This is a genomic window from Segatella copri (genome assembly GCF_003465495.1).
GTDB classification, from domain to species: domain Bacteria; phylum Bacteroidota; class Bacteroidia; order Bacteroidales; family Bacteroidaceae; genus Prevotella; species Prevotella copri_G.
On record NZ_QSAV01000029.1, the window covers coordinates 1 to 43,728 of the forward strand.

Annotated in this window: 39 protein-coding genes and 1 tRNA gene; 15 read left to right on the plus strand and 25 right to left on the minus strand. The window is 46.2% G+C overall.

Translation table 11 applies throughout. The annotated features are described in order from the left end of the window. Positions 1-237: 237 nt before the first annotated feature. The gene (locus tag DWV53_RS09625; protein ID WP_118153193.1) at positions 238-570 is read right to left on the minus strand and encodes a hypothetical protein; all 333 of its coding nucleotides are present in this window, start codon (positions 568-570) and stop codon (positions 238-240) included. A 134-nt stretch (positions 571-704) separates the two neighbouring features. On the opposite strand from DWV53_RS09625, the gene DWV53_RS09630 reads away from it, so the two are divergent. From DWV53_RS09630 to DWV53_RS09670, 9 genes are all read left to right on the plus strand, one after another. Then, positions 705-1,283: a type I restriction enzyme endonuclease domain-containing protein gene (locus DWV53_RS09630; protein ID WP_118153195.1), complete on the plus strand. Its 579-nt coding sequence runs from the start codon at positions 705-707 to the stop codon at positions 1,281-1,283. A gap of 643 nt (positions 1,284-1,926) precedes the next feature. Continuing rightward, complete coding sequence (locus DWV53_RS09635; protein ID WP_147468767.1) at positions 1,927-3,627, plus strand: hypothetical protein; 1,701 nt, start codon at positions 1,927-1,929, stop codon at positions 3,625-3,627. Between the two features lie 13 nt (positions 3,628-3,640). Next, a complete protein-coding gene (locus DWV53_RS09640) occupies positions 3,641-4,366 on the plus strand; it encodes an OmpA/MotB family protein (protein WP_233339140.1) in 726 nt (241 codons plus the stop codon). 12 nt (positions 4,367-4,378) lie between these two features. Continuing rightward, entirely contained in the window at positions 4,379-5,227 is an 849-nt protein-coding gene (locus DWV53_RS09645) for an HNH endonuclease (protein ID WP_118153201.1), read from the plus strand. A 335-nt stretch (positions 5,228-5,562) separates the two neighbouring features. Then, positions 5,563-6,021 (plus strand): hypothetical protein, encoded by a 459-nt coding sequence (locus DWV53_RS09650; protein WP_118153203.1) that lies wholly within the window; start codon positions 5,563-5,565, stop codon positions 6,019-6,021. Positions 6,022-6,211: 190 nt separating this feature from the next. Continuing rightward, positions 6,212-6,718 carry a hypothetical protein gene (locus tag DWV53_RS09655; RefSeq protein ID WP_118153205.1) on the plus strand — a complete coding sequence of 169 codons (507 nt, stop codon included), beginning with the start codon at positions 6,212-6,214 and terminating at the stop codon, positions 6,716-6,718. 6 nt (positions 6,719-6,724) lie between these two features. Next, complete coding sequence (locus tag DWV53_RS09660; protein ID WP_118066982.1) at positions 6,725-7,147, plus strand: hypothetical protein; 423 nt, start codon at positions 6,725-6,727, stop codon at positions 7,145-7,147. A gap of 34 nt (positions 7,148-7,181) precedes the next feature. Continuing rightward, positions 7,182-9,653, plus strand: a complete 2,472-nt coding sequence (locus DWV53_RS09665) for a hypothetical protein (RefSeq protein ID WP_118153207.1) — start codon at positions 7,182-7,184, stop codon at positions 9,651-9,653. Positions 9,654-9,661: 8 nt separating this feature from the next. After that, the gene (locus DWV53_RS09670; protein WP_006846453.1) at positions 9,662-10,222 is read left to right on the plus strand and encodes a DUF5675 family protein; all 561 of its coding nucleotides are present in this window, start codon (positions 9,662-9,664) and stop codon (positions 10,220-10,222) included. On the opposite strand, the gene hrpB is transcribed toward DWV53_RS09670, so the two are convergent. From hrpB to DWV53_RS09730, 12 genes are all read right to left on the minus strand, one after another. Next, a complete protein-coding gene (hrpB, locus tag DWV53_RS09675; RefSeq protein ID WP_118153209.1) occupies positions 10,209-12,788 on the minus strand; it encodes an ATP-dependent helicase HrpB in 2,580 nt (859 codons plus the stop codon). The genes DWV53_RS09670 and hrpB overlap by 14 nt on opposite strands. A 31-nt stretch (positions 12,789-12,819) precedes the next feature. Continuing rightward, on the minus strand, positions 12,820-13,593 hold the full coding sequence (locus DWV53_RS09680; RefSeq protein ID WP_006846455.1) for a hypothetical protein: 774 nt from the start codon (positions 13,591-13,593) through the stop codon (positions 12,820-12,822). A gap of 63 nt (positions 13,594-13,656) precedes the next feature. Then, positions 13,657-14,799 carry a glycosyltransferase gene (locus DWV53_RS09685; protein ID WP_118153211.1) on the minus strand — a complete coding sequence of 381 codons (1,143 nt, stop codon included), beginning with the start codon at positions 14,797-14,799 and terminating at the stop codon, positions 13,657-13,659. 76 nt (positions 14,800-14,875) lie between these two features. After that, positions 14,876-16,033, minus strand: coding sequence for a diaminopimelate decarboxylase (lysA, locus tag DWV53_RS09690; protein WP_118153213.1), 1,158 nt, complete (start codon positions 16,031-16,033; stop codon positions 14,876-14,878). 163 nt (positions 16,034-16,196) lie between these two features. Further along, the gene (locus DWV53_RS09695; protein ID WP_117586361.1) at positions 16,197-17,519 is read right to left on the minus strand and encodes an aspartate kinase; all 1,323 of its coding nucleotides are present in this window, start codon (positions 17,517-17,519) and stop codon (positions 16,197-16,199) included. 27 nt (positions 17,520-17,546) lie between these two features. Further along, positions 17,547-18,263, minus strand: a complete 717-nt coding sequence (locus tag DWV53_RS09700) for a cell division ATP-binding protein FtsE (protein WP_022121797.1) — start codon at positions 18,261-18,263, stop codon at positions 17,547-17,549. A gap of 31 nt (positions 18,264-18,294) precedes the next feature. After that, positions 18,295-18,942 carry a bifunctional phosphoribosyl-AMP cyclohydrolase/phosphoribosyl-ATP diphosphatase HisIE gene (hisIE, locus tag DWV53_RS09705; protein ID WP_118153215.1) on the minus strand — a complete coding sequence of 216 codons (648 nt, stop codon included), beginning with the start codon at positions 18,940-18,942 and terminating at the stop codon, positions 18,295-18,297. 44 nt (positions 18,943-18,986) lie between these two features. Then, positions 18,987-19,769: an imidazole glycerol phosphate synthase subunit HisF gene (gene hisF / locus DWV53_RS09710; RefSeq protein ID WP_118153216.1), complete on the minus strand. Its 783-nt coding sequence runs from the start codon at positions 19,767-19,769 to the stop codon at positions 18,987-18,989. A gap of 60 nt (positions 19,770-19,829) precedes the next feature. Continuing rightward, entirely contained in the window at positions 19,830-20,546 is a 717-nt protein-coding gene (gene hisA, locus DWV53_RS09715) for a 1-(5-phosphoribosyl)-5-[(5-phosphoribosylamino)methylideneamino]imidazole-4-carboxamide isomerase (protein ID WP_118153218.1), read from the minus strand. A gap of 16 nt (positions 20,547-20,562) precedes the next feature. Continuing rightward, entirely contained in the window at positions 20,563-21,201 is a 639-nt protein-coding gene (gene hisH / locus DWV53_RS09720) for an imidazole glycerol phosphate synthase subunit HisH (protein ID WP_118153220.1), read from the minus strand. 229 nt (positions 21,202-21,430) lie between these two features. Beyond that, positions 21,431-21,967, minus strand: coding sequence for an FHA domain-containing protein (locus DWV53_RS09725; RefSeq protein ID WP_118153222.1), 537 nt, complete (start codon positions 21,965-21,967; stop codon positions 21,431-21,433). A gap of 99 nt (positions 21,968-22,066) precedes the next feature. After that, positions 22,067-23,140: an SPOR domain-containing protein gene (locus DWV53_RS09730; RefSeq protein WP_418318832.1), complete on the minus strand. Its 1,074-nt coding sequence runs from the start codon at positions 23,138-23,140 to the stop codon at positions 22,067-22,069. Between the two features lie 178 nt (positions 23,141-23,318). Here DWV53_RS09730 and rfbC point away from each other — a divergent pair, with 178 nt between their 5' ends. Both rfbC and DWV53_RS09740 read left to right on the plus strand, forming a co-directional pair. After that, positions 23,319-23,873 (plus strand): dTDP-4-dehydrorhamnose 3,5-epimerase, encoded by a 555-nt coding sequence (gene rfbC / locus DWV53_RS09735; RefSeq protein WP_118153227.1) that lies wholly within the window; start codon positions 23,319-23,321, stop codon positions 23,871-23,873. Positions 23,874-23,918: 45 nt separating this feature from the next. After that, the gene (locus DWV53_RS09740; RefSeq protein ID WP_118153230.1) at positions 23,919-24,722 is read left to right on the plus strand and encodes a DUF4738 domain-containing protein; all 804 of its coding nucleotides are present in this window, start codon (positions 23,919-23,921) and stop codon (positions 24,720-24,722) included. Between the two features lie 116 nt (positions 24,723-24,838). On the opposite strand, the gene DWV53_RS09745 is transcribed toward DWV53_RS09740, so the two are convergent. The 5 genes from DWV53_RS09745 to DWV53_RS09765 form a co-directional block, all read right to left on the minus strand. Then, the gene (locus DWV53_RS09745; RefSeq protein ID WP_022121790.1) at positions 24,839-25,987 is read right to left on the minus strand and encodes a sodium ion-translocating decarboxylase subunit beta; all 1,149 of its coding nucleotides are present in this window, start codon (positions 25,985-25,987) and stop codon (positions 24,839-24,841) included. Between the two features lie 92 nt (positions 25,988-26,079). Beyond that, positions 26,080-26,547 (minus strand): biotin/lipoyl-containing protein, encoded by a 468-nt coding sequence (locus DWV53_RS09750; RefSeq protein ID WP_118153233.1) that lies wholly within the window; start codon positions 26,545-26,547, stop codon positions 26,080-26,082. A gap of 5 nt (positions 26,548-26,552) precedes the next feature. Beyond that, positions 26,553-27,581, minus strand: a complete 1,029-nt coding sequence (locus DWV53_RS09755; protein ID WP_118153236.1) for an OadG family protein — start codon at positions 27,579-27,581, stop codon at positions 26,553-26,555. A 223-nt stretch (positions 27,582-27,804) separates the two neighbouring features. Next, complete coding sequence (locus DWV53_RS09760; RefSeq protein ID WP_117693730.1) at positions 27,805-29,499, minus strand: putative transporter; 1,695 nt, start codon at positions 29,497-29,499, stop codon at positions 27,805-27,807. 241 nt (positions 29,500-29,740) lie between these two features. Beyond that, positions 29,741-30,988: a phosphoglycerate kinase gene (locus tag DWV53_RS09765; RefSeq protein ID WP_022121786.1), complete on the minus strand. Its 1,248-nt coding sequence runs from the start codon at positions 30,986-30,988 to the stop codon at positions 29,741-29,743. Between the two features lie 324 nt (positions 30,989-31,312). On the opposite strand from DWV53_RS09765, the gene radA reads away from it, so the two are divergent. The 3 genes from radA to DWV53_RS09780 all read left to right on the plus strand — a co-directional run bounded on the left by radA (position 31,313) and on the right by DWV53_RS09780 (position 34,704). Continuing rightward, positions 31,313-32,797, plus strand: coding sequence for a DNA repair protein RadA (gene radA / locus DWV53_RS09770; protein ID WP_118153239.1), 1,485 nt, complete (start codon positions 31,313-31,315; stop codon positions 32,795-32,797). A gap of 52 nt (positions 32,798-32,849) precedes the next feature. Continuing rightward, positions 32,850-33,503 carry a 7-cyano-7-deazaguanine synthase QueC gene (queC, locus tag DWV53_RS09775; RefSeq protein ID WP_118153242.1) on the plus strand — a complete coding sequence of 218 codons (654 nt, stop codon included), beginning with the start codon at positions 32,850-32,852 and terminating at the stop codon, positions 33,501-33,503. Positions 33,504-33,579: 76 nt separating this feature from the next. Then, a complete protein-coding gene (locus DWV53_RS09780; protein ID WP_118153245.1) occupies positions 33,580-34,704 on the plus strand; it encodes a TlpA disulfide reductase family protein in 1,125 nt (374 codons plus the stop codon). A gap of 79 nt (positions 34,705-34,783) precedes the next feature. On the opposite strand, the gene DWV53_RS09785 is transcribed toward DWV53_RS09780, so the two are convergent. The 5 genes from DWV53_RS09785 to DWV53_RS09805 form a co-directional block, all read right to left on the minus strand. After that, the gene (locus tag DWV53_RS09785) at positions 34,784-36,112 is read right to left on the minus strand and encodes an HU family DNA-binding protein (protein WP_118153248.1); all 1,329 of its coding nucleotides are present in this window, start codon (positions 36,110-36,112) and stop codon (positions 34,784-34,786) included. After that, positions 36,109-36,399: an HU family DNA-binding protein gene (locus tag DWV53_RS09790; RefSeq protein ID WP_006846479.1), complete on the minus strand. Its 291-nt coding sequence runs from the start codon at positions 36,397-36,399 to the stop codon at positions 36,109-36,111. The genes DWV53_RS09785 and DWV53_RS09790 overlap by 4 nt, the downstream gene beginning before the upstream one ends. Positions 36,400-36,456: 57 nt before the next feature. Further along, positions 36,457-37,758 (minus strand): 30S ribosomal protein S12 methylthiotransferase RimO, encoded by a 1,302-nt coding sequence (rimO, locus tag DWV53_RS09795; protein ID WP_118153251.1) that lies wholly within the window; start codon positions 37,756-37,758, stop codon positions 36,457-36,459. 3 nt (positions 37,759-37,761) lie between these two features. Further along, on the minus strand, positions 37,762-38,715 hold the full coding sequence (gene ftsY / locus DWV53_RS09800) for a signal recognition particle-docking protein FtsY (RefSeq protein WP_117728375.1): 954 nt from the start codon (positions 38,713-38,715) through the stop codon (positions 37,762-37,764). Positions 38,716-39,025: 310 nt separating this feature from the next. After that, on the minus strand, positions 39,026-42,259 hold the full coding sequence (locus tag DWV53_RS09805; protein WP_118153254.1) for a S41 family peptidase: 3,234 nt from the start codon (positions 42,257-42,259) through the stop codon (positions 39,026-39,028). A 250-nt stretch (positions 42,260-42,509) separates the two neighbouring features. On the opposite strand from DWV53_RS09805, the gene DWV53_RS09810 reads away from it, so the two are divergent. Continuing rightward, positions 42,510-42,584 (plus strand) — tRNA-Arg (locus tag DWV53_RS09810). 319 nt (positions 42,585-42,903) lie between these two features. Here the strand turns inward: DWV53_RS09810 and DWV53_RS09815 are convergent. Further along, a complete protein-coding gene (locus tag DWV53_RS09815; protein ID WP_118153257.1) occupies positions 42,904-43,344 on the minus strand; it encodes a ribonuclease H in 441 nt (146 codons plus the stop codon). Between the two features lie 2 nt (positions 43,345-43,346). After that, positions 43,347-43,728: DNA alkylation repair protein (locus DWV53_RS09820; RefSeq protein ID WP_147468768.1), on the minus strand; the 382-nt coding region annotated here is incomplete at its 5' end.

Consider the following 43,728-nt stretch of genomic DNA (forward strand, 5'->3'; position numbering starts at 1 on the left):
TATAAATATTTGTAGTAACAGATTGTTACTACCTTCAAACCCTTATACCCCTCAGGAAAAAACTGTAATAACTGAAATTGTAATTACCGTAATACAAATAATCTTCAAAAATCCTTGGTTGTTTCAAAAACATTTCGTACCTTTGTGGGCAGCATTGCTATTGATGCTGACTACTTAATATCTTAATGATATGAGCTTAAAGAAAATTACCCCCCCTTATCGGGGACATTTGCTGCGCTAGCAGCCATCATATTGTCGTTCATCCTTGCCAGTTGTAGCAAAGACGAAATCCTTAGTGATACCCATCCCGAAGTCAACATCACAGCCCAGCAGGGCGATACCCCTGCCGTGAGCTACTATGCCATTACCGACTCCACAGGCATCGGCTTCACCTCCCAGGGCATAGAGTATACCAACCAAAACAATCACACCACCCAGTGGCTGCTCAGCTACGCAGAGATAGCCGAGCGGCTGGAGCTCCATATCCAAGACTATTCCCAGATTCGCATTACCCGAGACCATATCCTGAGCAATGGCCTCTGGCGCTTCGCTGTATCCTTTGATGCGCAAGCCGAAGTCGATTCTTACGCTATAGACGTAGACCCAGATACTGGCAAAATCATTTGGACGCTTAGTACCACCGAAATGCCAGGTGGGGAGTTTACGCTGAGCATCACTTTGACTTCAACTAAAGCTCTATAATTATGGAAGAGATAGATTATTTAGAGCAGCGTATCGATTCCATAAAAGATAGAGTACGCAATTTTGAGTTTATAGATAATGGGTTGGAAGACAAGAGAAACATGATGTATATTATATCGGAACTTGCCGATGAATATAACACTCGTGATAATCTGACCTTTACCAATGAGGTGGCTCATGCTACCATTGATGCTGTAACAGACATCGTAGATGAAAAAGTGAAAAGCTTGACGGATAAGCTGGTAGAGCTATTCAAGGACTTGAAGGCTGATAGCCAGAAATTTAAGGAGTTAGGTATATCCTTCGAGGAAAAAGCCTTTTTCGATGTACTGGTAAGCGTGCGTGACACGCATCAGTTTGAATATCCGGAAGAGCGTTGCATCGAGCTGGCAAAGAAAATCAAGCTCTTGGTGGATGATATGACCATCTATGCCGACTTCATCAACAACAACAATCTGAAAAGTAAGTTATCCAATGACTTGATGATGTTGCTGTACAAGTCTGGCTATCCTCCAGTATGGAATCAAGAAGTATTCCAAAAGATTATGGAGCAGGTAGATAACTATAAGTATAATCAATAAAGAGTAGAAAATGAAGAAGAAAAAGGTCGTTTTGGTTATTGTTGCAACCATTGCTGTTATTTTCCTTGCTTATGAGAGCGTAATGCACATTATGTATAAGACCTGTCCTACATGCGAAGGAGAAGGAATGGCTTATGTAGCGTGCAAGAAATGCTCGGGTGGTTATATAGATTGTCCTAGATGTTATGCTACAGGTAAAATTACTTGCAGTTCTTGTGGAGGTTATGGAAGAATAAAATGCAAGATATGTTTAGGTTCTGGTGGAGATAGATGTATATACTGTAATGGAGAAGGATGCAAACGATGTGACATGTGCTGGGGCTCAGGCACCGGTACCGATGGTAGGGGTTGTTTCTTCTGCCAAGGTAGAGGAGTGAAACGATGCCTATCGTGTGGTGGACGTGGAAAACATCTTTGTTCTAGCTGCAATGGATATGGAGTTATCAGATGCAGAAATTGTAGTGGTACTGGCTGTAGCGAATGCTATAACTGCCATGGCCAAGGTATGTGCGTTTGTCCAAAGTGTGATGGTAAACAAAATGTTTATGATACTTGCCCAGAATGTGATGGCGATGCTAAAGTGAGTAGATTTTAAAACTTGAATTTTGAACATATAACAGCAATTAATAAAAGAAAATAGAGTATGAGTTTTTTGGTATGGATAAATGATGAATCATGGTGGCTTTTTACGAGCATCATCATATTGTTAGCTATTGGGGTTTATGTTTGGATTAATAAACAAGCTGACAATAATCAGTTGGCTAATAAGAAGAGATGGATAGAATTCTTGCCATCTCTCATTTCAACGTTAGGAGTATTGGGAACCTTTGGCGGAATCACCCTGGGTTTGGCTCTCTTTGATACTGATCATTTGGATGTTAGCATCCCTAAACTCCTTTATGGCCTAAAAACTGCCTTCCTCACCTCTTTAGCTGGTATGATTGGCTCTATGATTCTATCTCGTAAGGTGTCAAGTCTGTACGATAAGGAAGACAAAGGCGTGTCTGATGCCAATCAGGCAGCTGCGGTAATCGCTCGGTCTGTAGAGAGCATGAAGAATGATAATGCGAATGCTCTTCAAGAGGTAAGAAATGAAATCAAGGCTCAGACTGCTAACCAGAATAGTTTTTATGCTGATATGAATGCGTTTGTGAAAGGAATTAATAGCTATATAGTGAATCAAAGGGGATTCTTGCAGGAGTTGTTGAATAATTCCGACATCCAAAAGGATACTTTGATTACTGTATCGGCTAGCTTGAATAAGATTGCCAATAACGAGGAATTACCTGCTATTCATTCTGACCTTGATAAATTGCTGGTAGCATTTGGAGAGCAGGGTGAAAAAGTTCAAAATATGGATGAGAATCTGAAGATTTTGAAGACGAGCATTAGCAATACGAGTGATGACGTGGCAGAACTCAAAAAGCTCAATCAAGATATCAGCGGCTGCTTGACAGGTATGGCCGATACTCTGGGCGAAATAGCTACAGCCACAGAAGCTACTTCTTCCACAGAAGACTCTATCTTGGAGAAGTTTGATACCTTTGGTAAGTTTATAGGCGATGAGGTAGATGACATAGAGAGAAAGATGGGAGAGACGAATACACTGCTTACCAATAAGTTTGATGAGTTTTCAGAATTGCTTAAGAAGAGCAATACGGAGGCATTGGTGGGTGTGATGAAGCAGCTCACCACGGAATTCCAGAAGCAGATGAACGGCTTGATACAGCGACTGGTGCAGGAAAACTTCGAACAGCTCAATAAGAGCGTGGAGCGACTTAACTCATGGCAGCAGGAGAATAAGAATATGATAGCATCGCTCATCCAGCAATACAAGGATATGGAGACTGACTTCGAAAATTCATCTACTACGCTTACCAAGGTGTCTGCTGATACCAAGGCTTTGGTGGGTGATGGGGGCAAACTCCAACAACTGATAGCTGCGCTTAACAAGGTGATATTGGAGAACCAGAGTTACATTGAGGTAACCAAGAAGCTACAGGAGACGGCTGAACTTACCAAGGACAATATGGTGAAGTTTGATGATTCTACCAATAAGCTCAACGACTGGGTGAGAAAGCAGCGCAACTTTGTGGATGGTGTACAAATGCTCATCGCCAAACTGGAAGAAATCGAAAAGATAAAGGATTATGGCGGTGAGTTTTGGAAGGAAACCAAGAGTAAGATGGAAGAGGGTGTTGGCATCATCCGCAATGGCTCTAAGGAGATAGAGAGTCAAATCTCTGGATTGGACCAGCATTTCTATCAGCGACTCAGTGCTACTTTGGCTCAGCTTGATGCCTGCATACAGGCTATGGTTGAGGCTGCAAACAAGAATAAATAGGAGATGAAGGACTATGGCAAAATCAAATGTATGGATGTCGGTTTCCGACTTGATGACGGGATTGATGGTAATCTTTCTGTTTATCGCCGTGGCATATATGATTCAGGTAAAGGAAAATCAGAATGTGCTGACTGACTATGTAGAAACCAAGACGAAACTTCACGATAAGTTGGTGAGCGAGTTTAAGGAAGAATCGAAGACTTGGGATATGAGCATTGGTAAGGATTTGTCGATGAGATTTAATAACCCTACGGTGCTCTTTGCGCAGGGTAGTGCAGCTATCACTCCTCAGTTTAAGGTGATATTGGATGAGTTTATCCCTAAGTATCTCGACATCTTGCTGAATGATAGCTTACGGAGCCATATCCAAGAGATTCGTATCGAGGGACATACGGACAATGTGCCTTATCCTCAGCTCCATCCTCAGCCATTCGTTGCGAATGTTATCTTGTCGCAGCAGAGAGCATTGTCGGTATTGATGTATATACAGCCGATGTTTGTGAAGTATCCGCCTGAGCAGCAGCGACTCTTGGAATATTGGTTTACAGCAAATGGACTGTCTTATGGTAAGGCTCTGAACAAGGATGGTGATTATGCGCTCGTATCCAGCAAAGATCACAAGATAGACAAGGAGAAATCTCGCCGTGTGGAATTTCGTATCATCACTACGGGTGATGAAGTGCTAGAAAACTTCGTGAAAAAAAATTCGGCTACGACTGGTTCTTCTGCAACAAATTAACATGAGAAGTGTATGGAAGAAATAGAAGCAATCGTTAAGTTTGATAAATTGCGTAACTATCTAGAGAGCATAGGCATCCATGTGGCGGAAGCCTCTGCTGATGGTTATCATGCCGTGAAGCCTGGGGAAGTGACTCTCCAGGCTATCAAGGATGGTACCTATACCTTTGATGAGGATGGTATCTATCTGAATGGTAGCAATGGGGTACGACAGAAAGTTTTCTTGTATAAAAGAAAATATCATTTGGTGGAGTATGGCAAACCGAGAATCCATATTCGTAAGTGTTCGAAAATTCAAGAATTTATAGACAGTGGCTCATTTGGTGCTGAATATCGACATGCAAACACAGAAAAAGTACCAGTTATCAATATGGATAAAGGCAACCAAGATGTAGAAGTTGATGCATTACCCTTATGCGGTTACTGCAAGAATCTTGTGTTACAAGAGTTCAATGAGAATCAAAAAGATGAGAGTTTAAAGGAATCAAATATCAAGGATTCTGTAGAATTTGTCCGTCTCTTGAAGGAAACTCTAGGCATTTCTGATGGACTGTCGCAGGAAGTGGACGCTGACATCTTTGGCTATGTGAAAGATTGGGAACAAATAAGCAGACGCTATCGAGAATATCACAATTACACCTGTGAACGTTGTGGCTTGCAGATAACCAATCCATGGGATAGGCAGTTTATGCAAGTGCATCATCGTAATGGTATTAAGACAGATAACAATGGCAAAAATCTTGAGTGTCTTTGCATCCGATGCCATGCCAACGTGGATGATGTGCACAGGAAAAATTTCTCAAAAGGCGACAATCTCTTTCGTCTCAATGATTTTAACGAAAAATACCCTCCGAAAAGTTAACGGAATTTAAATGTGTTAATAAATAAGTCTGACTATCTAGACCAATATGACAAGGAATTGAAAGCTGAACCTAATGGGAAAAGTAAGTAAGAGAAGATTGATGCTTTGTCTGAAATGACAGATGAGTTCAAACTGCTGTATGGATGTAGAGCTGACATCGCAATCAAAATGGTGAATGAACAATCTGAATTATTAACTAACTAAATTTAAATCCGATGAATCTTAAGAAATTTTCGGGTGAAGACGCTTCACCTTGACACCATCGTGGTGTGCGCCCTTCTCGGGATGAGAATGGGCTTTTTCTCGATAAAATAACATTTAAAAATGAAAACAAAATGGAAATTTCAATGTCCCAGTTGCCTGAATTGATAGGACTGGGAGTTCCTGTGTTTATAGGTTGCTCGTTTGTTATGGGCAATGGTGATAATTTGCAAGGTTGTCCTGGCAATCGAGAGATAAGCTTGAAGGAAGAACCTGCTTGGGTAGCTAAGGGCAGACAGGAGGAGCTAAAACTGCCTGATGAACTCAATACGCCGGAAGCTATCGAAATACTCAATAAACTACAAGAACACGATTATCTAGACGATTGTTATCAGCCTAAGAGAATGTCGATCTCTGAAAAAGGTGTGTTGGCTTCTCTCATCTCTGATAAATTGAGCATCAACCAACCTTGGGTTACATTCGGAGAATTGTGGAATATGAACAAGGAAACCTTGCGAAAGGGCAATTCTAAAGGAATGGACCAAAAAAGCATAGAGCGATTCATAGAAAAGATAAAAGATGTAATGGATTGATATTTAATATATTGCGTAATTCTTGCCTGCCTACCCCGGGGCTACCCCGTGGCACATGGACGGGGCTACCCCGTGGCAGGTAAGTTTCAAAAACTCTTAGTACCTTTGTCCCCGTAATCAGATGCACAGGCGTCTGGTTGCGGGGACTTTGCGTATTGCGGGTTCTCAATCTATAAACATTATATAATATATGAATTGTTATGTATTTGAACATCCACAGTATGGCAAGCTCAGAATAGTGGAGAGAAGAGATGGCGAGCTCTACTATTACTTGGAAGATGTAATGAGAATCTTCTCTAAGAATGGAGCTAAGACATTCGGGATTATCGCTAATTCTGAGGGTGAGGTTGTTACTTTCGGTTTCGTGCTGGTACCGCCTAAGAAGGGGGAGACGTATTTCTTCACCGAGAGAGAGTTGGGATTTGTGAGAAAGAGACAGAAGAACTTTCGTGCAGACAAAACCTTTATTGATGAGCAGCTCTTGCATGACATGCAGGGAGAACTAGACCCAGAGGGACTGTTGGCAAAGAAATGGGTGAACATCTATGTGCCCCGTGTGTTGGCTTCAGAAGCTTTTGTCATTGGGCATGAAGCTAAGGGAGTGCAGGAATGTTGTGAGTATGGGCTCCTTTCGCCAATGGACATTCGCTACACAAAATATGGTCTTTACATTAATACTGAATATTTAGAAATTTAAGCAATTATGAAGAAAGCAACTAGCAAGAAGCTGCTCAATGCAGTAAAGGTGGACGGTGCAGTGATCACCGAGGAGAATGGTAACGTATCAGTGCGCAAGGCGCCATGGAACGAGACGGAGGTAATCAGTGACAAGCCGCAAGTGATCAGGGGCAGGATGATATTCTCGGGTGGCGAGAATGGGCGAGGCGACTGGGTGGACTTCAAGCCTTATGTGCAGGGCAAGCGAGAGAAGCCCTTCACGGAGATTCTCAAGACCAAGCACGGGGTGGTGCGCACTAGCAAGCGAACCGTGCAGGTGAACTATGCCTTCTCCAAGGACATGAGCAAGGCGGAGATTCTGCGCTGCCTCAAGGGTGAGCACCAGGAGATGGTGAAGGCTATCAAGCCCTTCAAGGAAAATGTGGAGTGGGAGGACTATAAGGAGTAATAGATAATGTATAATTAATAATGTATAATTAAGCATGAACCACTTTATTGCAATGAATCCTCAGCGTGGGGGCAATAAGGGCAGCGCCAGCTGCCTGCCCCTGGCTGAATATGACAAGCTGATAGCTCAGCCTTGGCTCCACGATATGGTGGAGCAGATACGTGGGGGCAATGACAAACTGAAGGGGCTGATGCCCTTCCGCTGCGGCCACTACAGCCGATTCCTCAAGAATCATCGCTCGCAGAAGGATGCTGACCCTACGAGTTTTCTCTTCCAGACCACCATCGACATCGACGATAAGGAACTGGTGGGTATCGCCATCGAAATGGCAAGGCAGCTGAATTGCAGCGACTCCATCTGGAAGGGAATGCTACTGCATCTGGAATACTCGGCTCGTAAGAAACTCCACATCGACATCCGAATGCCGATAGGTATGACTATCGAGGAGACGCAGAGAGCGTATTGTAAGGCACTTGGCGTGCCCTGCGATGAGAGTTGCTTCACCCCAGAGAGAATCCTCTTTATCACGGATCAGGACTCGGAGATCTATCGCTCCAAGGACTGGTATGCCGTGCTTCCTGCCGATGAACTGAAGGCTCGCAGAGAGGCTTATCTGAAGCGTGGTCTCACCATCGACGGCAGAGGCAAGGCTAACCAGCCTTACGAAATCAATATCAAACCATCAACCGTAAATACTCAACAGAATGTTCAAACAAATCGACTTTCGGGCTCTAACGGCAATCCTGCTGTTTCTCATGGCTCTGCTGGAGGCTATCAGATTCCTGACGGATTACCAACCTCTGGTACCGCCAGTGAGAAGAGCCTGATAGCCTTCGACCTCTTCACGGAGTCGGCAGGACTGAAGAATGTGAATATCGATACCGAGGGCTCTCGCCACTCCTCACTTCTTGCCATCATGAGCGCAGGAGCGAGCAGGGTGATGAGCGAAGAGGAGCTGAGAAGAGTAGTGGCAGTGAAGATGCCTAGCTTCGCCCAAGAGCGTGACTGCCAGCAGCTGATCCATGACTTCTATGAGAAATATGGAGATAGTTCGAAGCCATTCTCTAGAGATGTGATCCGCATCAATGCGCAAGCAGAGAAGCAAGCGACTCTCTCAACTCCTAATTCCTCACTCCAAACTCCTAACTGTGAAGATGATTACCCCGCTCCGCCCGAGATGCCGAAGAAGCTGCCTAAGCTCGTGGAGCTCCTCGTGTCTCAGACACCGGATGTCTATAAGCCTGCCGTAGCCCATGCCATCTTTCCTCCGCTAGCCACCCATCTCTGCCGCACCTATTTTAATTACATCGACAATGTGGAGCATGAGGCTACGCTAATGTGTTGTCTCTTAGCTGGTACGGGCGCAGGAAAGAACTGCGTGCAGATGCCTATCAACCTGATTATGGAAGACATCAGAAAACGAGACAAAGATAACCTGAAACGAGAGAAGGAGTGGAAGGATGAGGTGACAAGAAAAGGTGCTAACAAGGATAAGCGTAAACGACCTGAAAACCTCGTGATCCAGGAGATAGACGCCGATATGACCAACCCTGCCTTCGTGATGCGTACCGCCGAGGCGCAGGAGCATTTCCTCTATACTGCTCTCAACGAGATAGACCAGTTTGATAACCTAAGGGGTATTGGCAACCAGCAGTTTCGTATCATGTGCCTCGCCTTCGACCCTGGTAATCAATATGGACAAACCCGAGTGGGCACGCAGAGTGTTACGGAGCGAGTAACCATCCGATTTAACTGGAATGCCTCGACCACCATCAACAAGGGTATCCGATATTTCTCCAAGGTATTGACCGATGGTCCTATCTCCAGAATCAACTTCTGTACTATCCCAGAGCGTGAGATAGGAGCCGAGATGCCTGTCTATGGCACATACGATGACACATTCAGAGAGAACTTAAAACCCTATATCGAGCATCTTAACATGGCTTCTGGTACTATCAATTGCCCTGAGGCTTTCGCCTTGGCACAGAAGCTGAAAGAGGAGAATGCCGACTTTGCCCGTATGAGCCAAGACAGGGTTTACGAGAACCTCTCGTTCAGAGCCAATGTCATTGCCTATCTGAAGGCTTGCGTGCTCTATGTGGCGAATGGTTGCCAGTGGGAATCCGAGATAGAGGAGTTTGTGCGCTGGAGCGAGCAGTATGACCTGTACTGCAAGATGAGATTCTTCCGAGATGCTATCGTGAAGGCGGAGCAGGAGGGAGTGAAGTCGAGCAAAAGAGGGCCTTCCAATATGCTGCAACTTCTGCCAAATGAGTTCTCTTATCAGCAGGCTGAGCAGTTGAGAAGCGACTTGGGGCTGGATACCAAGGGCACCCGACGGATGATAGCCACCTGGGTGTTCAGAAAGTATATCGTGAAAGTGGAGGCAGGCGAACAAGGCGTTAATGCTGGTAATGACAAAGCTGATAACAGCCATTGCAATTACAATTACGGTAATTACAGTTTTTATCGCAAGCTATGTTTTCTCAAAAAAGAATCTAAATAGAAACAATTATGGAAATCGTACTCAAAAGAATAGCTAAGCAGAATACTTACACCATAGGGCGTATGTATATCCTGAAGGACGAGGAGGTGGAGCGCAAGGTGAACTATACGCTCAATAAGGACCAGAAGCGCAGCTTCTGCCATGTGGTAGATGTGGGCAAACTGGACGGGGAGCACTACTTCTGCGATACCCTGGAGCCAACGTGGCGCAACCTGCTGGGCATCACCCTGTTGCCCCAAGAGGAGAATGTGCGTCTGGGGCGAGTGTCGGAGAAGAAGGCGCAGAAGATGAAGGGCAAGACTGCCATACCCGAGGGCACTTATCCCGTGCTCATCACCAAGTCGCCGAGATTCAAGCAGTGGCTGCCCCTGCTGCAGGGCGTTCCTGGCTTTGAGGGCATCCGCATCCATGCCGGTAACTACCCCGATGATACGCAGGGCTGCATCCTGCCGGGCGAAAACAAACTCCGAGGCATGGTGGTAAACTCTCGCATCTGGCTGCATCGCCTCGTCAATGCCATCACGGCGGCGAGAGACCGAGGCGAGAGCATCTGGATCACCATCGTTTGACACCTCTCACGGCCTGGCTCTCTAACGGATTCTCCGGCCAGAAATGCTTAGGGTATCGGCGTTTCAGTTCCTTGCGGACTTCGAAATAAGTGCCTTGCCAAAAACTTGCGAGATCCTGAGTAAGCTGAACTGGCTTGAAACCGGGAGATAACAACTCAAGCAGAAGAGGCTGTCTGCCAGCATCGACAGTGGGAGTTGATGTCATTCCGAAACACTCCTGAAGCCGCACACTCAGAACCGGGGCTTCTGCCCCCAAGCGATAATCGATGCGGATGTTGCTGCCCGATGGCACACGGATGTAGGTGGGAGCAAGGCGGTCTATCTCCTGCTGAAGCTCATAAGGAAGGATGTTCCAAAGGATTTCGCACAGGTTGAGTTTCTTCAGCTCAGTAACAGAAGTCTTCATCTTGCCACCTTCTTCGAGATAGAAAGGGAGCCACGCTCGGGCTGTTGTCAGGAGATGCTCTGTTGACAGGTCGGGAATCTCCAACTCCGGATGCCACTCAGCTACTTGCGCCACGCGCTGTTGCAGACGACGAACCGATTCGTTCCAATCGAACATGCTGAGTCCGTCTTTTCTGGCAGCTTCGCAGATAATGTCTGAAACTGTCTCTCGGTTGGCATTCTGTATCGGCTTGCTGTCTATGATGAGCGCTCCTATCCGTGTTTCCTGTTGCATCTTTACTGCCAGCGCTTTGCTGTCCCATGAAATATTCTCGCAGGTTTGTGCCGGCAAGTTCTTCCAGTTGACGGGGGCTGAGAGAAATACCCTTCCTTTCCGTCCCTGCCCAGAATTGGATGATGAGGTTGAAGATAGGTTGAGTGATGCGATGGCAAGCCATTCGTTTGCTGCCATGCTGTCGCACGGGTCGATGAAAATCGTGTTGCCATTCGACATCTTGAAGTTGCCCGCATGGTCGGTGGCATGGGCGATGCGCTCAGGGTAGGCTAGGGCGATGAGATGGCCCACTTCCTCAGCATCAATTGGCTCGTTGTCTTCCCTGATACGCAGCATCTTCCTGTATTCCTGGGCAATCTGAGCGATACGGTTCCAACGCCCCAGATTCTTCTTGCAGCGTGCGGAACGAAGGATAGAAAGGCGGAGCGTCATGTCTGAATCTTCATTTTCGCCCATCGGGTCTTTCTCTTCCAGCAGAGCAGCAATGTCGCAGGCCAGGGCTTGGCTCGCCGGAGAATCGCTGCTGATCATCATCTTGGCAATGCGCGGATGACAAGGAAGTTGAGCCATTCTGCTGCCTTCTGCGGTGATGCTGCCACTGAGAGCGTGAGCATCATGATCTGGCGAGAGGGCGTTGAGCGACATAAGAAGTTGCTGTGCCAATACGAGGTTGCCCTTGGGAGGAAGGGTGAGCCAAGGCAGCAGTTCCGGTTTGTTTTCGCCGAAAGCTGCAATGTCGAGAACCATCGAAGAGAGATCTGCATCCAGTATTTCGGGCAGCCGTTGTTCTGGCATCAGATGTTCCGAGGTCTGTGTCCAAAGCCGGTAACATACGCCTGATGTGATTCTGCCCGCACGCCCCCTTCGTTGCGTAGCCATGTCCTGACTGATACGAACGGTTTCGAGATGGCTCAAGCCTGTACGGGCATCATAAACCAGTTTTCGGCAGAGTCCGGAATCCACAACGATTCTTACTCCTTCGATGGTGAGAGAAGTTTCGGCGATAGGAGTGGCCAGTACGATTTTCCGTTCACCCGGTTTGGAAGGAGCGATTGCGAGTCGCTGCTTTTCAGGCGAAAGGTTGCCGTAGAGTGGATAGATTTCCGTTGAAGATAAGGCAGAGCGAAGCAGTTCTTCGCATTTCATGATTTCTCCCTGTCCCGGCAGAAAGGCAAGAATGTCGCCTTCCTGGTTTCTGAAAGCCTGACAGATAGTGGCTGCCATTTCCAGCGCTACCTGATATCTGTCGATGTCGTGGTCTGCATAAATGGTTTCTATCGGAAACATTCTGCCTTTACTCTCGATAAGCGGAGCCTGAAGTGCCTGACAGATGATAGAAGCATCGATTGTTGCTGACATGATAATGAGCTTCAGGTCGGGGCGGATGATTTCCTGTGTTTGCCGGGCCAGCGCTAACGCCAGATCGGAATTGATGCTGCGCTCATGAAACTCATCAAAGATGAGGCACGAAACGCCTTCGAGTGTAGCATCATTGACCAGCATTCGGGTGAGAATGCCCTCGGTAAGGACTTCGATGCGTGTTTCATCCGAAACCTTGCTTTCGAATCTTACCCGATAGCCGATGGTTTTTCCCACGGGTTCTCCCAGAATCTGTGACATCCGTTCGGCTATCTGGCGAGCAGCCAGGCGGCGCGGTTCGAGCATCAGAATCTTACCCTGACTTTTAAGATGATCATGGATGAAGCCTTCCAATGCCTGATCACTCATGCCCCGCAGAATGGTGAGCGGGAGGAGGGTAGATTTACCGGCTCCAGGAGGAGCTGTAATAACAAGGTTAGCCGACTCCATCAATGCTTCATTGACAGAGTCGGCTATCTGGTAAGCTGGCAGATGACCAGCCTGCTGTTCTATTCTATCTAAGTTCATTTCTTCTTATTTCACAAACTTCAGATTTCTTTTATTTCACAAATTTCAGAATCTCTTTACTCTTTCTGCCCTTTTTGGCAGGAATCGGCATGAAGCCTTCTGTGAGTCCTGTTTTATCTGTCATGGTCTGGAAAACGGAGGCGGCATAGGAAGAGAGTTTCTTCTCTGCCAGTTCTTGCTTGATAGCATCCTCATCATAATCATCAGCATAGAGGAGAGTGTGTAAATCGTCAAGATATTTTTGCGGAATATTCTGATGCGGCATGCGGCTTTTTATCTGCATAATCTGTGCGATGATTGCCTGTTTGGTTTGGGCAGCGATGGCTTCTGCCTTTTGCTGCTCGAAGACTGCCAGCGTCTCCTCATCCGTCTCCTGCCAGTTTTGCATCATGGCTTCAGTGTTGGTAAGATGACTGTAGCCTGCATAGCGAATCAGGGCGATGCGCTTGTTCCAACCTTTCTTTTCCAGATAGTTTTTCTCCATAGGGGTAGTAGCTACTATGAGGTTGGCTTTGGCGTACATGGCTTTCTGATACATAGACTGTTGCAGTGAACGCTTCAAGTAAGGGTTCTTGCAATTTCTCTCAGAAATATCACCTAGTGGACAAACGATGTAGGGAATGTCCATCTGCTTTGCTTTCTTGGCTATCTGGGCTCCCTGCCATGTCCATGCTCCTATAATCAACACAATGTCGGCATCAACCAGGCTGTTGGTGATGTCGAGCTGCTTATTCAAGGCTTCGATGTATGGAAGATACATCTTCAGCAACTTCTTATGGTTGGAAATGAACAAATATACTTTCATCGTTCTGTCGGTTATTTTTAACTGTTATTATTCTGATAGACTGTTACTTCCTTTTTACCCTGTTTAGAGTTTATGAGAAGTGAAATCGTTTTTGTCAGCCCGCCAATAGCGCAATTTAGTAGCCAGATTTCTCCAGATAATTCCATATTCGAAGAATGGCAGTTTGAACATCGCTATTCCGTCATCAAAGTGTTTGATGGCCTTGTTGGCTATCAGCATTCTCACGATGAACAGCAGGAGGAAACTGAAACCTGCGCATCCTGTAAGAATCCAATTCTTCATGAGGATAGAGTAGGCTGCAACGGCCAGTGTTGCTATCAGGCTGAGATGTGGCATGAGATGGTCAAAGAACATGAGGGTACGCATGGAAGCGGCTCTTTCCAAACTCTTGCGTGAAGCCTGCAGATAGAGGTGGGCATTGTGCCAGCTCTTGTTCGATGGTGCTTCGCGGATGAGCCATGCATCGCAATCCAGTTCTGTAGCAGTTTCGCCACAATGGGCATACTTGTTGACGAGAAAATCGTATTCGCCGCGAACATATTCCAGGTTGCCCTGATAGCCCTGTTCCTTCATGAAGTCGCTTTTGCGGAACGCTACGTTTGGCATGTGGCTGCGATAACCATAGGTCTGCTGGGCACGGCGCAAAACATAGTAAGCCTTGCGGATGCTGTCGAAACGGCGTACGCTCTTGGTTTCCTCATCAAGGGCTACATATCCCAATACCAGATGGTTTGGGTCCTGACATTGACGGACCATGGTTTGCAGCCACTTGTCGTTGCTTGGGCGGCAATTAGGTTCTGTCAGAATAATCCATTCATGTTTGGCTGCCTTCACACCCAGTGTAATCTGCAATTTCTTGCGGCTCATGTAGCGTGAACTCTCAGGAATGTAAGTATAATACAGATGAGGATTCTCGGCTGCTGTTCGCTTCAGAAAATCCTGTGTCTCGCCATCTGTACTCTGGCAGACTACGATTACCTGATAGTCGGCAGCGTACTGCTGACGCAGGAACATAGGGAGATTCCTCTCCAATTCAGCAAGATTATCGTGTGCGGTAATGAGTATACTGACAGGAGGTTGATTCTCTGCCGTTTCTGTCTTTTGAAAGCGCAACGAGCGCAGAAATGGATTTATCAGCGATCCGAGAACCGCCAATAAAACCACCACTGCGCCTGCTATTATAGTAGTTGTACTAATGATCATCATTTTCTTTTTCTCGTAATATAGAAAGCTAGAGAAAGGAGAATCCTATAAACTCTTAACTTTTAAACTTTCAACGATATTAAAAGTCTTCTGTAATATACCCCTTTGGCAACTGGCGACAGTTATACTGGCTCGCCATGATCTCACCATAGGCTCCGGCTGAGCGGAGGGCGATGAGGTCGCCGCGATGGGCTTTGTTGATGTCGACAGCCTTGCCGAAGACATCGCTTGATTCGCAGATAGGACCTACTACGTCGTAAGTTTCTACAGGCTCATCGCTTGAGATGTTCTCAATCTTATGGTAAGCCTGATAGAGTGCTGGACGGATGAGGTCGGTCATTCCTGCATCCACAATGGCAAACTGCTTGGCTGTGCCCTGCTTGATGTAGAGTGTCTTGGTGATGAGAGAACCCATCTGACCCACTACAGCGCGACCCAACTCGAAGTGAAGATTCTGACCATCGCGCAACTTCAGTTTCTTTGCGTATGTATCGAAATAATCCTTGAAATTAGGGATTGGCTGGCGGTTTGGATGATTATAGTCAATGCCCAGTCCGCCTCCCACATTGATGTTCTTCACAACGATGTGATGCGCTTCAAGTTGGTTCTGAAGTTCGTTGATACGGTTGCAGAGTGCCTCGAAATCACCCATATCGAGAATCTGGCTTCCGATGTGGAAGTGCAGTCCGAGGAACTGGATGTTCTTCATCTTGGCAGCCTCTTCGATTACGGCTTCCATGTCGCGCATGGCAATTCCGAACTTGTTTTCTGCCAGTCCTGTTGTGATGTTAGCGTGCGTATGGGCGCCGACATCCGGATTGATGCGGAAACAAACCTGCGCAATCTTATTCTGTTTTTCAGCCAGCTCGTTGATGATTTCCAACTCCGGAATGCTTTCTACATTGAAGCAGAAGATGCCTTTCTCCAATCCGAGGTTGATTTCCCAATCGCTTTTGCCTACACCAGCGTAAACAATCTTGCTGGCTGGAAATCCGGCTTTGATGGCTGCCTGAATTTCTCCTCCGCTCACACAGTCGGCTCCTAAACCAGCCTGACAGATGATATTGAGCACCTTAGGGTTGGCATTTGCCTTTACGGCATAGTGCACTTCAAATCCCTCGTGCTTGCCAGCCTCTTCATTGATGGTTTTCAATGTCTGGCGCAACACATTGGTGTCGTAATAGTAGAACGGAGTCTGTATCTCCTGAAACTTATCTATCGGAAATGTACCTTTCATTTCACTTAATCTTAAATTAATACCTTATTATAGTTAAATCAGAATATCCAATTTATAGTAAATCAGAATATCCAATTTATAGTAAATCAGAATATCCAACGAAGAGTGGATAGGAAGCATTACATACGAATTCTTCACTTTTCACTCTTCGTTTTCATTTGCATTACTTCTTCTCGAACAATACGTTGCTCAAGTTCTGTAATGCCTGCTTCTTATCTTTCTCTCTGATGAGGAATGAGATGTTGTAGTTAGAACCACCATAAGAAATCATGCGTACAGGAATGTTCTTCATCGCATCGGTAGCGATGGTCTCGAAGCCAACGTTGCTCCAGTCCAAATCACCTACAACGCAGATGATGCACATATCAGAATCTACAGTTACTGTACCATATTTCTTCAGCTCGTTTACGATGTCGTTAAGATGAGAATCATTATCAATACTCATGCTGACACCCACCTCTGAAGTAGCAATCATATCAATTGGAGTCTGATAGCTCTCGAAGATTTCGAATACCTTGCGTAGGAAACCTGTAGCGAGCAACATGCGGCTACTCTTGATTTTGATGGCTGTGATGTTGTCCTTGGCAGCAACAGCCTTGATCTTGCCGCGTACGATGACATTGTCGATGATTGTACCGTCGGCCTTAGGATCCATGGTGTTCTTCAAGCGTACAGGGATGCCTGCATACTTAGCTGGCTGAACACAGGTAGGGTGGAGGATCTTGGCACCGAAGTAAGCCAACTCAGCAGCCTCCTCGAAGTTCAACTGGCGGACAGCTTCAGTGTGCTCTACGACACGAGGGTCGTTGTTGTGCATTCCGTCGATATCGGTCCAGATCTGAATTTCGTCAGCTGGGAGAGCTGCACCGATAAGAGATGCGGTGTAGTCGCTACCGCCACGCTGCAGATTGTCAACCTCGCCATATGCGTTGCGGCAGATGAATCCCTGAGTGATGTAAATCTGATAGCCCTGGTTCTGCTCCATGATAGCAGCCAACTTCTCCTTGATGTACTGAGGATCTGGTTCTGCGTTCTTGTCAGTTCGCATAAAGTCTAATGCGCTGAGCAATACTGCCTTTACACCCTGTTCCTTCAAGTAGTTTACAACCATGTTGGTGCTCATCATCTCGCCCTGAGCCACGATGCTCTTCTCCTCGAAAGAAGTGAAGAGGTCTTTGGTGAATGAGCGGAGATAGTTGAATTCGCCCTGCAAGAACTCACGAGTCGTATTTTTCATTTCCTCGGTAGAGTAGAGTTCTTCTACATGCTGCATGTATTTCTTCTCCAAGTTGTTGATTACCTCGTTGGCGCCCTCTGGATTCTTCTTGTAAAGATAGTCAGAGATCTCAACGAGAGAGTTTGTTGTACCGCTCATCGCAGACAATACGATGAAAGTTGGTTCACCTGATTCTGTAACCAAAGAGGCTACTCCCTTCATGCGCTCTGGTGAGCCTACAGAAGTACCTCCGAATTTCATTACCTTCATAGTCGTAATTTTATTTAATTATTTCACTTAATTATCTTCTCCATCTTCTGTGAGGTCGATGTGGTTGTACTCGTTGGTTACGTCGTAGAGCACACCTTCCTTACAGCGGTAAACGATGCCTGGGAATTTGTCGAGCATCGGGATGTTATGGGTTGTCATCACAACAGCTGTGCCTTGTTTGGTGATGTCTTTCAGCAGACTCACGATGTTGCTGGCTGTCTCTGGGTCGAGATTGCCTGTAGGCTCATCGGCGATGATGATTTTTGGATTATTGAGAATGGCGCGGGCGATGGCTACACGCTGCTGCTCACCACCTGAGAGCTCATGAGGCATCTTGTCGATTTTATCAATCATGCCTACTTCGTTGAGCACCTCTTCGATACGCTTTTCTCTGTCTTTTTTGTTTTTCCAGCCTGTTGCCTTGAGTACGAATTCAAAGTTCTTGCGAACGGTGCGGTCGTGTAGCAGCTGGAAATCCTGAAAGATGATTCCCAATTCCTTACGCAGAGCCGGAATCTCCTTTCGCCTGATAGTTTTGAGGTCTCTGCCGAGAATTTCAGCCTTCTCGGTTTCGCCTTCTACAAGGTCTAGTTCGCAATAAAGTGTCTTTAATAGCGAACTTTTACCAGAGCCGACTTTTCCAATAAGGTAGGCGAATTCTCCTTCGTCAATATGGAAATTGATGTTTTGGAGCACGCACTTATCGGCCTGATATATGCTGACGTTCTGATAATCTATTAACATTTTCTATTTTTTTCTCCTTAATGTTGGTTTGTTATTTCATTTCGCCCTTGCTCTTGGCAACGCGGCGTTTCTTATCCCATTCCGGATCGTGACGCATCTGAAGTTCTTTCACAACATCTTCTATTCTCAAGCCCTTGCTTGTGAGCAGAACGATGAGGTGATAGAGAAGGTCTGAACTCTCGTAAACGAGTTTCTCGTTGTTGCCGTTTGTGGCTTCTATAATGGTTTCAACAGCTTCTTCTCCAACCTTTTGTGCCATTTTATTAACGCCTTTCTTGAAGAGGCTGGTAGTGTAACTTCCCTCTGGCATTTCTTCGTGGCGCTTGTTGATGAAGTTCTGAAGCTCTGAGAGGAAGAGGATTGGGTTGAGTGTATTCTCTTCTGCCCAGCAGGTGTCTGTACCTTTGTGGCAGGTTGGACCGTCTGGGTGAACCTTAACCAGCAAGGTGTCGTTATCGCAGTCGTTCTGAATGCTAACGAGATTCAGGAAGTTGCCTGATGTTTCACCTTTTGTCCAGAGGCAGTTGCGTGAACGGCTCCAGAATGTTACCTTTTTGGTTGCTATTGTCTTATCGTATGCTTCCTTATTCATGAATCCAAGCATCAAGACGTTCTTTGTAACTGCGTCTTGGATGATGGCAGGAACCAGTCCGCCTAATTTTTCGAAATCTATTTCCATTTTATCTTGTTTTTATTTTCTTACATTATTATATTCCCCGTGTTCTAGATTCTCACGTTGATTCCTTCTTCTCTCAGGTATTTCTTGAGGTCAGGAATGGCAATCTCGCCAAAGTGGAACACGCTGGCTGCCAGGGCAGCATCTGCCTTGCCTTGGGTGAAAGCATCGCGGAAATGCTCCATTTTTCCGGCACCACCTGAGGCAATGATAGGAATGCTTACTTCTTCGGCAAGACGGGCGAGGGCCTCGTTTGCGAATCCCTGTTTTACACCGTCATGATCCATACTGGTAAAGAGAATTTCACCGGCACCCCGGTCGGCTACTTCCTTAGCCCAGTCAAACAGTCCTAGTTCCACCCGTTCTCTTCCGCCTTTTACATAACAGTGCCAGCCGTCAGAATCGAGACGTGCATCAATGGCGCATACGCAAACCTGTGAGCCATAATGGTTGGCAATTTCATCGATGAGCTCCGGATGTCGGATGGCAGCACTGTTGATGCTAACCTTGTCAGCTCCTGCGTTGAGCAGGCGGTCAACATCTTTAAGTTCATTGATTCCACCTCCCACAGTAAATGGGATATTGATTTCGGCAGCCACACGGGTTACCATATCCGTAAAGGTTTTGCGCTCTTCGAAACTCGCTGTAATATCGAGGAATACGAGCTCATCGGCTCCAGCATCGCTATAAGCTTTTCCCAGTTCTACCGGGTCACCAGCGCTGCGAAGGTTTACGAAATTGGTTCCCTTTACCGTCTCGCCATTCTTCACGTCAAGACAAGGAACGATTCGCTTAGCCAATCCTTTGCTTTTACTTTGAACTTTGACCATTGAACTTTGAACTTTATGATTACTTAACTCCTAACTATAAACTTTTTGACTGTCAACTATTTAACTATTAACTAGTTTCTTAACATCGATTTTCCCTTCGTAGAAAGCTTTTCCAAATACTACGGCAGGAATTCCTGCAGTTTCCAATGCTCCGATGTCTTCGTTGCAACTCACTCCGCCTGAGGCGATAAGATGCAGTTGAGGATAGGCAGCCATTACTTCTTTGTAGAGTTCTATGGCAGGTCCCTGCAGCGTTCCGTCTTTGCTGATTTCTGTGCAGAGAACATAGCGTACTCCTTTATCGATGTACTTTTTCAGGAAAGGAAGGAGATCTTCAGAAGAATCTTCTTTCCATCCGTTGATAGAAATCTTACCGTTTCTTACGTCGGCTCCCAGAATCAGGCGGTCGGCTCCATACTTGTCCAGCCATTGCATGAAGAGTTCAGGATTGGTGACGGCAATGCTGCCCACTGTAACCATGCTTGCTCCCGCAGCAAAAGCTTTCTCAATATCTTCTTCGGTCTTGATTCCGCCACCGAAATCAACCACGAGAGAGGTTTCTGTGGTAATGGCCTTCAACACCGCATCATTTACGATGTGCTTTGACTTGGCTCCATCGAGGTCTACTACATGAAGGCGTTTGAAGCCCATCTGCTCAAACTGTTTTGCAACATCGGCAGGATTGTCATTGTAAACCTTCTTTTGGTCGTAATCGCCTTTTGTAAGACGAACACACTGGCCATTTATCAAGTCGATAGCTGGAATTAATTCTATCATATTAGTATTTCCTCTTTTATTTTATCTCTAAAAAGTTCTTTAAAATCTGTTCTCCCACTTTTCCGCTCTTTTCCGGATGGAACTGGCAGGTATAGAAATTGTCTTTGTGGAGCGATGCGCTATAAGGAAGAATGTATTCTGCCTTGGCAATGGTCTCCTCGCAGAGTGGCACATAATAACTATGTACGAAATAGGAGTAGGGATGAAGCAGTGCATCAGCGGTGGACTTGTCTGAGTCAGAATCCATTCTGTTTCCGAACCCCTTATAAAGGTCAGTCTTCAAATCATAGATTTCATTCCAGCCCATAGCAGGCACCTTGTCTTCGTGTTTCTGAGGCTGGAATCGCTTTACATCTACATCAAAGATTCCGACGCAATCTACATCACCTTCTTCCGAATGGCGGCACAAGAGTTGCTGTCCTACACAAATGCCCAGGACGGGTTGCTTCAAGTTCTTGATTACTTGATCAAGCTGATGAGCCTTCAGATATTCCATTGCTTCTCTTGCCTGACCTTGTCCTGGGAAGAGAACGCGGTCAGCCTTCTGGAGCATTTCTGCATCATCTGTAAGTACAGGTTCGATGCCTAAACGCTTCATGGCGTTGACTACGGAATAGATATTTCCGGCATTATATTTTACGATTGCTACATCCATAACCTAACGTAATTCATTTCTATTTCTTATATTCCGATGCAAAGGTACACATTTTCTTTTAATTTAAAGAAAATAAAAGCAAAAAGATTACGAAATATAGTAGATTTCTTTCAGAAAGTTAGAAATATGGCGGGATTTTACGTTTTCGTTAAGTGAAAAAGGAGCAATTGGATGTAAACCAACATCTAATTGCTCCTTTTGAAGTGTTTATTTTGATAATCGAAACTTCTTAGTTTTCTTCTTCACTGTCTGCTGTGCGGAGAATGATAGAAGTTGCTCCGATGGTGAACAGGGTTCCGTCTTCGATAACGCGGCGTTCTCTGTCGCCCAGAATTTCATTGTCAACGAAAGTTCCTGTATAACTTGGTCCATCACGGAGTACGTATTTCAATTTGCCTTTCTTGTCGCGGCTAACGTTGATTACGCAATGGTTCATGTCAACGCTTGGGTCTACGGTTTCGATAGGGCAGTTGATTCCGCTGTTCTTCATGTAGCGGCCGATGATGTTGTCGCCTAACTGGAGCGGGATGACCTGTTTGTAAGCGAATACGTTCTCAATGACAACGATAGAACCGTATCCCTTCTCGTTGGCATTCTCGTCAAGTTTTTCCTCCTTGCGAGTTTCGCGGAGCTTGGAAACTCCCATTCGGATGCCAAACTGCTTATTGCAATTAGGACAAACGAAAACGAGACTCTGACCTACCTGATACTTGGTCTCATCGAAGGTGATAAAATTATCGCATTTAGGACAACGTACTCTTTTCATATTCTTTTTCTTACTTTTCTGTCTTTATTATAATAATGTGTTGTAGAAGTTTCCGATACTCCTTGCTTTTTGTTCTAGCTATAAACTCTTAACTATCAACTATTCTTTCACTTTCGTAATCCAGCCGTCAGTAAAAGCATCATAGTTGTGTAAACGGTTGAGAGCAGTATAAGCTTCGCCCTCGGTAGAGTATGTTCCGTATATAACTTTCACATTATTATCCGTAATCAACACCCTAGCTTCCTTGAATCCCTTGTTCTGGAGGAGTTCAGCATAGCTCGCAGCATTGCGCTTGGTAACACGACTTGCCAAAACGATGCTGTAGTAAGAAGAAGCTGTTTGTAATTCATTGTCCTGAGTCATGTTGACAGACTTGGCAGGAATGCTTTCTTCTGCTTGAGATTCTGTACTAAGAACTAGTTCTTGAGGTTGCGCAACCTTATTAATCTCCTTCGGCATGATGCGGTTCAACATACCTGTGTCGATTTGGCTCTTCTGAACGGTTGGTGTTCCCAATGGAGAAGAGTAGGTGAAGAATGCAATGAGAGCGATGCAGGCTGCTGCAATATTGCGCAACCAGCTCTTCTTGATGCTGATGAATTCGGCATTTGATTCTTCTTCGTTAACGAATACAGAATTGTTGACAGAGAGTCCGCTCTCCATCTTCTGGTTACTATCCTGATTCTTGACTTCGCTTTCTGTACGATTGTTTTCTACTGTCTTTGCTGGCATTTCAATGATTGAAGCAGCAGAATCTTCAGTCTTCTGAACCTCTTCTGCAGAAATCTGTGCGAGTGGGAGCATGTTTAAGCCGCCCAAACCGTACAACTCAGGGGTAAGAATGCCCGCCTCGCATGGTTCGAAAGTATAATTTCCGTCTTCGTTCAATATGATAGTGCCAATATCATTCAGTTCAAATTTTCCTGAATTCTCCAGAGTCTGACGCATCTCTGTCACCTCATCAGCAATGCGGTTCAAAGCTTCCGGATAGCTGATGTCGTATGCTTCAACATACGAAAGTGCAAGGAGAGAATCGTTCATCTGGAGCTGTGGGTTAAAGCCAATAGTTCTCAGCGGTGGCAAAAACATGCTGTCTCTGCCATCGTAACGCGCATCTACATGATGAGCCATGAAGCCACCAAATCCTGGGACAATCACGCAATCGTTGCTCAAAAGTAGGATCTCTATATGTCTTTCTAGTCTATTCACGTTTGCAAAGGTAGTGATTTTTTCGGAAATGACCAACAGAAAATAGAGAAATTTTTCGATGAAATCATAAAAAGTCTAATTTGTTTTGTCGTTTCGGGAAAAAGTATTACCTTTGTGCCTAAAATAAATAAGGTATAAATCAATGAAATATACAGAGACAGAAATTGAAGGAGTCTGGCTGATAGAACCTCGGGTATTTGAAGATGCTCGCGGCTATTTTTTTGAAGCATGGAAGCAGGCTGACTTTGATGCTCACGTTGGAGGGCATGTGGAGTTTGTGCAAGACAATGAATCGATGTCGGCTCGTGGTGTGCTCAGAGGTTTGCATTATCAGAAAGGTGAATTCTCGCAGGCTAAGTTGGTGCGTGTCATCAAGGGCTGCGTGCTGGATGTTGCTGTTGACTTGCGAAAGGGCAGCAAGACTTTCGGTAAATATGTAATGGTAGAATTGAGTGGAGAGAACAAGCGTCAGTTTTTCATTCCTCGCGGTTTTGCCCATGGTTTTCTGGTACTGAGCGATGAAGCAATCTTTACTTATAAGGTTGACAACGTTTATGCTCCTGAACATGAAGCCAGCATTCATTGGGATGATCCTACCATCGGGATAGAATGGCCTATTGAAGGAGTTGAGGTGCTTACGTCAGAAAAAGACAGAACCAAGGCAGAGTCTTTCGAAGAGGCTGATTATTTCGAGTAGAATTGGCATCAGCTTTTACCGATTAATTTGTTTAAAGAACTCATCATGAAAAAGATAGGTAATTTATGGCTGCTCGGCTGTATCTTGGCTTTTGTTGCTTGTGGGCAGAAGGCCGAAAAGCAACAGGAAGTGAAGGAAGATACTGCGGCTAAGAAAATGTTGCAAGGCATTTGGCTGAACGATGACGATGAGGATGATGTGGCGTTCCGCGTTAAGGGCGACACGATTTATTATCCTGATTCTACCAGTCAGCCTGTCTACTTCTACATTGCTGGCGATACGCTTGTAATGAAGGGTGCTAATATTGCAAAATATCCGATCGTAAAACAGGCTGAGCATATTTTCCAGTTTAAGGTGCAGAATGGGGATGTGGTGAAGCTGGTGAAGACGGAAGATAAGTCGTATTTGCAGCAGTTCACCCATAATCATGCTTCCGTGGCGCTGAATCAGAATACGCTGATTAAACGTGACACTGTGGTTGTAAGGGGAGAAGAGAAATATCATCTCTACGTACAGGTTAATCCCACAAGTTATAAGGTTTACAAGAGTTCTTATAATGATGATGGTGTTGAGGTAGACAATGTTTATTACGATAATATTGTGAACTTGCATGTTTATCATGGTGCCAACCGTCTGTTCTCTCGTGATTTCTATAAGAAGGATTTCGATAAGCAGGTTCCTGCTTCGTTCTTGAATCAGGCTATATTGAGCGACATCGTATTCAATAAGATAGATGAGTCTGGTATTCATTATCTCGCTGTGCTGGCAATGCCTGACAGCAGTTTGAGTTATCAGGTTGAGGTTATCATTTCCTTTGAAGGAAAAATGAGCATGCGGGTTAAGAGCTAAAATAGAATAAAAAAGTCGCCCTGAAAGGGAAAGCATTGGATGTAAGATGCTTTTGTCCTTTCAGGGCGATTCTTTTTATGTGCTTATCTTGGAGGAGTAGCTTGATGGCTCAATTTTTAATTGAAGAATCCCAGCAAAGCTCCGGCTGCAACGGCAGAACCAATGACTCCCGCAACGTTTGGTCCCATGGCGTGCATGAGAAGGAAGTTGTGGCGGTCGTATTCCAGACCCAGGTTGTTGGAGATGCGTGCACTCATTGGTACGGCACTCACTCCTGCGTTTCCGATAAGTGGGTTTAGTTTCTTGCCTTTTGGCAAGAAGAGATTCATCAGCTTGACGAATAAGATTCCGCTTGCCGATGCGATGATGAAAGCAAGAGCACCGAGAGCAAAGATCTTGATGGTATTCAATGTCAAAAACTCTGATGCCTGGGTAGAACAGCCTACGGTCAGACCGAGGAGGATGACGACAATATCATTCAAGCTGCTGCTTGCTGTCTTGGCAAGTCGGGTTGTCTTTCCACTCTCTTTCAGAAGATTTCCGAAGAACAGCATTCCTAGCAATGGCAAACCGGACGGAACGATGAAAGTGGTGAGAAGTAGACCGATGATAGGGAAGAGAATCTTTTCGGTCTGTGAAACCTGACGTGCCGGTTTCATCTTGATGACGCGCTCTTTCTTGGTTGTAAGCAGGCGCATCAAAGGTGGCTGAATCACAGGCACCAGTGCCATGTAAGAGTAGGCACAAACCGCAATGGCTCCCATGAGGTTCGGACTCAGTTTGCTGCTCAGGAAGATGGCGGTTGGTCCGTCTGCACCTCCGATAATGGCAATGCCTGCTGCCTGGTTAGGTTCAAACCCAAGAGCCAGGGCAATCATGTAGGCGCCGAAGATTCCAAATTGGGCTGCGGCTCCTATCAGGATGAGTTTCGGATTGGAAATGAGCGCCGAGAAGTCGGTCATGGCTCCAATGCCCAGAAATACGAGTGGCGGGTACCAGCCCTGTTTCACTCCCTGGTAGAAGATGTTCAGAACGGAGTTGTCTTCGTATAAACCTATTTCGAGTCCTGCATCGGCACGGAATGGAATGTTGCCAAGAATGATTCCCAATCCGATAGGAACCAGGAGCAGCGGCTCAAAATCTTTCTTGATGGCGAGCCAGATAAAGAGTGCTCCCACCAGAATCATGATGAGGTTTCCTGCCGAGGCGTTGGCAAAGCCCGTAAAGGTAAGAAACTCATTGAAGTTTTGTATGATGAAATCCATAATTTACTTTGAACTTTGAAAGTTGAACATTGAACTTTATGATTAGTCTTTTGATTGGAAGAGTAATCATTAGCTTTTGTCTAAACAGCTTATTACGCGATCGTAACAAGCGTGTCTCCTTCCATTACTGCGTCTCCCTTGTTCACGTTGATGCTGGTAATGGTTCCTGAAGTTTCTGCATCGATGTTGTTCTGCATCTTCATGGCTTCGAGAACGACAACAGTATCGCCTGTGTTCACCTTGTCACCTACTTTCACCTTGATTTCGTTGATAGTGCCAGGCAGAGGGGCTACCACAGGCTTGCCAGAGGCAGCGGCTGCCGCTGGTTTGGTGGTTGTTGCGGAACTTGCGTTTGTTGCAGCAGAAGAACAGTTGAATTCTTCACTCTTCACAATTCTCTCTTCACTTAACTTAACTTTCTGCTTACTGCTCTTAACCGGCTGTTTCATTTCCACTTCGAATGGAATTCCATTCACGGTTACATTGGCGATATTGCCTTCAATATCCTGTATTTCAACGACGTAATCTACGCCTTTAACCTTATATTCGTACTTTGCCATAGTTTCTATATTTTAACGTTGTTATTGTTGTTGTTGAATTTCGGAGCATTCCATCTGGTCTGTTTTGGCTTGATGGTGATAATGCCGGATTCTACATCATGAACATCTTCCAGATATTCCTGTAGTGCAAGGGAGATGACTGCTATGTAAATCTCCTTATCAATACCCTTGGTTTCTAAACCATCTTTCAGAATCACGTTGGTCTTATGACTGAGGTCTTGAGTAACCTTGATGGTCTTCTTTCCTGTCTTATATAATAAGGTGGCGTGCTTCTCAGTAGCACGGGCGATGCGCTGTTTATGTTTCATGTAGGCTCCGAAAACCCAGAACACGATGAAGAGGAGAGCAAGGCAGGCAAATACGATTCCCATTGAAAGTACGGCGATTCCTATTCCGTATGGGTCGCTTTTCTTCAATTGCTGGGCTTTACTCAAACCTGTTTTTTGAGGCAGATAGCCTGGAGTTACTGATCCGGCAATGGCTTTCTCCCATGTCTTGAAGTCCTTACTCAGTTCAAAACTCTCATCAGCAGCCAACACTGGCACGCTTACGGAGTCTATCAGGTCAACGGCATTTCCGTCATAGAGTGCTATCCAGTTGGGCATCTTTTCCTGTAGAATAAGATTGAGATGAAAAGGTCCCGAGTTGGAAGAATTCTTTGCCTTCCAATGTTGTCCGTTCCTGCCATCCTGGTACCAGGAACTGCTGTCGAAGATAACGATGCTCTTCTTGCCTCCCAGTGTGGTTCGTGGTTCATTGTTAGGCAATGGACACATCAGCTGTCGGCGAGCTTCAGGCGACATTTTCTTGTCGAGAACCCTTCGGTCGGTGGTTAGGAACATACCGCGTACATTATACGTGGTAAAGGAGGAATTGCTCAATTCCACCCATGGTTTGTGCTGCCCGTACTCATCTACAAGATTGGTACGGTTGTCGGTCATCACCTCCGTAATACGGATACTTTTGGCTCCTTGACTCCAAGCGGGCAAGGACGTGATGACTAGCATGGTTATCAGAAATCCCAATTTCTTCATACGCTTACTAACGTTTATAGGGTTATTGTTTCATATTTCGAAAAAATCTGCATCATATAGGAACGATAGCTGTTCCTAGAAGATTCATTAGGTTTGTTTCTTGTGCTCAAAGGTACGAAGAATTTCTGAAAAGACAACAAAAAAGGTGCACAAATTTTTGTCTTTGTGCACCTCTTTTATAATTTATAACTATTTTCAGTTGTTTTGTTAACTTTTGTAAGTCTTACGCTCCGCAGAAGAACAGCACCACTATCTGGGCTGTAAAGATACGGAGGAACATGCTTAATGGATAAACCGTAGAGTATCCTACAGCTGGAGCCTCTTTAGAGCAAGAAGCATTTGCATAAGCCAATGCAGGAGGGTCTGTGTAAGTACCGGCGAGCATACCCATGATGGTGAAGTAGTTGAATTTAAACTTCAGGCGGGCAATTGTACCGATGATGAGGATAGGAATAACGGTGATGAGAAAACCACATCCCACATATTTCAAACCGTCACCCTGTACTACTGTGTCCCAGAATCCGGCACCAGCCTTGATTCCCACACTCGCCAGGAAGAGTACAAGTCCTATTTCTCGCAGCATCATATTAGCCGAAGTCGTCGTATAAGTTACCAGCTTCATGCGATAGCCGAAACGGCCGATGAGGATGGCGATGATAAGCGGACCTCCGGCAATACCCAACTTCAAAGGCACCGGCATTCCCGGAATGGCAAATGGGAGAGAACCGAAGATAATACCTACCATAATGCCTACGAAGATAGTGGCAATGTTAGGCGCATCGAGGCGCTTTACAGAGTTACCCATGATTTCAGCCACACGGTTCACATTCTCTTCAGGACCTACAACCAGAATCTTATCACCTACGTGGAAGTGGTGGTTTCTGCCTGCAAAGATGTCCATTCCCTGACGGGAAATACGGGTTACGTTTACACCGTATACGCTGGAGAAGTGCATCTTTCCCAAGGTCTTACCGTTCATTTCCGGACGGGTAACGATGATACGGCGAGAAACAAAATGCTGTACTTCATCCTTCTCGCGGTCCCATTCAGCTTCAACCTCTGGTCCGATAAAAGCCTTGATGGCTTCTGCATCAGCCTCTGCACATACAACGAGCAATTCGTCTCCAACCTCAAACTTAGTCTTGCTGTTAGGAATGCTCACCTCGCCATTGTGGAGCAGTCGTGAACATACAATGTCACGATTCAAAAACTCAGAAACTTCTCTCAGCGTTCTGCCTGTAATATAGGCATTCTCCACGCGCAAGTGCATGTTGTGGGCCTTAGCGTGTGGGTTGGCAGCATCTTCTTCGTTAAGCTGTTCTTCCTCATCAGCAGTATTAATCTTACAGATGTACTTGATAAGGATAGTAGCACCAATAATGCCCACTACACCAAGAGGATAAGCACAAGCATAACCATTGGCAATACTTGGAGCACCATTAGGGAAGACGCTGAGCAAAGCCTCGTTGGCAGCACCAAGACCCGGAGTATTGGTAACCGCACCATAGAGAGTACCTACCATCATAGGCAGGTTGTTAGGGTTGCTCGTATCAAAGAAGAGATAATAGCAACCAAACATCACGAGGATGTTGAGCAGAATAGCGCTAGCCGAAAGCATGTTGAGCGTAACACCACCTTTCTTGAAACTCTCGAAGAAGCCAGGTCCTACCTGGAGACCAATCATGAAGACGAAGAGGATCAAGCCGAAGTCTTGCACGAATGTGAGAATTTCCTTTGGACCGGTGAAGCCAACGTGGCCAGCCAAAATACCTGCGAAGAGAACGAAGGTGACACCTAATGAAATGCCGCCAATCTTTATCTTTCCGAGGTAAACACCAATAGCTATCACGATAGCGTAGAGTAGGGCGATGTGAGCCACCGACTCGGTATTGGTGAAGAGATTAACAATCCAATCCATGTATTCGTTTTAAAATCAGAAAATTATATTCCTGTAGTTTACCAAATTATTTTAGAATTTATGTTTTCTGTTGCTTGTTTTAAATGAAAGATACAGTTCTGTTTATAGAGAGAATCTGTAGATTATTAGGGATTCAATTAAAACTGAAAATTGGAGGACATCACATAGGATGCCCTCCAACCTATTTTTTCTTGTAAAAAATCAAGCCCTTTTTGCAAATGGCTTTCTTTTTGACATGAGATTACTTCTCGATAGCTGCTACACCTGGCAATACCTTACCCTCGATAGCCTCGAGGAGTGCACCACCACCTGTAGAGATGTAAGATACCTGATCAGCCAAACCGAACTTGTTGATACAAGCTACAGAGTCACCACCACCGATGAGTGAGAATGCACCTTCCTTAGTAGCCTCAGCGATTGCGTCAGCGATAGCCTTAGAACCACCAGCGAAGTTGTCGAACTCGAATACGCCTGCAGGACCGTTCCAGAGGATAGTCTTGGCACCCTTGATGGCAGCTGCGAAAGCCTTGCGAGTCTCAGGACCTGCGTCCATACCCTCCCAACCGTCAGGAATGTTGTTAGATGGGCAAACCTGAGTGTTGCAGTCGTTCTTGAAGTCGTCACCGCAGATAGAGTCTGTGCCGAGTACGAGGTTTACACCGTTCTCCTTAGCCTTCTTGATTACGTCGAGAGCAACGTCGAGCTTGTCATCCTCGCAGATAGACATACCAATCTTGCCACCGAGAGCCTTAGAGAATGTATAAGTCATACCACCGCAGAGAATCAAGTTGTCAACCTTAGTCAACAGGTTCTCGATGATACCGATCTTAGTAGAAACCTTAGAACCACCCATGATAGCTGTGAATGGGCGCTTGATGTTGCCGAGAACTGCGTCAACAGCCTTAACTTCCTTCTCCATCAAGAAACCGAGCATCTTGTGATCTTTGTCGAAAGAATCAGCGATGACAGCTGTAGAAGCGTGCTTGCGGTGAGCTGTACCGAATGCGTCCATTACATATACGTCAGCGTAAGAAGCTAACTTAGCAGCGAACTTCTTCTGGCGCTCCTTCATCTCAGCCTTAGCAGCATCGAATTCTGGAGTACCCTTCTCAACGCCAACTGGCTTGCCTTCCTCTTCTGGATAGAAGCGGAGGTTCTCGAGCAAGAGAGCCTCACCTGGCTTCAAGGCAGCTGCTTCTGCATCAGCGTTACCGCAGTCCTTAGCGAACTTAACGTCTACGCCGAGAGCGTCTGATACGTTCTTAACAATCTGAGAGAGAGAAAGCTCTGGTTTAACCTTGCCCTTTGGCTTACCCATGTGGCTCATCATGATGAGCGCACCGCCGTCTGCAAGTACCTTCTTCAATGTAGGAAGGGCACCGCGGATACGAGTGTCGTCTGTTACATTACCATTTTCATCCAATGGCACGTTGAAGTCAACGCGCACGATTGCCTTGTGACCGGCAAAGTTAAAATCTTCAATTTTCATTTTACCTAAATTTTATTTAGTTTATGTACTAATTTATTGTTCTAAACCTTTCTGCTGGTTTCAAAAACCGAAGGCAAAGATACAAATTATATTTGAATCAGCAAAATATCGTAGCGGTTTTTATGATTTTTAGTAGATGAAATCGTCTGTTTGCTATATCGGGTTTGCAAAATTCGTATTTTGCGCTTCCTTCTGCTTGATTTGTTAAACAAAATGGAGAGAAATGAAATATATTCTTAACAAATTACTTTTTTTTTGGATTTTTCGATAATAAATAGTACCTTTGTGCGCAGTTAAAACGTTATTACATATAAATGAGATAAAATGGCAAAAGATAAGATTGCTTTTGTGTGCAGCAATTGCGGACAGGAAAGTGCCAAATGGATGGGCAAATGTCCTAGCTGCGGACAATGGAATACATTTAAGGAAATTCGTATTGCTGCTGATTCCGGATCGCAGGCTGCGAAGAATGCCGGAATGACCATGCGTCATGGTGGGGTTGCCACGATGTTTGGTGGGCAGCACAGCGAGCATGACGCTGCGCCGATGAAACTTCGCGATATTTCTGCGATTGATGAACCGCGCATCGATATGAGGGACGAGGAGCTGAACCGTGTGCTGGGTGGCGGAATGGTCCCTGGCAGCATTACGCTCCTGGGCGGTGAACCGGGAATCGGTAAGAGTACGCTCACCTTGCAGACTATTCTGAACATGACTGACCGCCGCATCCTGTATGTGAGCGGAGAGGAAAGTGCCCATCAGATTAAACTCCGTGCCGACCGGTTGGCTAAAGGACAGGCGATGCTCAGAGATGGCTCTTCTGCGGACACTCTGAAAACGGCTTCTCTTTCATCAGAAGGAGCCTTTGATCATATTACGGTTCTCTGTGAAACGCAGTTGGAGAAAATCTTCAGCCATATTCAGGAAGTGGCTCCTCAGTTGATAGTTATAGATTCTATCCAAACTATCTCTACAGAAGAGGTTGACAGTTCGCCAGGTTCTGTTTCCCAAGTTCGCGAGTGTGCAGCCTCCCTGCTCCGTTTTGCCAAGACGAGTGGCATTCCGGTCATTCTGATAGGTCATATTAATAAGGAGGGAACGCTTGCCGGACCAAAGATTCTAGAGCACATCGTTGATACGGTGATTCAGTTTGAGGGCGACCAGCATTACATGTACCGCATCTTGAGAAGCATCAAAAACCGATTCGGAAGTACTTCTGAGTTGGGAATCTACGAGATGATGCAAGGCGGACTCCGACAGGTGAGCAATCCTTCAGAGTTGCTGCTTACTGAAGATCATGACGGGCTTTCGGGTGTTGCCATCAGCGCAGCCATCGAGGGTGTCCGTCCGTTCCTGGTAGAGACGCAGGCTTTGGTTTCAACAGCTGCCTATGGAACTCCGCAACGTTCGGCAACTGGTTTTGACCAGCGCCGTTTGAACATGCTCCTGGCGGTTCTGGAGAAACGTGTGGGGTTCAAGCTGATGCAGAAGGACGTGTTTCTTAATATTGCCGGAGGATTGAGAGTAACCGATCCTGCCATGGACTTGAGTGTGTTGGCAGCCGTATTGAGCAGCAATGTTGACACGCCTATCGAGCAAGGCTGGTGTATGGCGGGCGAGGTAGGTCTGAGCGGTGAAGTCCGTCCGGTGAGCCGTATCGAGCAGCGTATTGCTGAGGCGGAAAAACTCGGATTCCAGCACATCATCATTCCGAAATACAACAATCATGGTTTCGACCATAAGAAATATAAGATAGAAATTCATCCCGTAAGGAAGGTGGAAGAAGCATTCCGCTGTTTGTTCGGATGAAGTAAAAAGTAATCATACAGTTCAAAGTTCAAAATTCAAAATTCAAAGTAAAATGAAGGATTCAGTAATCATTGTGAGTGGCGGCATGGATAGCATCACGCTGCTCTACGATAAGAAAGACGAGATTGCACTCGGCATTAGTTTTAACTATGGAAGTAATCATAACGAGCGTGAAATTCCTTTCGCCAAGATGCATTGTGAGCGTTTGGGAATCAAGCATATTACGATTGATTTGGGTTTCATGCATCAGTATTTCAAAAGTTCTCTTCTTGAAGGTGCCGATGCGATTCCTGAAGGTCATTATGCTGCTGATAATATGAAGAGTACGGTGGTTCCTTTCCGTAATGGAATCATGCTGAGCATTGCCATCGGCATTGCTGAGAGTAATAATCTGAAGAAAGTTTTCATTGCGAACCATGGTGGCGATCATACGATTTACCCAGACTGCCGTCCGGAGTTTATCAAGGCGATAGATGAGGCTGCTGAAGCAGGAACGTTCGTTGATGTGCGTGTGGTGGCTCCTTATACGAATATTACCAAAGGGCAGATTGCTGAGATAGGTAAGAAGTTGGGCATTGACTATGCTGAAACCTGGAGCTGCTATAAGGGCGGAGAGACGCATTGTGGCAAATGCGGAACCTGCGTTGAGCGCAAGGAGGCTTTGGCCGAGGCGGGTATTGAGGATACTACTGAGTATGAAGAATAAGGATGAAGATGAATCAGGCGTTCTTCGTTCCCTATATATAATAAGGTGTAATCAGAATAAATATAATAAAAGAAAAATGAAAACAGCGATTTTATCTGCGGCTCTGATGCTTGCATCAACCGTTGCGATGGCTCAGAAGAGCAACTTCCAGTTGAAGGTGGATTTGAAGAATTTCAATTCCGATTCTGTACTTGTTTACAAGGGCAGAAATGTTAAGATGGATACGGTTTTGGTGAAGAATGGCAAGTTTACCTATTCTGCAAACCTTGATAAGGCTGCCGGATACGTTTTCCTCTCACCTGAAACTTATCGTGGTGCAGGTCAGTTTATGTTCAACCTGCCTTGTGTTCCTGGCGAGAAGGCTGAAGTTAAGGGCGATGCAAAGACCCGCTTCGATATTTCGGGTTCTAAGTTCTATCAGCAGTATCATGAAGTAGATGTTCTGCTGGAGAATGCTAATAAGGAGTTGAGAGATTACGAAGCTTCCCTGAACCAGAGAATCAAGAATGGTGAGACCCAGCAGACCGTCATGGCTGAATATGAGCAGAAGGCTCCTGCCCTGCAAAAGGCAAAGGACGATAAGATTTTCGATTTCGTAAAACAGCATCCTGATTATGAGGCTTGTGCTACTATCTTCGAGCAGTTTGATGATGTCAGCAAGATGGAGAAACTGCTGGGCTTGCTCTCTGAGAATGTGAAGAACGGCAGAATGAAGGCTTTCTACCAGCCAATGATTGATATGGCTAAGAAGCGTGCTGAGGCTGAGGAGAAGGCTAAGAAGGTGCAGGCTGCCGGTGTTGAGGCTCCTGACTTTACGCTGAAGGATATTAAGGGAAATGATTTTAAGCTTTCCAGCCTTCGCGGCAAGATTGTCGTACTCGATTTCTGGGGTTCATGGTGCGGATGGTGCATCAAGGGAATGCCTAAGATGAAGGAGTATTACGAGAAGTACAAGGGTAAGTTTGAAATTCTTGGTGTAGATTGTAATGATACAGAGGCTAAGTGGAAGGCTGCTGTTGAGAAGCACCAGTTGCCATGGATTCATGTTTACAATTCTAAGGACAGCAAGGTTCTCAGCGATTACGCTGTTCAGGGTTTCCCTACAAAGATTGTGATTGATGCTAACGGTAAGATTATCAAGACTATTGTTGGCGAGGATCCTGCTTTCTACACTTTGCTTGATGAAGTGTTGGGCAAGTAATGTTAACATAAAACAATGTCGCCCTGTAAGTGCAAAATTATATTTGCTCTTACAGGGCGATTTTTGTTTGTTCAGTACTTTACTTCTTTTTCTTTTTCAATTCCAGTTTCGGAATCTTGATTTTCTGTCCGGCTTTTACGGTGCTTGTACCATTCAGGGCTTCTACGTAGCATTCCATGCCGGAACCTAAATAGCGGGTACTAAGCTGTTCGAGGGTCTGACCGGCGCCAACCGTAACGGTCTGGGCAACTCCTATGATTCGGTAAGCTCCCGTGCGTACGCGAGCGTCCTTATCATACTGGGATGATGCTATTTTCGAAGCAGCCTTTTCTTCGGCTTTATCTTTAGCTTCTGCCTTAGCCTTTGCTTCAGCCTGCTTAGCCTTTTCTGCGTTAGCACTTTCCTCATCCGAATTTTCAGCCAGTTTTACTGCTTCTGCAGTTTTAGCCATACGGATGCTGTCTTCCATCGCTTTCTGGCGGAGTTTCTGTTCCTGAGAGAGTGGGGCGGCAGCTGGTTTGGCTGGGACTTTCTTGGCTGGAGCCTGATGATACTGGTTTAGCTGCATGGCTAGATGATCGCGCTGGGCAGTCATCTGACCATAGTTGAAGGCAAACCATCCCATTCCGCCAATCAAAGCTACTACGATGAGACAGACTGCAACGACCAGATAGCGAGGAATAACAATATGATGAGAATTGGAAGATTCTTCTTCTTCCTCCTCTTCTTCTTCAGATTCATCTGATGCAGGTACTGCTGGTTCAACAACTGCTTTCAGGGCTTGCTGTTGCTGGGCTAATTCAAGCTTCTCTTGCTCCAGTCTTTCCTGCTCCAGTCTTTCCTGCTCTTGCTTTTCTTTCTGTATTCTTTCCTGCTCCAGTTGGGCTTGTTTTAATCTTTCCAGTTTAGCTTGTTCAATAGCAATTTGCTTTGCCAGTTCGTCTTCTTTTTCCTTTTCAGATTCGATTACGACAACCTCCGGATTTGGAGTTGCAGTTTTTTCTTCGTCCAGAAAATCGATTACTTGTTCAGGAGCATCTTCTGTCTGTTCTTCTCCAAACTTTTCATCTATTTCATCGAAATCTACGCCGTCATTTACCACCACCGTTTCAAATTGGGCGAATGGCTTGTTCACGATTTCTTTCAGGATGTTGTCAGGCGTGAAGGTGAGTTTGTCTCTGCCTTCAATGGTGAAGCGCTCGCCCGTGTTCACATTGATGCTTTCACGGTCTTTCGTGGCCTGTACCTTAAAGGTGCCCAGCCATTTTATCTTCACCTGCTTGTCGGCATCGAGTCCCTGGTTGCACACATCAAACATCTTCCGGATGAAGAGTTCTGCTTCCACCTGGCTCAGCCCGCTCTTATCTGCAAGCAGTTTTCCGAGTGTATTTAAACTGAATTTGCTCATTGCTCATCCCCTCCATTCTTTAGTTTTTCCTTGACCGAAGCAACCGGTCGGAAACCCAACACCAACTTAGGCGGCACCAGCTGGCGCTTCTTGGTAGTAGGATTAACCACCACTCGCTCCATGCGCTTCTTCACTTCGAAGGTGCCAAAATTGGGGATAGAGACAGCTTCTCCATCCTCAAACTCGGCAATCATAGCGTCTATCGCCTTGCGCACCAACTTCTGGGTGTCTTCCTGCGAATAGCCGGTTTGCTGAGCCAGTTCAGCGATGTATTCCTTATTGTTCATATTTATTTAATATGTAGTCAAAATTTCTAAAACTCCAGGCTATGGGGGAGAGAATGATTATTTCACCACCTTGCCATAGAGGTCAAATTCCTCGCTTGCAGTAATTTCTACCTGATAGAAACAACCCACGCGCAGACGCTTCTCATCGGCACGGATCAGAACCTCAGGGTCTACTTCCGGAGAGCAGAACTCTGTTCGTCCGATGTAGTAATCGCCTTCCTTGCGGTCGATGATAACGGTCATGGTTTTGCCCACCTTATCAGCCTCAACCTCAGAGCTGATGTCTTGCTGCAGAATCATCAGTTCGTCCAGCCGGCGCTGCTTTACCTCGGCAGGCACGTTGTCTTCGTAGTGGGTGGCGCTGTAGGTTCCTTCTTCCTCAGAGTAGGCAAAGGCGCCCATGCGCTCAAATCTCTGTTCGCGTACGAAGTCGAGGAGCTCGTGGAAATCCTCATCTGTCTCGCCTGGGAAACCAACCATCAGCGTAGTGCGGATGTGAATGCCTGGCACGCGTTCGCGGATGGCCTTCAGCAGATTGATGGTTTCCTGCTTCGTTACGTGGCGATGCATGCTGGTGAGCATGTGGTCGCTGATGTGCTGGAGGGCAATGTCGAGATATTTGCATACGTTTGGCTTCTCGCGCATCACGTCCAGAAGATCCATTGGGAACTGGTTCGGATAAGCGTAATGCAGGCGAATCCATTTCACGCCCGGAATATCAGCCATCTCGCTGATGAGTTCGGTAATATGATGCTTGCCGTCAATATCTACGCCGTAGTAGGTGAGTTCCTGAGCGATAATCTGAAACTCCTTCACGCCTTCTGCTACCAGTTCGCGCACCTCCTGCAGAATCTCTTCCTTCGGACGGGAAACGTGCTTGCCGGTGATGATAGGAATGGCGCAGTAGGCACAGTGGCGGTTGCAGCCCTCAGCTATCTTGATGTAGGCATAATGGCGCGGAGTGGTGAGATGACGCTGGCCGTTGCAGGATGAAACTTCCGCCTTGCCGAGTTCCTGCAGAAGCTGCTTGTAGTTGAATTTGCCGTAGAACTTATCCACTTCGGGCATTTCTTCTTCCAGTTCCTTCTGGTAGCGCTGCGAGAGGCAGCCCATTACATAGAGCTTTCTGAGTCGGCCTTCTTCTTTAGCCTGGATAAACTCCAGGATGGTGTCGATGCTTTCCTGCTTTGCATCCTCAATGAATCCGCACGTATTGATGACGGCTATCTCGCCCTGAGGGCGCTTGGAATCGTGAACGCAATGGTAGCCGTTTGCCTCAAACTGCTTCATCAGCAACTCGCTGTCTACGAGATTCTTCGAGCAGCCCAGGGTAATAATATCTATCTGATTTTTCTTCATTTTCTAATTTTTAAAGAGCGAGTCTACGAATTCTGTCTTGTTGAAGAGCTGCAGATCTTCCATACCTTCGCCCAGTCCGATGTATTTTACAGGCACTTTGAGCTGGTCGCTGATGCCGATGACAACGCCGCCCTTAGCGGTTCCGTCGAGCTTGGTGATGGCGAGCGAGGAGATGTTGGTAACGGCAGAGAACTGCTTAGCCTGCTCGAATGCATTCTGTCCGGTACTTCCGTCGAGCACGAGCATTACCTCGTCTGGTGCTTCAGGCATTACCTTCTTCATCACTTCCTTTATTTTCTTGAGCTCATTCATCAGGTTCACCTTGTTGTGCAGTCGGCCTGCCGTATCGATGAGCACCACGTCGGCGCCGTTTGCCTTGGCGCTCTGCAGGGTGTCGAACGCCACGCTTGCCGGGTCGCTTCCCATCTGCTGTTTCACTACAGGCACACCCACGCGCTCGCCCCAGATGCAAATCTGCTCTACGGCAGCGGCACGGAAGGTATCGGCAGCTCCCAGAACAACCTTCTTGCCAGCCTTCTTAAACTGGTAAGCCAGTTTGCCGATGGTGGTTGTCTTGCCCACGCCGTTTACGCCTACTACGAGGATAACGTAAGGCTTATGGTCGGCAGGGAGATCCCAGTCTGCCAGGTCATCGCTGTGATTCTCGGAGAGGAGAATGGCGATTTCCTCGCGCAGAATGCGGTTGAGCTCGCTGGTTGAAACATATTTATCGCGGGCCACACGTTCTTCGATGCGGCGGATAATCTTGACCGTGGTTTCTACACCTACGTCTGAAGTAATGAGTACCTCTTCGAGATCGTCGAGCACATCATCATCGACGGTAGACTTTCCGGCAACGGCGCGCGCCAGTTTGCCAAACACACTCTCCTTGGTTTTTTCAAGTCCCTTATCGAGAGTTTCTTTCTTTTTGTTGCTGAATAATCCGAATAATCCCATAATCTTGTTTATATTTTTTGCAAAGATAATGCAAACGAGCGCAATGAAAGCTTGCTTTCAAATTGCCGAGTGCAGCTTATCTTCTGCAAAGATACTCATTTTTTTTTATTTTATGGCTTTTTCACTTGCTTTTTCGCCCTTTTCAAGAAAAAAAGTAAAGATTTAGAGGGTTTTATGTCATGACAGAAGGTTTTTTACTGATAATGTGGGTTAATAAGGTTTAATAAATAATGTTGTCAGATACAAAAACAATTCGCCCTGCAAAGGGACAGAAGTGGTTTGGCTTCTGGACCCTTGCAGGGCGTTCTGTTTATTTCTTCATCATTTCCTTTACGGCTCTTTCGAGCTGGGTATCATGGCCATTGATGAAATCTTCCGGACTGTTGTAAACCTCGATGTCTGGGTTCAGCTGGGTGTTCTCGCCGAACACGCCACGCATGTCGCGGCAGCCTACCTGAGGAATACCGAATACCAGCGTGTTGTCCATCAGCGTTTCCCACCATACGGCTGTCATGGTTCCTGCTACAGGAGCACCGATCAGCTTACCGATTCCGAGTTCCTTGTAAACCCATGGGAAACCGTGACCGTTGCTGTAATCGTTCTCGCAGATCATGACGCAAGATGGCTTCACCCATTTGTTGAATGGATCGCGGCCAACTACCTTACCGTGAGGTACAAACTCCTGATACTGCTTGCCGTTGAGCAGGGTGCAGAGATCATCGTGCAACCAGCCGCCACCATTATGGCGCTCGTCTACGATTACAGCGTCTCTGTTTCGGTTCTTGTCGCTCAGCAGTTCGCTGTAAACGGTGCGGAAACTCTCCGAATCCATCGCCTTAACGTGAACATAAGCGATGCGTCCGCCCGAAATACTGTCAACGAAAGCGCGGTTGCGGTCTACCCATCGCTTGTAGAGCAGGTTGTTGAGTTTGCCCTGAGAGATAGCCTTCACCGTAACCTCCATCTTCTTACCCTTGGCGTTTCTGATGCCGAGGCGTACATTCTTGCCAACCTTTCCGTCGAGCAATGGGAAGTAGTCCATTCCGGCTTTAATCTCCTCGCCGTCGATGCTCTTGATGATGCTGCCGGCTGTAACGCCCGTATTCTTCACATCGAAAGGACCGCGCTTGATAATCTCCTGAATCTTCAGGCCGTCGCCCTGATACTGAGGATCGAAGAATACTCCCAGATTGGCGGTGGTAAGCGCGCTGTTCGAAGCGTAGTAGCGGGCTCCTGTATGCGAAGCGTTCAGCTCGCCAAGCATTTCGCTCAACATCTCCTGGAAGTCGAAATTGTTGTTGATGTAAGGCAGGAACTTCTCATAGGTCTTGCGGTAACCTTCCCAGTCAACACCATGAATCTTAGGGTCGTAGAACTTGTCTTTCACCTGTCGCCATACGTGGTCGAAGAGATACTGGCGCTCCTCGGCTGGCTTATAGTTGAAGTTAGCCTCAAAGCTGATGTCCTTGGTGCTGAATCCGCTCAGATCCACCTTCTTGATGCTGCTTCCGTTGCAGATGAAGAGGTTCTTCACATCCTTGTCGGTCTGCAGGTTGCCCTGGCCTACGCCCTTCATCACGAGCTTGGTAGAGCCGTCCTTCAGGTCGTGCTGCCAGAGGTCGTAATCATCCTCGAAGGCTGCCTGGTAGTAGAGCTTGTCGCCGTCTTTAGAGAGCACAGCATCGCCCATGTGCGAAGAGTTTGCGGTGAGGCGTACGATTCTGTCGCGGCAGTTTTCGATGTCCAGCTCCAGTGGCTTCACTTTTTCCACCTCTATCTTTCCGGTCTTCTTCTGCTTTTCGTCAGCCTTCTTTTTAGCCTCTTCCTTCTTCTCGTCTTCCTTCTTCTCCTTTTCGTCCTTGTTGGCGTCAGCCAGTTCTATTTCTTCCTTGCTCATGTTGAAGCGGTTGTAGGCATCCAGGTCGAAGAACATGATGTAGGCATCGTCTTCTGCTCCCCAGCTTCCATGACTGCGGTAGCCGGCTCTGTCGCTCTGGAAGAGCATTGCCTTGCCGTCGAGCACCCATTTGCCGTTGCCGTCGCTGTAGCCGGAATTGGTCAGGTTGTGAACCTCTTTGCCGTCAGCCTTTACCAGCGCAATATCCTGGTTATTCCAGCCGCCGTTGCCGATATAGGTTGAAAGGAGCCATTTGCTGTCTGGTGACCATTCGAAAGCGATGTCTCCATCGCTGTAAGAGTAGACGTATTTGCCATCGAGCACGGTGTGGATTTCCTTCGATTTCAGATTGACGATGCGGAGTGCAGCGCGGTCTTCGAAGAAAGCCACTTCCTTGCCGTCAGGAGAGTATTGAGGATACTGCGATGTAATGCCTGTTTTCACCAGCTGCTCTTCCTCGATATCGGTAGCGTAGGTGAAGTTCTTTTCTTTCTCGTTCTTGATCTTAGACTGGTAAATCTGCCATACGCCGTTGCGCTCGGCTGCATAGACCAGGGCTCTGCCGTCTGGCGAGAAGCTCAGGTCGCGCTCCTGCTGCGGTGTGTCGGTAATGCGCTTGGTAGTGGTGTATTCCACAGAAGTTACGTATACGTCGCCATGCATCACGAAAGCCACTTCCTTGGCGTCTGGCGAAACGGAAATCTCTGTTGCTCCCCAGCTTTTAATCTGACGTACGAGGCTTGGAGCATCGTTATCTGTTGTAATGGAGATGTTCACCTTCTGAGGCTCTCCACCTTCTTTCACGGTATAGATTTCGCCATCATATCCGTAGCAGAGCAGGTCGGCGCTGGATGCAGTGAGGAATCTTACCGGATTGCCTTTGTGGTGGGTAATCTGCTTGTCGCTTGAACTGTTGAGGCTGCGGCGGTAGATATTGAATGTGCCGTCCTGTTCGCTCAGATAGAAGAATGATTTCTCGTCTGATGTCCATACTGGCGAGCGGTCTTCGCCGGCAAAGGTAGTCTGCTTGGCAAACTTTCCGTTACTCTTCAGCCAGATGTCGCGTGCGATAGGTGATTTCTGGTGTTTGCGCCAAGGGTCTTCGTATCCCTTTTTGTCGTGGTAGAGAATGTCGCCGTTCTTGGCGATGCTGATATCCTCCATGGTGAGGGTAGAGAAGAGTTCCGGTCTTCCGCCTTTGGTGCTTACCTTATATACTTGTGGGAATGTGTTGTCGCTGAAGATGATGCTCTGGGCTGTAGGCTGCAGACTGGCAGAGTAGAGCACATGGTCGTTGTCTGCAAAGGCGATAGGTGTTTCGCTGCCGCTGTTGGTGGTGAGTCGGGTAGGAGCACCGCCTTTTGCATCGATTACGAAGATGTCGAGACTTCCTTCGCGGTTAGACTGGAAGGCAATTTTTTTGCTGTCAGGGCTCCATACAGGATGCGAATCGAAGGCTGCATGGGTTGTGAGCTGTCGTGCTTCACCGCCGTTGACAGAAACACTGTAGAGGTCGCCTTTATAAGCGAAGGCGATGGTTGTGCCATCGGGTGAGATGGCTGGGTAGCGCATCCAGAGCGGATGGTCTTCTGCGCTGGCAGAGAGTGCTGCCGAGAGCAGGGCTACTGAAAAGATTAACTTTTTCATTTGCGTATGTTTTATGTTTCAATATGCGTTATAAAAATCTCTTCTCTTTCGGGGCCAGAATACTATTTCTTGCTCCTAACGGATGCAAAGGTAGTTATTTTTTGCGATATTTAAGCATAAAAAAAGAAAAAAGTGAGAAAAAGTTTGGTGTATTCAAAAAATATATGTACCTTTGCAGCCGCAAATAAGAAAATGGCTAATAGATTGCCCAATGGCGCTGGTTAGACAATTTTGCGATTTGAAAAGTGTTGGTTCCGTAGCTCAGTTGGATTAGAGCAACAGCCTTCTAAGCTGTGGGTCTTGGGTTCGAACCCCAACGGAATCACTATAATAGGCAAAATGAAACTTATTTGTACAAAAATAGCGTGAGAGAACAATGGCAGTAAGTTACTTATTCATAGGTACTTATCTCTGTTGTTCTTTTTTGTTTTTAAATATATTTTATCACTTATTCCTCTTTTATGTACTCTTTTTGTAAATAGCTGTTAATCAGTATGTTATGAATTTGATGTATTGAGAAATCGTCCATGTGTGTTACAAATGTGTTATCAAAAAGCGCTAATGTGTTATCAGAATAGAGAAGTTAAAATCCTTAATGACCTTAATGACCGTGACCTTAATGACCGGAAAACGGCCCTAAACATTTATTTGTTTTTCTGATGAAACTCCTTCCTTGTCTTAGCCATTGCTGCCGTAGCCATGTCATGGGTCTCTATCAGCAATGGGCTTTTGTGGTATTGCACAATCTTGACTCCGACTGAATTGTGCCTTTTCTTTACCTTGATGCATTGAATGATCAAGTCCGGATTGGTCGACTTTGATGTTGGAGTTTTGTCAAAGTTCTGAATATAGGCAGCATTGGTCAGGAAGAGAATGTCGGAACCTTCCGGTATTTCCTGCATTACCTTCACCATGAGGGTTAGCATCATGCGGAACTCTGTGGTGTGCAAGTCGCTGATTACATCACGGCTGATGATATTGCCGTTATGCTCAATCACAACGGCAGCACCACCAGCTCTCTCTTTATGGCCATAATCACATGAGCCACCTATCCAAACGTAATATGTAGATGTATCTTGTGTCATAATTATTTTATCTTCAATGTCCGCAGATATTCCTTCTGCTCGGGCGTGATTCTGTAGCTCTCGATGGCCTTCTGGATGGTCTTGTTGTGCGTCCAGGGAGCAAGGCGGTTTTGTTCGATGTAGGGAATCGCCTGGTCCCATTGCTTGGCAAGGGCGGTGGCGAAGAACCAGGCTACCATCATCTTTACGTAATACTCTTCGCTCCTTACTGATGCAGGAATTTCAAGATATTCAGCCTTGAAGTCTTTGTCCAGGTAATGAGACATAAGCGCCCCTATTCCAAAGCGACAAGTATAAACGTGCGATGATTTACTCCAAGTCTTGATCTTTGCCAACAGTTCCTTCTTGTGTTTGGTAAATACCTTCGGAGACATGATGTCGCAA

Coding starts and splice junctions, on each gene's coding strand:
- DWV53_RS09680 (WP_006846455.1), bottom strand. CDS start 13,593: ATGAAAGTATATTTGTTCATTTCCAACCATAAGAAGTTGCTGAAGATG.
- DWV53_RS09725 (WP_118153222.1), bottom strand. CDS start 21,967: ATGAAAAGAGTACGTTGTCCTAAATGCGATAATTTTATCACCTTCGAT.
- DWV53_RS09650 (WP_118153203.1), top strand. CDS start 5,563: ATGGAAATTTCAATGTCCCAGTTGCCTGAATTGATAGGACTGGGAGTT.
- DWV53_RS09765 (WP_022121786.1), bottom strand. CDS start 30,988: ATGAAAATTGAAGATTTTAACTTTGCCGGTCACAAGGCAATCGTGCGC.
- rfbC (WP_118153227.1), top strand. CDS start 23,319: ATGAAATATACAGAGACAGAAATTGAAGGAGTCTGGCTGATAGAACCT.
- DWV53_RS09645 (WP_118153201.1), top strand. CDS start 4,379: ATGGAAGAAATAGAAGCAATCGTTAAGTTTGATAAATTGCGTAACTAT.
- DWV53_RS09760 (WP_117693730.1), bottom strand. CDS start 29,499: ATGGATTGGATTGTTAATCTCTTCACCAATACCGAGTCGGTGGCTCAC.
- radA (WP_118153239.1), top strand. CDS start 31,313: ATGGCAAAAGATAAGATTGCTTTTGTGTGCAGCAATTGCGGACAGGAA.
- DWV53_RS09670 (WP_006846453.1), top strand. CDS start 9,662: ATGGAAATCGTACTCAAAAGAATAGCTAAGCAGAATACTTACACCATA.
- DWV53_RS09815 (WP_118153257.1), bottom strand. CDS start 43,344: ATGACACAAGATACATCTACATATTACGTTTGGATAGGTGGCTCATGT.
- DWV53_RS09685 (WP_118153211.1), bottom strand. CDS start 14,799: ATGATGATCATTAGTACAACTACTATAATAGCAGGCGCAGTGGTGGTT.
- DWV53_RS09635 (WP_147468767.1), top strand. CDS start 1,927: ATGAGTTTTTTGGTATGGATAAATGATGAATCATGGTGGCTTTTTACG.
- DWV53_RS09750 (WP_118153233.1), bottom strand. CDS start 26,547: ATGGCAAAGTACGAATATAAGGTTAAAGGCGTAGATTACGTCGTTGAA.
- DWV53_RS09805 (WP_118153254.1), bottom strand. CDS start 42,259: ATGAAAAAGTTAATCTTTTCAGTAGCCCTGCTCTCGGCAGCACTCTCT.
- ftsY (WP_117728375.1), bottom strand. CDS start 38,715: ATGGGATTATTCGGATTATTCAGCAACAAAAAGAAAGAAACTCTCGAT.
- DWV53_RS09665 (WP_118153207.1), top strand. CDS start 7,182: ATGAACCACTTTATTGCAATGAATCCTCAGCGTGGGGGCAATAAGGGC.
- DWV53_RS09655 (WP_118153205.1), top strand. CDS start 6,212: ATGAATTGTTATGTATTTGAACATCCACAGTATGGCAAGCTCAGAATA.
- DWV53_RS09700 (WP_022121797.1), bottom strand. CDS start 18,263: ATGTTAATAGATTATCAGAACGTCAGCATATATCAGGCCGATAAGTGC.
- lysA (WP_118153213.1), bottom strand. CDS start 16,033: ATGAAAGGTACATTTCCGATAGATAAGTTTCAGGAGATACAGACTCCG.
- DWV53_RS09755 (WP_118153236.1), bottom strand. CDS start 27,581: ATGAAGAAATTGGGATTTCTGATAACCATGCTAGTCATCACGTCCTTG.
- DWV53_RS09780 (WP_118153245.1), top strand. CDS start 33,580: ATGAAAACAGCGATTTTATCTGCGGCTCTGATGCTTGCATCAACCGTT.
- DWV53_RS09640 (WP_233339140.1), top strand. CDS start 3,641: ATGGCAAAATCAAATGTATGGATGTCGGTTTCCGACTTGATGACGGGA.
- hisH (WP_118153220.1), bottom strand. CDS start 21,201: ATGGATGTAGCAATCGTAAAATATAATGCCGGAAATATCTATTCCGTA.
- hrpB (WP_118153209.1), bottom strand. CDS start 12,788: ATGAACTTAGATAGAATAGAACAGCAGGCTGGTCATCTGCCAGCTTAC.
- DWV53_RS09790 (WP_006846479.1), bottom strand. CDS start 36,399: ATGAACAATAAGGAATACATCGCTGAACTGGCTCAGCAAACCGGCTAT.
- DWV53_RS09785 (WP_118153248.1), bottom strand. CDS start 36,112: ATGAGCAAATTCAGTTTAAATACACTCGGAAAACTGCTTGCAGATAAG.
- DWV53_RS09695 (WP_117586361.1), bottom strand. CDS start 17,519: ATGAAGGTAATGAAATTCGGAGGTACTTCTGTAGGCTCACCAGAGCGC.
- rimO (WP_118153251.1), bottom strand. CDS start 37,758: ATGAAGAAAAATCAGATAGATATTATTACCCTGGGCTGCTCGAAGAAT.
- hisIE (WP_118153215.1), bottom strand. CDS start 18,942: ATGGAAATAGATTTCGAAAAATTAGGCGGACTGGTTCCTGCCATCATC.
- DWV53_RS09660 (WP_118066982.1), top strand. CDS start 6,725: ATGAAGAAAGCAACTAGCAAGAAGCTGCTCAATGCAGTAAAGGTGGAC.
- queC (WP_118153242.1), top strand. CDS start 32,850: ATGAAGGATTCAGTAATCATTGTGAGTGGCGGCATGGATAGCATCACG.
- DWV53_RS09740 (WP_118153230.1), top strand. CDS start 23,919: ATGAAAAAGATAGGTAATTTATGGCTGCTCGGCTGTATCTTGGCTTTT.
- DWV53_RS09745 (WP_022121790.1), bottom strand. CDS start 25,987: ATGGATTTCATCATACAAAACTTCAATGAGTTTCTTACCTTTACGGGC.
- DWV53_RS09630 (WP_118153195.1), top strand. CDS start 705: ATGGAAGAGATAGATTATTTAGAGCAGCGTATCGATTCCATAAAAGAT.
- hisA (WP_118153218.1), bottom strand. CDS start 20,546: ATGATAGAATTAATTCCAGCTATCGACTTGATAAATGGCCAGTGTGTT.
- hisF (WP_118153216.1), bottom strand. CDS start 19,769: ATGGTCAAAGTTCAAAGTAAAAGCAAAGGATTGGCTAAGCGAATCGTT.